Source organism: Rathayibacter sp. VKM Ac-2857 (assembly GCF_013205025.1).
Taxonomy (GTDB): domain Bacteria; phylum Actinomycetota; class Actinomycetes; order Actinomycetales; family Microbacteriaceae; genus Rathayibacter.
Map to the genome: position 1 here is coordinate 1,131,670 of NZ_JABMLE010000002.1, position 57,493 is coordinate 1,189,162.

Consider the following 57,493-nt stretch of genomic DNA (forward strand, 5'->3'; position numbering starts at 1 on the left):
CCGCGCAGCGGGCCCCCCCTTGCTGGTCGAGTAGCCCGCTCCGCGGGCGTATCGAGACCCACCATCGCCGGACCCCCGGTCGCCTCCCCGCGCCCACCGCCGCCCCTCGCCGGGTCACCACCCGCCGTTGCGCCCGCCGCGCCGACGCGCCACCCTCGGAGGATGTTCTACGACGAGAGCGCCCGCCTCGAGGACGTCCCGGTCCCGCCGACCCTCGACGAGGTGGCGCGCGCCTTCCCGGGCCCGCTGTACGGCTTCGTCCCTCAGCCGTCGCTCGAGCCGTGGACGTCCGGCACGGCGTCGAGCACCTCCGGCGGGCGCGTCGAGATCGAGTCCGCGGCGATCGGCTACACGCTCTGGCAGAACCCGGACGACCACGACGACCCCGCCAACCTCGCCGAGCTCTCCGGCGAGCTGCGCGCCTCCCTCGACGCCCCGCCGGTGCGCCCGCTGCCCGACTGGATGACCGCGATCACCGCCCGGATGCGCTACCCGTGGCTCTGGGAGGCGGTGCGGACCACCGTCGCGCACGAGCCGGCGCCGCCGTGGCACTCCGTCGAGAGCGTCCTCGTCGAGCACGTGAACCACATCCTGATGAACCGGTTCCGCGACGAGCGGGTCCGCGGCGGCTTCCCGGGCGAGCTGCTCGGCCCCGCGACCGAGAAGTGCGTCGAGCACGACGTCCCCCTCCTCCTCGACGGCCGCTCGGTCCCCGGCCTCCGGATCGACACCGACGCGCACGTCCTCGGCGTCGGCGCCGACCTCGGCGACCGCGTCCTGACGGCCGTCGTCGACCGCGACCGCCTCCCCCTGATCGACCTCGCCTTCGCCACCCACCGCGTCCCCGCCTGATCTCTCCCAGTGGTCGAGCGGCCCGCTCCGCGGACCCCCTCATGCTGGTCGAGTAGCCCGCGCAGCGGTCCCCTTTGCTGGTCGAGTAGCCCGAGCAGCGGTCCCCCTTTGCTGGTCGAGTAGACCGCGCAGCGGGCGTATCGAGACCCACCATGGCCAGCAGCCGAGTCCGCAGAACACCCGTGCTGACGGGGTCGGGTCGCGATACGCCCCTGCGGGGCTACTCGACCAGCATGTCTGCGCTGAGCACTCCCGCTGGAGACCCCCCCTGCTGGCGAGCAGCCCGCGCAGCGGGTCAGTCTGCTGGTCACGTAGCGCGCGCAGCGGTTCCTTGTGATTGTCGGTCAGCCCGCGCAGCGGGTCCTTCTGTTGGTCGAGTAGACCGCACAGCGGGCGTATCGAGACCCCCGACCAGCACGATTCGGCCGATGGCTGCCTGCAGCTCAGGACGCCGCGAGGTGGAGCCGCGCGTCGCACCAGCTCGCGATGGCGGGGTCGTGGGTCGCGACGACGACGCTCGCGCCGTGGCCGGCGAGCTCGGTCAGCACGTCGAGCACCGTCTCGCTGTTCTCGGCGTCGAGGGCGCCGGTCGGCTCGTCGGCGAGGACGAGCGTCGGGCTCTTCACCAGCAGCCTGGCGAGCGCGACCCGCTGCTGCTCGCCGCCGCTCAGCCGGGCGACGCGCTCGCGGCCCCGCCCGGCGAGGCCGACGCGGTCGAGCGCGCGCTCGAACCGGTCGCTGCGGCCTCGCCGCTCGCCGAGCGCGATCGCGAGGTTCTGCTCGACGGTCGCGGTGTCGACGAGGGCGTAGCTCTGGAAGAGGTAGCCGAGTCGGTCCCGCCGGAAGCGCCGGCGGCCGTGCGCCCGGAGCCGGGTCAGCTCCTCGCCGTCGACCTCGATCGAGCCCGAGTCGGGGGCGTCGAGGAGCCCGAGGCAGTTGAGGAGCGTCGACTTGCCGCTGCCGCTCGCGCCGGTGAGGGCGAGGGTGCTGCCGGAGGCGACGGTCACATCGAGCCCGCTCCACAGCGTGCGTCGGCCGTAGCCCTTGGCGAGGTGGGTGGCGAGGATCACAGGAGGACTTTCCGTTCGGTCGGGAGGGAGGAGTGGAGCGGGGAGCGCATCAGGCGTCGACGACGGGCGAGCGGCTCGCCCTCCGGTGGGCGAGGGCCAGGCACGCGACGAGGAGGGCAGAGCTCGCCGCGACCACGCCGATGTCCAGCGCCGTCTGCTCGAGAAGGAAGTTCTCGGTGTCGACCGTGCCGAGGTCGATCACCGTGCGGACGTCCTTCGGATCGCGGAACCACTGCGGGACGACGGCGAGCGCCAGCGTCGCTGTCAGCAGCACACCCTCCAGCAGGAGCCCGCTCCGGTGCGCCGTGAGCGGTCCGAGCCCGGACAGCCGGTGCACGAACGCCCGCTTGCGGTCCTTCTCCACCAGCACCACCGCCGCGACCAGTCCGGTGAGCAGCACGACGATCCCGCCGCTCACGAAGCCGATCACGTTGATCGCGTGCGCACCGAGCGCCCGCCGGTACTGCTCGTTCGCCTGGTACGCCACTGGAGTGATGGAGGCCACGAAGGGGGAGAGACCGCCCATCTCGATCGCGGCCGGGAGCGCCGCGGGATCGGTGAAGATCACTCCGCCCTGGGTGATCACCGCGACCAGCTCGGAGGCGGCGAGCACCCCGACCGATGGCAGAACGACGACGATCGGATCGACGAGCTCGGGCTCCGGGCGGAAGCTGTGCTCACCGGAGCCCAAGGTGACGAGGGCCTGCCCTGACGGCACGACGTGCTCCGCGACGGGAAGACCGACGGTCGCGGGTGCCGGATCCGAGACGCTCGACTGCGTGTCCTGCCAGGAGTGCAGGTCGGCCAGCACGGACAGCCGGTACTCAGCAGACGTGTCCTCCGGCTCGAGGACAGTGAGGACGCCGTCGGGGACCTCGGTCATCCGGCGCCCGTCATCGCCGAGCACCTCGACCCTCCGGAGGTATCCCTCATTGACGAGCAGCACGTTTCCCTGGTCGCTGAGTCCCGGCGTGACGAAGATCATCCCTCCGGAGGCTTCCTGCGAGACGGCCAGATCGGCCAGTCGCCGATCAGCGGCGTGATACTCGGACGGGCTCAAGTAACCGCCGATGCTGATCGTGACCGCGTCTTGCGCGGCACTCCGGAGCTCGCGGCTGCGCCCCTCGACCTCGGCGACCCGGGCGCTCTGCCCGAGCGCGGCGACGATCGCGAGGAGCACCAGCACCGCCGGGACCCGGACGGCGTAGACGCCGAGCAGCACCCACCAGCCGTCGATCTCGCCCTTCACCTGGTCGACGAGCCGGCGGCCGTCGGTGAGGGCGATCGCGAGGATCTGCGCGACGACCGCGGCGAGCAGGAGGAGCGCGAGCAGCCGGCCGGAGAGCGCGAGGACCGTCGGCAGCTGCGCGAGGCCGTTCACAGCGGCCGTCGCGAGAGCGACCGCCGCCACTCCGCCGACCGAGAAGGCGACCACCGGGAGCGCGAGGAAGCGCCACTCCGACAGCAGGATGCGGAGGAGCCCCGCTCCGTGCAGCCGCTGCACACCGTGCGCCCTGCTGCGGAGCACAGTGCCAGCTCCCACAAGCACGATGATCCCGAGCAGCGCGACGGCGAGCGAGCGCATCAGATCGCCGTACTCGCGGTACGTGTCGACGTCGATGCCCGAGGCGTAGGGCGCGACCCGGCCCGACCAGCCGCCGTTCTCGATGACCGCGAGCACTGCCTCCGCATCCGCTCGATCACCCCCGACCAGCCAGGCCCCGCGCGGATCGAGCAGACCGAGGTCCTGCAGCGGCGCGACCGTCGTCGTGATCGCGGTGTCGACAGCGCCGTAGCCGTCGCGGAGCAGCTCCGCCGCGGCCCCCTCTCCTGCGACGTACAGGTGGCGGACGGTGGCCGGCTCCTCGGCGTCCTCGACGAATCGGACCACGTCGATCCCGCGGGTTTCGACCAATACGGTGAGCTCGCGGTAGACATCAGCGGCGGAGACCCGCGGCTCGGCATCCCGCGACAACGAGAGCTGCCAGCCCCCGTTCCACACCGGGCCGCGCGCATCGAACGCGCGGACGAAGACGACGGCGAGCACTGTCGCCAGGACGACGGCCAGCGCGTAGCCGAGGATCACGCTCTTGCTTCTCTCAGCTCTCCCACTGCTCGGGCGGGCGGGGCCGAGACCCCGCCCGCCGTTCGATCAAGAATCAGCAGAAGCTGTAGTAGGCGTAGTCGACCTCGAAGATTCGAGCCGGCGCGCTGATCGCTGCGGGTACACCCGGTGCTTGGCAACTCGACCGGTGCAGCGTTCCGTTGTCGACAGACGTCCGATGCTTCTCGGACGAGTGCTCGTAGGCGGACAGCACGATCCCGCCGGTCGTCCCGTGGATCCACTTGCCTCCGTCCGGATACGACACGGTGTACGCCGCCGCGACCGGCGCGATCAGCATCGCCCCCGTCAGGGCGAGTCCGGTGATGAAGGACCGGCGGGAGCCGGGTGCTCGGAAGGACATGGTGGGACCTCTCACTATTTCGGACCGCCGTCACCGTGACCGGTGAGGCGGGCTGCGCTGCGGCAGCGAGGGAACCGTATGCCCGGAACCATACTGATCTGACAATCTCAGCGAGGTATCACGACAACACGGCGCGTTACAGTGCCTGTGGAGGAGCCTCAACGCCTCCGTGCACCTCTCCGCACCCCTCCGACCGACCGGGCAAGCGCATACCCGCCCCCACCCCGCGCTCACCGGCCGGAACCGGCTCCGAGCGGGAGTACCGTGACGCCATGACAGCGCAGGACGACATCGGTGCGGAGCAGGCGCCCCCCAAGGACTTCTCGCACGAGCAGGAGGGCTACCAGCACGGTCTGAAGCCCCGCCAGCTCCAGATGATCGCGATCGGCGGTGCGATCGGAACTGGGCTCTTCCTCGGCGCCGGCGGCCGCCTCAACTCCGCCGGGCCGGCCCTCGCGATCGCCTACCTGGTCGCCGGGATCTTCGCGTTCTTCATCCTCCGCGCCCTCGGCGAGCTGGTCCTGCACCGCCCGTCGTCGGGGTCGTTCATCTCCTACGCCCGCGAGTTCTACGGCGAGAAGTTCGCCTACGCGGCCGGCTGGATGTACTTCCTCAACTGGGCGATGACCTCGATCGTCGACACCACCGCCGTCGCCGTCTACCTCAAGTACTGGTCGGCCTTCACCGCGGCGCCGCAGTGGCTCCTCGCCCTGATCGCGCTGCTCGTCGTCCTCGCCGCGAACATGGTCGCGGTCAAGGTCTTCGGCGAGCTCGAGTTCTGGTTCGCCCTGATCAAGGTGACGGCGCTGGTCGCCTTCCTCGTCGTCGCGCTGATCTGGCTCGTCTTCGCCTTCCCGGTGCAGGCGGGCGGCGAGACCGTGCAGACCGGCGTCTCGATCCTCGGCGACAACGGCGGCATCCTCCCCAACGGCCTGCTCCCCGCAGTCCTGGTGATGCAGGGCGTGGTCTTCGCCTACGCCGCGATCGAGCTGGTCGGCACCGCCTCCGGCGAGACGCAGGACACCGAGAAGGTGATCCCCCGCGCGATCAACTCGGTGATCTTCCGCATCGCGATCTTCTACGTCGGCTCGATCGTCCTGCTCTCGCTGCTGCTCCCGTACACCGCCTACAAGGAGGGCGAGAGCCCCTTCGTCACCTTCTTCTCCTCGATCGGCGGCCCCGAGGTCGGCACCATCGCGGGCTCGATCATGAACTTCGTGGTTCTCACCGCGGCCCTCTCCTCCCTCAACGCCGGCCTCTACTCGACCGGCCGCGCACTGCACTCGATGGGGATGAACGGCTCCGCACCGAAGTGGACGACGCGGATGTCGCGCGGCGGCGTCCCCTACGCGGGCATCCTGCTCACCGCGACCTTCACGGTGGCGGGCGTGGTGCTGAACTACTTCGTGCCGAGCCAGGCCTTCGAGATCGCGCTCAACATCGCGAGCCTCGGCATCATCACGGCGTGGGGCACGATCATCCTCTGCCAGATGCGGCTGCGGCAGTGGGCGAAGAAGGGCCTCGCGAAGGAGCCGTCCTTCAAGCTCCCCGGCGCCCCGGTCACCTCCTGGCTGACCCTCGTCTTCCTCGCCGTGGTGCTCGTGCTGATGGCGATCGACTTCCCGGTCGGCACCCTCACCATCGCCTCGCTGGTGATCATCGTCCCGCTGCTGGTGGCCGGCTGGTTCCTCCAGCGCGGGCGCATCCTCCGGATCGCGGAGCTGCGCGACGGAGTGACGGGACCGTTCCCGGTGACCGGTCGCGACCCCGCGGCCCAGGTGCGCCGGGACCGCGACGACCAGGACTGACGCCGGCCGGCACCGACGCAGGCCGCACCCGCCCACCGATACTCTCGATCGCGCGGGCGCCCACGCGCCGGCGGAACGGGAGCGGCATGGCCACGGTGGACTCCGCGGAGCGGCGCGCGCGCCTGATCGAGCTGCTCGAGCGCGACGGCGCGATCCGCCTCGACGACGCGGCGGCCGAGCTCGACGTCTCGACGATGACCGTGCGCCGCGACCTGGCCGACCTCGAGGCGGAGGGCCGGCTCAGCCGGGTCCGCGGCGGCGCGGTCGCCGCCCTCCGGCCGCGCCCCTTCGCCGAGCGCCTGGCCGCGGGTGCCGCCGCCAAGCGCGAGATCGCCCGCAAGGCCGTCGCCCTGCTGCCCGACTCCGGCGCGATCGCGGTCGACGCCTCCTCGACCGCCGGCACCCTCCTCGCCGCCGCCCCCGAGTCGCCGCGGCTGCTCATCGCGACCAACTCGCTGGAGAACCACGCCTCGGCCCGCGCCACCCGCGCCCGCGTCGTCCTGATCGGCGGCGAGCTCCAGGCCGAGACCGACAGCTTCGTCGGCCCGCTCGCCTGCGCCGGCGCGGCCGAGCTGCACTACGACCGCTTCTTCACCTCCGCCTCGGCCGTCACCCGCGCGGGCACGAGCGAGGTGACACTCGAGGAGGCGCAGGTGAAGCGCGTGCTCGTCACCGCCTCCGCCGAGACGGTGCTGCTGGTCGACTCCTCCAAGCTCGAGCGCACGGCCCTCGCCCGGGCGCTCGACTGGGACGCGATCGCGGTGCTCGTCACCGAGCTCGACCCCGCGGACGAGCGACTCGACCCGTTCCGCGGACTCGCCGACGTGCGCTGACGAGCATTGACCGGAACGAGTCCGGCTGTTAGCTTCTGTGATAGTTAACACACTCGCTCAATCAGACGGAGAAGTCATGGCAGCCTCGACCGCCGCGGAGCTCATCGCCCGCTCGAACCGCCTCGGGGCCGACCCGCGCAACACGAACTACGCCGGCGGCAACACCTCCGCGAAGGGCGTCGAGACCGACCCCGTCACCGGCGAGCCCGTCGAGCTGCTCTGGGTCAAGGGCTCCGGCGGCGACCTCGGCACGCTGAAGGAGTCGGGCCTCGCCGTCCTCCGCATGGACCGCCTCCGCGCGCTGACCAACGTCTACCCCGGCCTCGACCGCGAGGACGAGATGGTCGCCGCGTTCGACTACACGCTGCACGGCAAGGGCGGCGCCGCCCCCTCGATCGACACCGCGATGCACGGCCTCGTCGACGCCGCGCACGTCGACCACCTGCACCCCGACTCCGGCATCGCCTTCGCGACCGCCGCCGACGGCGAGCGCCTCACCGCGGAGGCCTTCGGCGGCACCGTCGCCTGGGTCCCCTGGCGCCGCCCCGGCTTCCAGCTCGGCCTCGACATCGCCGCGATCAAGGAGGCGAACCCCGAGCTCATCGGCGCGATCCTCGGCGGCCACGGCATCACCGCCTGGGGCGACACCAGCGAGGAGGCGGAGGCGAACTCGCTCCGCATCATCGAGACCGCGAGCGCGTACATCGCCGAGCACGGCCGCCCCGAGCCCTTCGGCCCCGCCCTCGACGGCTACGCCGCCCTGCCCGAGGAGGAGCGCCGCGCCAAGGCCGCCGCCCTCGCCGCCCACCTGCGCTCGATCGCCTCGCACGACCGCCCCCAGGTCGGCCACTTCACCGACTCCGCCGAGGTCCTCGACTTCCTCGCGAGCACCGAGCACTCGCGCCTCGCCGCGCTCGGCACCTCATGCCCCGACCACTTCCTCCGCACCAAGGTGAAGCCGCTGCTCGTCGACCTGCCGGCCAAGGCCTCCGTCGAGGAGATCCTCGAGCGCCTCCCCGCCCTGCACGAGGCGTACCGTGCCGACTACCAGGCCTACTTCGACGCGCACGCGACGCCCGAGAGCCCCGCGATCCGCGGCGCCGACCCGCTGATCGTGCTCGTCCCGGGCGTGGGCATGTTCTCCTACGGCGCCAACAAGCAGACCGCCCGCGTCGCCGGCGAGTTCTACGTCAACGCCATCAATGTGATGCGCGGTGCTGAGGCGATCTCGACCTACGCGCCGATCGACGAGGCCGAGAAGTTCCGCATCGAGTACTGGGCCCTCGAGGAGGCGAAGCTCCAGCGGATGCCGAAGCCCAAGCCCCTCGCCTCCCGCATCGCGCTGGTGACCGGCGCCGCCTCCGGCATCGGCAAGGCCATCGCCACCCGCCTCGCCGCCGAGGGCGCCTGCGTCGTCGTCGCCGACCTCGACCTCGCCAAGGCGCAGGCCGCGGCCGCCGATCTCGGCTCGACCGACGTCGCGGTGGGAGTCGCGGCGAACGTCTCCGACGCCGCCGCTGTGAAGGCCGCGATCGACGCCACCGTGCTCGCCTTCGGCGGTCTGGACCTGGTCGTCAACAACGCCGGCCTCTCGCTCTCGAAGTCGCTCTTCGACACCACCGAGGCCGACTGGGACCTCCAGCACGACGTGATGGCGAAGGGCTCGTTCCTCGTCTCGCAGGCCGCGGCCCGCGTGCTCGTCGACCAGAAGCTCGGCGGCGACATCGTCTACATCTCCTCGAAGAACTCGGTCTTCGCCGGCCCGAACAACATCGCCTACTCCGCGACCAAGGCCGACCAGGCCCACCAGGTGCGCCTGCTGGCCGCCGAGCTCGGCGAGCACGGCATCAAGGTCAACGGCATCAACCCCGACGGCGTCGTCCGCGGCTCCGGCATCTTCGCCTCCGGCTGGGGCGCGAACCGCGCCAAGACCTACGGCATCGACGAGGAGGACCTGGGCGCGTTCTACGCCAAGCGCACCATCCTCAAGCGCGAGGTCGTCCCCGAGAACGTGGCCAACGCCGTCTTCGCCCTCTGCACGTCGGACTTCTCGCACACGACGGGGCTGCACGTTCCTGTTGACGCTGGAGTCGCGGCGGCGTTCCTCCGATGACCGCGACCGAAGGAGTCCTCCGATGAAGGCCGTCGCGGCGGTCGACCTCGGCGCCACCAGCGGGCGCGTCATCCTCGGCTACGTCGGCCACGACGAGCTGCGGATGCGGCACGTCGCGCGCTTCCCGAACCAGCCGGTCCGCGTCCAGGAGGGCGCCGAGTCCGCGCTGCACTGGAACATCCTCGAACTGCACCGCTCGCTGACGACCGGACTGACCAACGCGCTCCGCGACGAGCCGGAGGTCGTCTCGATCGGCATCGACTCCTGGGCCGTCGACTACGCCCTGCTGCGCCAGGGCCGGATGCTCGGCGCGCCGTACCACTACCGCGACGAGCGGACCGCGCGCGGCGTCGCCGACGTGCACGCGCGCATCGGCGCCGAGGAGCTCTACGCGCGCAACGGACTCCAGCACCTCCCCTTCAACACGCTGTTCCAGCTCGCCGACGAGCGCGACGTCCTCGCACTCGCCGACCAGGCGCTGCTCGTCCCGGACCTGATCGGCTACTGGCTGACCGGCGTCGCCGCGACCGAGATCACCAACGCCTCCACCACGGGTCTGCTCGACCCGCACACCCGCGCGTGGGACCACGAGCTCCTCACGCGCCTCGATCTGCCGCTCGGGATCCTCGCGCCCCTGATCGAGCCGGGCTCCCGGCTCGGCTCGCTCCTGCCCGCCGTCGCCGCCGAGCTCGGCGCCCCGGCCGGGCTCGGCGTCGTCGCCGTCGGCTCGCACGACACGGCCTCGGCCGTCGTCGCCGTGCCGGCCGCTGGCGAGGACTTCGCGTACATCTCCAGCGGCACCTGGTCGCTCGTCGGCGTCGAACTCGAGGAGCCGGTGGTCTCGCTGGAGGGTCGGGCCGCCAACTTCACCAACGAGGGCGGCGTCGACGGGCGAGTCCGATTCCTGAAGAACGTCTCCGGGCTCTGGCTGCTCTCCGAGTCGATCCGCACCTGGGAGCGCAGCACCGGCGAGCAGATCGACCTCGCCGAGCTGCTGCGGCAGGCGGCGGCGATCCGCGGACCGATCACCACCTTCGACCCCGCCGACGAGCGCTTCCTCGCCCCCGGCAACATGCCCGGCCGGATCGTCGAGTGGTGCGTCGAGCGCGGTCTCGCGCAGCCGCGCACGCGCCCCGAGTTCGTCCGCTCGATCCTGGAGTCGCTCGCCGAGGCCTACGCGAGCACCCTCATCGACGCCGTCCGGCTCAGCGGCAAGCGGGTCCGCACGATCCACATCGTCGGCGGCGGCTCGCAGAACGAGCTGCTCTGCCAGCTCACCGCCGACCGCACCGGCCTCCCGGTCGAGGCCGGTCCCAGCGAGGCCACGGCGATCGGGAACATCATCGTCCAGGCCCGCGCGCAGGGCCTCGTCTCCGGCTCGCTCGAGTCGCTGCGCGCGCTCGTGCGCCGGGCGTTCCCGCCGACGCGCTACGAACCCCGTCCCTCCTCCCCCGAGAAAGGCTGACCAGCATGGTCCAGCGCCAGTTCCCGAAGCCCGTCGAGCTGCTCGAGTACCTCAGCTTCAAGAAGCCCGAGCTCGACGGCCGCAAGCGCCGCCTCGACGCCGCCCTCACCATCGAGGACCTCCGCACCATCGCGAAGCGCCGCACCCCCAAGGCCGCGTTCGACTACACGGACGGCTCCGCGGAGGGCGAGATCTCCATCGCCCGCGCCCGCCAGGCGTTCGAGGACGTCGAGTTCCACCCCCAGGTGCTCCGCGACGTCGCCGCCGTCGACACCACCGCCACCGTCCTCGGCGCGCCCTCCGCGATGCCGTTCGGGATCGCACCCACCGGCTTCACCCGCCTGATGCAGACCGAGGGCGAGACCGCGGGGGCCGGAGCGGCCGCCGCCGCGGGCATCCCGTTCACCCTCTCCACGCTCGGCACCACCTCGATCGAGAACGTGAAGAAGGCCAACCCGAACGGCCGCAACTGGTTCCAGCTGTACGTGATGCGCGACCGCGAGATCTCCTACGGCCTCGTCGAGCGCGCCGCCGCCGCCGGCTACGAGACGCTCTTCTTCACCGTCGACACCCCCGTCGCCGGCGCCCGCCTGCGCGACAAGCGCAACGGCTTCTCCATTCCGCCCCAGCTCACCGTCGGCACCGTCCTCGACGCACTCCCCCGCCCGTGGTGGTGGTTCGACTTCCTCACCACCCAGAAGCTCGAGTTCGCGTCCCTCAGCGCCACCGGCGGCACCGTCGGCGACCTGCTCGACCTCGCCATGGACCCCACCATCAGCTACGAGGACCTCAAGGTCATCCGCGAGATGTGGCCCGGCAAGCTCGTCATCAAGGGCGTGCAGAGCGTCGAGGACGCCCACAAGTTCGCCGACTTCGGCGTCGACGGCATCGTGCTGTCGAACCACGGCGGCCGCCAGCTCGACCGCGCCCCGATCCCGTTCCACCTGCTGCCCGAGGTCGTCCGCGAGGTCGGCACCGACACCGAGGTGATGGTGGACACCGGCATCATGAACGGCGCCGACATCGTCTCCTCCATCGCCCTCGGAGCGAAGTTCACCCTCATCGGCCGCGCCTACCTCTACGGCCTCATGGCCGGCGGCCGCCAGGGCGTCGACCGCACCATCGCGATCCTCTCCGACCAGATCGTCCGCACCATGAAGCTCCTCGGCGCCCACTCCCTCGAGGAGCTGACCCCCGCCCACGTCACCCAGCTCGAGCGCCTGCAGCCCCGCCCCCGCCCCTGACCCGGCGAAGCATGCCGGTCGAGTAGCCCCCACAGGCGCCATCATGCTGATCGAGTATCCGCCGCAGGCGCCATCATGCTGGTCGAGTAGCCGCCACAGGCCACCTCATGCTGGTCGAGTAGCCGCTGCAGGCGGCGTATCGAGACCCACGTCCCCCGCACGAAGGATCTCGATACGCCCGCTCCGCGGCCTACTCGATCAGCATGCAAAAAGCTGACGCCTTCTCCGCCGCAGGCCACCTCATGCTGGTCGAGTAGCCGCCAGAGGCGGCGTATCGAGACCCGCCGACGCCAGCAGGGCGAGTCTGCAGACCTGCCTTCTGGCGGTGGCGGATCTCGATACGGCCGCAATGCGGCCTACTCGATCAGCATGCAAGGGGCAGCCGCTCCACCGTCCCCCGTCCGCGCAGGCGCCCCCATGCCGGTCGAGTAGCCGCCGCAGGCGCCTCATGCTGGTCGAGTAGCCGCCGCAGGCGGCGTATCGAGACCCGCCCGCACCCAGCCTCTTGCCAGGAACTCCGTCGACCCGCTACGGTCGACGAACGCCACCACGAAAGGAGCCGACCATGACGAACGCGCCGCACTTCACCACCGCCGGCTTCTTCGGCGCCCTCTCCGACTGACCGGTCGAGCCTCCCGCTCGTCATCGCTCAGACGGTGACGGCGCAGAAGAAGCTCCCGGTCCGCGGCACCGCCGCACGGACCGTCGTCCCGTCCTCGACCCGAACCCCGGGTCCCGCGCGCCGCCCCTCCGGCGGCCGCTCCGCGCGCTCCGAGCGCGCTCCTCGCCGCGCCCACCAGGCGCTCTCCGGCGCGCCCGCGCGCCAGCCGCCCGGCACCGACCGGGCCTCGCACGAAGGACACCATCGTGAACACCGCAGCGACACTCGTCGCCCGCCTCCCCCGACCCCGCACCGCCCGCCTGCTCGACCGCCTCGCGCTCCGCGCGGGCATCGCCCTCGTGGCGTGGAGCACCCGGGAGCGCCGCCTCCCGCCCACCCACGCGGAGGTCGCCGCCCTCCGCCACGAGCGCGCCGCCCTCGAGGACCGCGAGCGCCGCACCGCACTCCAGCGCCTCCCGCGCTGACCCCGCCCACAACGCAGAAGTTGCGGTAGTCGCACTCGACTACCGCAACTTCTGCGTACTGAACTGCTTCTCGGGAGAGAGCAGCGCCGGCTACAGCGTCCCCTCGAACAGGACACGCTCCGGAGCGTCTTCATCGGCACCGGACCCGTTGCCGCCTTCCAGGGTGACCTTCACCTGATCACCCGGTTGCACATCAGCTGTGAAGTACAGCCGGTGCCCCGAGTAGTAGGCGCCGGAGAGACCGGTGAGCTCGTCGTTCCAGACCGATCCGATCTTCACGCCGTTCACAGAGATCCACACCCGCGCCGTACTGGTAGCAACGTCCTCCGACAGGGAGAAGACCGCTCGGTGATCCTCGTACGACACCGTCACCACCGGAGCATCCTTCGCAGTACCGGCCCCCGCGACAGGACCGGGCGTCGGTGCCTCGGTCGAGACCGGAGCCGGCTGCCCGCCCGTCGGAGCCGCATCGCCGAGCTGCGCCGTGTACAGCCTCGTCCGGCGGAGGGTGTCATCGAACCCGTCGTCCAGCGACCCCGCGTACTCCGTGACCGCCAGGCGATCGCCCGGCTTCACCCCGGGGATGTAGAGGACCGTCGGCCCATCAACGACATCGGGGACGACCCGCGCCACACCGCGGGTCTGCTTGTTCTGGATCTGCGCGACGGGCTTCCCCTCGACGATCACCACGAACCGCTTGTCCGAGCGGTAGAGGTCATCGGACACCGACACCAGCACCCCCTCGTCCGAGAGCGTCGCGATCACGAACGGCTGCTGCGCGATCGGCGCCGCTCCGGGAGCGGCCTCGGTCGACGCAGGAGCGGCATCGCCGAGCTGCGCCGCGTACAGCCTCGTACGGCGGAGGGAGTCGTCGAAGCCGTCGTCCAGCGACCCCACGTACTCGGTGACAGCCATGCGATCACCGGGCTTGACGCCCGGGATGTGGAGAACCGACCGACCATCGACGGAATCGGGAGTCACTGTCGCCACACCGCGGGTCTGCTTGTTCTGGATCTGAGCGACAGGCTTCCCCTCGACGATCACGACGATCCGCTTCTCCGACCGGTACAGGTCGTCGGACAGTGACACCAGCGCCCCGTCGTCCGAGAGCGTCGCGATCACGAGCGCCGGCTGCGCGGACGGCGCCGCTCCCGGAGCGGGCTCGGCCGGCGTCGGAACCGCGGCGGGCTCGGCGGCAGCGGCCGTCGGCGTGGGCGCGATGGCCGTCGGAGTCGGTTCGGGCGCAGCGGTCGTCGGCGTGGGCGCGATGGTCGTCGGAGTCGGCTCGGGCGCAGCGGTCGTCGGCACGGGCGCGATGGTCGTCGGAGTCGGGGCCGGCTCGGCGATCGCCGGCGTCGCCGACAGCAGGCCGAACAGGGTGGTCGCGGCGAGACAGGCCGCGGCAGTGCGCGTGTTCCTCATGGGTATCCCTTCGATGAAGGCGACCAGAGACGAAGGAGCCGGGCGCTTCGGGACGCCCGCGGCTGGTCGCGACGAGACATTCTCATCCGGCGGGACTCGCGGTCGCTCGGCCGTGGCGCAAGACACGTGTGCGGTGGCCCGGGTCTGCTGCGGGCGCCGGGAGTCACCCGGATGCGCAGCTCACCAGGCAGTCGCTCACAGTCGCCGCACATATCGCTGAGTATCGTTCGGAGCGACACGGTCGTTCGGAACGGCACACTCGGAAGACACTCGGAGGTCATCATGAAGAACCAGTCCTCGACCGGCGCGTTCGGCGCCGGCAACCCCATCGACGGCATCTGGCAGGCGATGGAGCAGGCCCGCGCCGGCTTCGAGAAGCGTACCGGCAGCCGCGTCGGCCGCGGCGACGTCCGCGCCGCCGTCCTCGCACTCCTCGCCGAGCAGCCGATGCACGGCTACCAGATCATCCACGAGATCGAGGAGCGCAGCGGCGGCAGCTGGAAGCCGAGCCCCGGCTCCGTCTACCCGACCCTGCAGCTGCTCGCCGACGAGGGCCTGATCGCCGCCGACGAGTCGAACGGCCGCAAGACCTACAGCCTCACCGACTCCGGTCGCGCTCAGGTCGCCGCGTCCGGCACCGACGCCCCGTGGTCCGAGTCCGACCAGGTCGACTTCGGCGCCCTGCCGAAGGCCGGCGTCGCACTCGCCCAGGCCGCCGCGCAGGTCGGCCGCTCGGGCACCCCGGCTCAGATCCGGCAGGCCGTCTCCGAACTCGAGGACGTGCGCCGCCGCCTGTACGCGATCCTCGCGCAGGACTGACCCGGGTGGCGCCGGTCCGCCCGGGTCTCACCGACCCGGGCCGCCGAGCCCGCAGCGACCAGCGTCGCTACCGCCGCATCCTGCGGTTCGCCTCCTGGCACCTCGCGGTGACCTGGTTCTTCGATCTGCTGCTGCCCCGCATCGGGCTGACGGCGATCGCGCTGCGCACCCGCCCGCAGCGGATGCGGCGCTTCGCGCGCAGCTTCCACGTCCTGGCCGTCGACCTCGGCGGTCTGATGATCAAGGTGGGCCAGTTCATGTCGTCGCGCCTGGACGTCCTGCCGCCCGAGATCACGCGCGAGCTGGAGGGCCTCCAGGACGAGGTGCCGCCGGTGCCGTTCCCGCGGATCCGCGCCCTCGCCGAGTCCGAGCTGGGGACGACGCTCGCGCGCGCCTACGCGGACGTCGACGAGACGCCCGTCGCCGCGGCGTCACTCGGGCAGGCGCACCGCGCCCGGCTCTCACCGGTGGACGCGGCCGACTCCGGACACGAGAACGCGATCGTCAAGGTCCAGCGGCCCGGCATCGACGAGATCGTCGAGGTCGACCTCGCGGCGCTCCGGCGCATCGGCGGCTGGCTGACCCACGTGCGGCTCGTCTCCGACCGCGTCGACGCGCCCGCGCTGGTCGAGGAGTTCGCGGTCACGAGCCTCGAGGAGATCGACTACCTGCGCGAGGCGGCCAACTCGGTGCGCTTCGCCGCCGACTTCGCGGGCGACCCGCGCGTCGGTGTCCCCGACGTGATCTGGGAGCGCTCGACCCGCAAGGTGCTGACGCTGCAGGACGTCACGGCGATCAAGATCACCGACGCGGAGGGTCTCGCCGCCGCCGGGATCGACCCGCGCGACGTCGCTCCGGTGTTCGCCGCGGTCATGTTCGACCAGCTCTTCACCAACGGCTGGTTCCACGCCGACCCGCACCCGGGCAACGTCTTCGTCACGCCGACCCCCGGCGGCGAGCTGCCCTGGCGGCTCACCTTCATCGACTTCGGGATGATGGGCGAGGTGCCGTCGTCGACGCGAGCGGGCCTGCGGGCGATGCTGATCGCCGCCGCCTCGCGCGACGGCAAGGGCCTCGTCGACGCGGCGCGCAACGTCGGCGTGCTGCTCCCCTCCGCCGACTCCCGCGAGCTCGAGCGCGCGATGACCCAGCTGTTCGCGCGCTTCGGCGGCATGGGCTTCGCCGAGCTGCGCGAGGTCGACCCGCGCGAGTTCCGCGACTTCGCGATCCAGTTCGGCGACGTGGTGCGCTCGCTGCCGTTCCAGCTGCCCGAGAACTTCCTGCTCATCATCCGGGCCATGTCGCTGACCTCCGGAGTCTGCAGCGCGCTCGATCCGTCGTTCAACCTCTGGGACTCGGTCGAGCCCTACGCGCAGCAGCTGATCCGGGAGGAGCGCGGCAACGTCGCGCAGGACGTCGGCCGACAGGCGCTCGACACCCTCGGGCTCCTGGTGCGCCTGCCGCGGCGCCTGGACGAGCTCGCGACGACCCTCGAGGACGGGACCCTCGCTGTCACCGTGCCGACGGTCGAGCGCCGGCTGAACCGGCTCGAGGGGACGGTCCGGCGGATCGTCTCGGCGGTGCTCTTCGCCGGGCTGCTCATCGCCGGCGCGGTCGTCCGGGCGGACGACACCGTGTTCGGCACGGTGCTGATGGCGGTGTCGGTGCTGCCTCTGCTGCACGCGCTGCTCTCGCGCTCGCGCCTGCTCTGACGCCGTCGCGGAGACCGACCGGATCCCGCCACCTCACTGGTCTGCGCCGATTGTTCGACGTCGCCCCGAACGAGGTTCACGGTGGAACCGGGTCGCCCGACGATGGACGGCCGGTCAGGTTCTCGGAAAGGAGTCGACATGATATTCGCGTTGATCGCGTTCCTCGTCCAGGCCTACGGCTAGCCCGGCGAAGCGATCGCGGCCACCCGCGCAGGGTGACCGCGACCCGGCCGGGGCCGGTCGGTTCCAGGCTTCCCGACCGTTCCCGAGTGCCGCTCGACGCCGAACGCCGAACGGCCGGATCGGAGCTAGGCCGCCGGCAGCCGCTCGTCGAACAGGTCGTACTGGCCGAAGCGGGAGCCGAGCGACTCGCCCGGACGGCCCCCGATCACCGCGACCCGCACCTCGTCGCCCGCCCTCGCCGGGCCCATCCGCAGGAAGACCCGGTCGCCCACGGACCAGCGGGTCGCGTAGTAGGCCGAGCCGAAGTAGGTCTCGCCGACGTACCGGTCGTTCACCAGCACGACGATCCGGGTCCGCGATTGCAGGAGTCCGGCCGACATGTCGATGACGACGTCGCCGTCGAGGAGATGGGCGTGGATCGAGGTGTCGGCGTGCGAGACGGACCCGTCGATCGGGACGAGGGAGGAGTCCGGAGTCCCGCTCGGGTCACTGGCAGCGGCCGTCGCCGGCGGCGCGGACGCGAGGCCGAGCAGCGCTGCGGCGATCACGCCGATCGTGAAGGTGCGAAGGGGCTTCATCGTTCTCTTTCCTCTCTCGATTCCCCGACCGGTCTCGGCGAGGAGCGCTCCGCGTCCTGGCTGACACGGGGACGTCTGAACACTGCCCCGACCTTCCGAGAGGAGCGACATCCCTGTCGCGGACCGACGCGAATGGCACGAGGCCGAACGTGTGCACCTGCCCGGGAGGACCGATTCCGCCGTCCCGATCGCAGAGCGCCACGGAGTTGAGCGTGTCAGGAGGTGTCGGCGAAAGTGAGTTCCGGTCCCGAGGACCGGTCCACCGATCCGACGACAGCCGCTCCGCCTCGCGTGAGGGAGGCCGTTCCGGTCGCTCTGCGCACCCGCGGCGGGGTCCGCACTCCTCGGCTTTTTCGCCCGACTGGGATCGCGGTCGTCCGGCCGCGAATCACGTCCGACCCGATGAAAGGAATTGACATGTTCTGGGCTCTCGTCCAAGGAATCCTCTCGATCTTCAAGTGCTGAGTCCGTCCGCGGTCGTGGCCCCGCACCGGAATCGGTGACGTGCCGCGACCGCGGCGGCCCGGGCGCCCGGGTCCCCACCGCGCGTCCCGTCCGACCCGACGAGAGGAGCCGACGTGGCCTTCTTCCTGCTGATGTTCAGCTGGCTGTTCCCCAGCTGACGTGGCGCTCCCCTGACCGCGGAGTTCAGGGACGACGACCACGACACGACGGGCAGGGGGAGGCGGTTCTCCATTCCCGCCTCCTCCTGCCTCCTCCCGGCCCTCGACTCCGCTTCGGCTCGTCGAGCGCGGACTCATGCGAGGACGATCACCTTCCCGGTGATGCGGCCCTCGGCCGCCTCGGCGTGGATCGCCGCAAGCTCGGCCAGCGGCACTCGGCGGGTGACCTCCACGGTCAGCTCCCCCGCGTCGACCAGGGCGACGAGCTCCGCGAGCCGGTCACGGTTCGGCAGCACGAAGACCGTCGCCGCGCGCACGCCGCGGCTGTCATCGCCCGGAGTCGTCAGGAAGGCCGTCGTGCTGACGACGACCCCGCCGTCGCGCACCGCGGCGACCGAGGCGGCGAACCGCTCCGGCTCGAGCGGAGCCAGGTTGAGCAGCACGTCCACCTGCTCACCGAGGGCCGCGAGGACGTCGGTCGCCGTGTGGTCGATGATCTCGTCGGCGCCCGCCGCCCGGACGGCGTCGATGCTGCGCGGACTCGCGGTCGCGATCACGTGCACGCCGGCGCGCTTCGCGAGCTGCACGGCGTACTTCCCGACCACTCCGCCCGCGCCGACGACGAGGACCCGCTGGCCGGCGACGAGCCGGCCGTCGTCGAACAGCGCCTGCCAGGCGGTGAGCGCCACCGACGGCAGCGCGGCAGCGTCGGCGAGCGGAAGACTCGACGGAGCGGCGACCACCGCCTCGGCCGGCGCCAGCACGTACTCGGCCGCTCCCCCGTCGCGCTCCATCGGCAGGAACGCGACGACCGCCTCGCCCACCGCCACTCCCTCGACGCCGTCACCGACCGCGTCGATCGTGCCGGACACGTCGTAGCCGGGTACGTGCGGAAGCTCGACCGGGATCGGCAGGAAGCCGCCGCGCATGCCGGCGTCGGCTGCGTTGAAGGCCGAGGCTGCGATCCGGAGCCGCACCTGCCCGGCGCCGGGAACCGGGACCGGGATCTCCTCCTTGACGAGGACCTCGGGTCCGCCCACCTCGTGGAATCGCACTGCCTGCATATCGTCTCCCTCGCGTTATCGCTTCCAATTCGAAGCACCGCCGTGACGCTAACACTGCTTCCAGTTCGAAGCAAGGGTAGGATCGCCGTCATGACGGATGCAGCCCTCACCCCGACCCAGCTCTCGGCCTACCTCGCCTTCACCGAGGTGGGCAGCCTGCTGCGGCCCGCGGTCGAGCAGCAGCTGCGCGAGGCGGGCGACCTCAGCTACCTCCAGTTCCAGTTGCTGGCGCGCCTCGGCGACGCCCCGGACGGCCGGCAGCGGATGACCGACCTCGCCGACGGCGTCGTGCACAGCCGCAGCGGACTCACCTACCAGGCGCAGCTGCTCGAGCAGCGGGGGCTCGTCACCCGTTCCCCGTCACCGGACGACGAGCGCAGCACCGTCGTCGCGCTCACCACCGCGGGGCGGGAGGCCCTCCGGGCCGTGTTCCCCGGGCACATCGAGACCGTGCACGGGCTGCTGTTCGCGCCCCTCACCGACGCCGACGCCGGCGAGCTCGCGCGCATCCTCGGGCGGGTCGGCGAGCACCTGCGGGCGGCGCCGCCGAGGTCGGCGCGACGGCGCCGGTCGAAGCCCGCGAACGGCTCCCCGCTGACCGGACCTCGCGAGCCCTAGAGCAGACCGGTCAGCACGCCGCCGTCCGCACGGAGGACCGCGCCGTTCGTGGCGGAGGCGCGCGGGCTGGCGAGGTAGGTCACGAGCGAGGCGATCTCGTCCGGCTCGAGGAAGCGCTCGACGAGCGAGGTCGCGTTGCCGCCGATGATCGCGGCCCGGAGGGCGTTGACCGGCACGCCCTGCGCGGCGGCGATGCCCTCGACGCTGCTCGCGACGCCGTCCGACCAGGTCGGACCGCCGAGGACCGAGTTGACCGTGACCTCGGTGCCGCGGGTCAGCTTGGCCAGGCCGTTGCCGAGCGCGAGCATCCCCGCCTTGGTCACTCCGTAGTGCGTCATGTCGGCCGGGACGTTCACGCCGGACTCGCTGCTGACGAAGACGATGCGGCCCCAGCCGGCCTCGAGCATCGCGTCGAGGACGTGCCGGGACAGGCGGACGCCGCTCATCACGTTCACCATGAAGTAGCGCAGCCACTGCTCGTCGGTGATCGCCGCGAAGGGAGCGACCTCGAACAGGCCGACGTTGTTGACCAGGACGTCCACCCGGCCGAGGCGCTTCAGGAGACGGTCCACGGACTCGGCGTCGGCGGCGTCGGCGGCGAGGCCGGAGACGACGGCGCCGGGGACCTGCGCGCCGAGACTCTCGACCGCCGCCCCGACACCCGCCTCGGTCCGGCCGTTCACGACGACCTCGACGCCCTCCCGCAGCAGGGCGAGCGCGATCGCCCGGCCGATGCCCTGCGTCGAACCGCTCACGAAAGCGCGCTTGCCTGCCAGTTCCAGATCCATCTCGGTCGTCTCCCTCGTCTGCCGCAGCCGATTGCTTGCCTGGGAAACTGTAGCTGTTTCACTTTCCTGGTCAAGTGAATCGGCGCTACGCTCAGGACGTGACCGACCCTGATCCCGCCCCGCTGTGCGGCGACGACCTCGCCGCCTGGAGCGCGCTCGCGACCGTGCTCGAGTGGCTCCCAGCGACGCTCGACGCGCAGCTGCTGCGCGACTCCGGCCTGAGTCACTTCGAGTACGGCGTCCTCTACGCCCTCGCGGCCGCGCCCGAGCGGACCCTGCGGATGAGCGCGCTGGCGGGCTTCGCGAACAGCTCGCTGTCACGGCTGTCGCGCGCGGTCGCGCGGCTGGAGACGCGCGGCTGGGTGGAGCGGCGACCGGACCCGGGCGACGGGCGGACCACCCTCGCGACACTGACCGCGGCCGGCGCCGCCCAGCAGGAGCAGGCGGCGCCCGGACACGAGACCCTGGTCCGCGCCGTGGTCCTCGATCCGCTGAGTGCGCGGCAGCGCCGGGAGCTGCAGGCGATCGCGGCGACCATCGCGCGAGCCATCCGCCCGGACGGCTCCTGGACGACGCCGGAGGGCCGCGCCTCCCGGTGATCCGGCGAGGCGCGGCCCAGCGGTGCTATCGGGTCACCAGTTGAAGGTGTAGCCGGGGAGGCGGAAGTAGCTCAACTGCTCCCAGTGGACGGAGGGGTCCCCGGCGGGCGGCTCTCCGGGGTAGCTCCGCTCGGCGATGATCGCGCCGGACGCGTCGTGCACCTGCACGTCGACGTCCTGCACATCGCCCATGATCGACGCACTCCATCCGGGGCCGGAGGGATCCAGCAGCGGAGACACCTCCTCGAAGTGCGTGCCGTTGCTCTGCAGGTAGCTCACCGTCAGGGAGACGGCATGCGGAGCCCCTCCGTTCGAGAACGTCAGGATGTGCCTGGGGCGGGACACCTCGGACTCGTCGACGATTCGAGAGGAGACCGTCCTGTCCTCGACCTGGACGAGGTCGTAGCCGGGAACGGAGAACGGCTGGGCAGCCCGCGGTCCGGGAGTGGTCAGCTCCTGAGCCGGCGAGGCCGCGGTGGCGACCGCCGTCGCGTCGGCGCTCCCGGAGGTGAGAGAGGCTGCGGCCGCGACGGCCGTCGCAGTCGCGTCCGAGTCCGGAGCCGCCATCGCCGGCGAGACGGCGGAGAGCCCCACGAGCACCGCCGCCGTCGAACCGATGGCCGTCGTCTTCCAGAGTTTCACAGTGATTCCTTCCGTCGCCGCGGGCAGTGGCGGAGGGACCCGGGTCGCCGGGACACCGCTCGCGGATCATGAAGCGCTCATTGTTCTCGCCCGGCCGCCGAAGCACGTCCTGCACGTCGGAGAACGGTCGGGGTGGCACGGGATGGGCAGAACGGCGCCGGTCGTGGACGGCGGGCGAGGCCGTCGGGGGGCGGCCGGGCGGGGGCGGGTGGCAGTCGCTCCGCGCTCGGATCAGCTCACGACGATGCGGGTGAAGACGGTCGCCTCGCCGTCGGAGGCGTTCGCGTAGGCGTAGTGCCGGGCGGTCGAGAAGGCGATGTGCTGGCCGACGGCGAGGCGGACGTCCGGCTCGCCCTCGCGCTCGAGGAGGAGCGCGCCGGCGGTGACGAGGAGGATCTCGTGCCAGCCGTCGGGGTCGGGCTGTGCCAGGTAGCGGTCGCCGGGGCCGAGGGTCCAGGTCCAGAGTTGCGCCTCGGCGCGGGCCGGGACGGACGCGAGCAGGACGGCGACGCTGGCCGCGTCGCCACCGCGCCAGGCCACCTCGTCGATCGCGGCGGCGACCGAGCCGGGCGCGGAGACGAGGGCGGTGAAGCTGGATCCGAGCGCGACGGCGAGGCGGTCGACGCCGGTGAGGCTGATGTTCGCCTCACCCGCCTCGACGTTGACGATGGTGCGCCGGCTGATGCCGGAGAGCTCGGCGAGCGCCGCCTGACTCAGCCCGGCCTCCAGCCGCGACCGGCGGAGGTTGCTGCCGACGTGAGCGAGGACGGCGGAGGGCTCTGGCGTGCGCATCGTTCTGCACTCTATAGTGTGCAGAATGCTGCGCAACTCCCTCCTCTCGGCCGTCCGGTTCTCGCGACCCGAGTGGGCGCTGATCGGCATCACGGCGCTCTGGGGCGGCACCTTCCTGGCGGTGCACGTGGCGATGCAGCACAGCGGTCCGCTCTTCTTCGTCGGGCTGCGGTTCCTCGCGGCGGGCGTGATCAGCGCGGTGGTCTTCCACCGGTCGCTGCGTGGGATGCGGCGGATCGACCTCGGGGCGGGGGCGGCGATCGGCGCGATGATCTTTCTCGGCTACGGGCTCCAGACCTACGGACTGCAGACGATCCCGAGCAGCACCTCCGCCTTCCTCACCGCGCTGTACGTGCCGCTGGTGCCGCTGCTGCAGTGGGTCGTGCTGCGGAAGCGGCCCGGCGTGCTGACCCTCGTCGGCGTCGGGCTCGCGTTCGTCGGACTGCTGCTGATCGCGGGGCCGCAGACCGGAGTGGGGCTGGGCCCGGGCGAGCTGGCGACGCTGATCAGCACCCTCCCGATCGCCGCGGAGATCATCCTGATCAGCGCGTTCGCCGGCCGGGTCGACCTCGGCCGAGTGACGGTCGTGCAGCTCCTGGTCGCCGGGGGCCTCTCCTTCGCCGGCATGCCGTTCGCCGGGGAGACCGTCCCCGCGTTCTCCTGGGTCTGGCTCGTCGCTGCGCTCGCCCTGGGCGCCAGCAGCTGTCTCATCCAGCTGATGATGAACTGGGCGCAGCGCTCCGTCTCGCCGACCCGGGCGACGATCATCTACTCCGCCGAGCCGGTCTGGGGCGGCGTGATCGGGCGGCTGGCCGGCGACCGGCTGCCGCCGCTCGCGCTGGTGGGGGCGGCGCTGATCGTCGCGGGGACGCTGGTGAGCGAGCTGCGGCCGCGGGGGGCGAGCGAGAACGCGGCGGAGGTGGATGCGCGAGGACCGGAGGAGCCTCTCGAGGCGGCCACCCCCTCTTCGGAGCCGCTCGACCGCACCTCAGGCTCGTGAGTGCTCGCCCGAGACTGGCCCACGGCCAGGAAGTTAGGTTAGGTTAACCTTCGCAACCCCGTCACCCCCTCCGAAGGATCGCCGTGCCCGTCTCCCGCACCCCCCTCCGCCGCACGCCCCTGCGCGTCACCGCCGTCGCCGCGCTCGGCCTCTCCGCGCTGCTGCTCACGGCCTGCTCCGCGGGGGCCGACGCCGCCGGCACCGACAGCGGCACCGACGCCGCCGCGACCGGTGCGGGCTTCCCCGTCACCGTCGAGCACGCGTTCGGCGAGACGACCGTCGAGTCGGCCGACCGCGTCGTCGCGACCAGCTGGACCAACCAGGACGTCGCGCTCGCGCTCGGCGTGACCCCGGTCGGCTTCGCGAAGGCCTCCTACGGCGACGAGGACGGCGACGGCCTGCTCGCCTGGACCAAGGAGGCGCTCGACGCGAGCGGCGCCGAGACGCCGACCCTCTTCGACGAGACCGACGGCGTGCCGTTCGAGGCCATCTCCGACCTCACGCCCGACGTGATCCTCTCCGCCTACTCCGGCCTCACGCAGCAGGACTACGACACCCTCACGCAGATCGCCCCGACCGTCGCCTACCCGGGTCTGCCCTGGGCGACCACCTGGCAGGACTCGGCGAAGCTCGACGGCGAGGCGCTCGGACTGGGCGACGAGGCCGAGGCGAAGGTCGCCGAGGTCGAGGACGAGATCGACGCCGCCGTCGCCGCGAAGCCCTCGCTCGCGGGCAAGACCTTCACCTACGGCTGGTACGACCCGACCGACGCCAGCACCTTCACCTACTACACCGGCAACGACGCGCGGGTGAAGTTCGTCGAGGACCTCGGTCTCGAGCTCGCCCCGAGCGTCGTCTCGCTCACCGGCGACTCCGAGCTGTTCAGCGGCACCGTCAGCTCCGAGAACGCCGACCAGCTCGACGCCGACGTCCTCATCGTCTACGGCGACGACACCACCCTCGCGGCGCTGCAGGCCGACCCGCTGCTCTCCAAGATCCCCGCGGTCGCCCGCGGCTCGGTCTACGTCCTCACCGACGACTCCTCCGAGGCGATGGCGACCTCGTCGCCGAACCTGCTGAGCATCCCGTGGGTGCTCGACGAGTACACGACCGGCCTCGCGACCGCCGCCGACAAGGTGTCGTGACCGCCGAGGCCACGGCACCCCACCGGCGCCCCGGACGCGACGACACTCGCCTCCGGGGCGCCGGTGCGCGCTGGCGCATCCCGGCGCTCATCGCAGTGCTCGCCGCGCTGGTCGTCGCGTCGGTGCTCTCGCTCGTCTACGGCTCCCGCGAGATCCCGCTCGGCGAGATCTGGCCGGCGCTGACCGCGCCCGATCCGGACTCGATCGTCGACGCGGCGGTGCAGGGGCGCGTCCCGCGGACGGTCCTGGCGCTGCTCGTCGGCGCCGCGCTCGGGCTCGCCGGCGCGGTGATGCAGGGGATGACCCGCAACCCGCTCGCCGACCCGGGGATCCTCGGGCTCAACGCGGGCGCCTCCCTCGCCGTCGTGCTCGGGATCACCTGGCTCGGTGCGGCGACGCTCCCCCAGTTCATCTGGCTCGCCTTCCTCGGCGCGGCGGCGGCCGGAGCCTTCGTCTACTCGGTCGCCTCGCTCGGCCGCGAGGGTGCGACCCCGCTCAAGCTCGCGCTCGCCGGCGCCGCGACCGCCGCGGCCCTCGCCTCGCTGATCAGCGCGGTGCTGCTCACCCAGGACGCGACGCTCAACCGGTTCCGGTTCTGGCAGGTCGGCGGAGTGGGTGGCGCCGAGTTCACGAGCATCCTGCAGGTCCTGCCCTTCCTCGCCGTCGGCGGGGCGCTCGCGATCGGCAGCGCCCGCGGACTCGACGCCCTCGCCCTCGGCGACGACCTCGCGAAGGGGCTCGGCCGCCGCGTCGGCCGCACGCGCCTGGTCGCCGGCCTCGCCGCGGTGCTGCTCTGCGGAGCGGCCACCGCCATCGCGGGGCCGATCGGCTTCATCGGGCTCACCGTCCCGCACCTCGCGCGGCGCGTCGCCGGGCCCTCGCACGCGTGGCTGCTCCCCTCCTCCGCGCTGCTCGGCGCACTGCTGCTGCTGGTCGCCGACGTGATCGGCCGGGTCGTCGCGCGACCGAGCGACGTGGAGGTGGGCATCGTCACCGCGCTGATCGGGGCGCCGGTGCTGATCGCGATCGTGCGGCGCTCGAAGGTGCGGGCCCTGTGAGCGCCGCCCCGTCACTCCGCTCTTCTGCGGGCGCTCCCCCGCTCGGCGTCGCCGCGGGCCGTCGCCGCCGGGCGCGCCGCACCGTCCTCGGCTGCACGGTGCTCGCGCTGGTCGCCCTCGCGCTCGTCGTCGTGTCGCTCACCGTCGGCAGCACCGTGTACTCGCCGCTCGAGGTGCTGCGGGTGATGCTCGGCGAGACCGTGCCGGGCGCCTCCTTCACCGTCGGCACCCTGCGCCTGCCCCGCACGCTGACCGCCGTTCTGGTCGGCCTCGGCTTCGGGATGGGCGGCGTGATCTTCCAGACGATGCTGCGGAACGCGCTCGCCAGCCCGGACATCATCGGCATCACCTCGGGTGCGAGTGCGGCAGCGGTCGTCGCGATCGCGTTCTTCGGGCTGTCCGGCGGCGCGGTCTCGGTGATCGCGGTCGCGGCGGCCCTCGTCACGGCGCTGCTGATCGCCTGGCTCGCCGACGGCAGCGGCGTGATCGGCGCCCGGCTGATCCTGATCGGCATCGGGATCGCGGCGATGCTGCAGAGCGTCATCGCCTACGTGCAGACGCGCGCGCAGTTCGAGGACGTGCAGGAGTCGCTGCGCTGGCTGACCGGCAGCCTCAACTCCGCGTCCTGGGCGGGGGTGCCCGCGCTCGCGCTGTCGATGCTGGTGCTCGTGCCGATCGCGCTGCTGCTGGCCGGGCGGCTCTCGATGCTGCAGCTCGGCGACGAGTCGGCGACCGCGCTGGGCGTGGACGTGCGGCGCAGCCGGCTGGGGCTGCTCGCGGTGGCGGTGTGCCTGGTCGCCGTCGCAACCGCGGCCACCGGTCCGATCGCGTTCGTCGCGTTCGTCTCCGGGCCGATCGCGCGGCGGCTCCTGCCGGATGCGCGCGTGCCGCTGATCCCGTCCGCGCTGGTCGGGATCGTCGTCGTGCTCGCGGCGGACCTGGTCGCGCAGCACGTCGCGGGGCTCGCCTTCTCGGGCGCCCGCTTCCCCGTCGGAGTGGTGACCGGTGCGCTCGGTGCGCCGTTCCTGCTCTGGCTCCTCGCCCGCCGCAACCGCACTGGAGGATCCCTGTGACCGCCCCGACCTCCCCCGTGGCCGCCGGTCACTCCACGCTGTCCGTCGACGGTGTGACGCTCGCCTACGACGAGCGCGTGGTCGTCGACGGGCTGTCGCTGACGGTGCCGACCGGCGCGATCAGCGTCATCGTCGGGGCGAACGCCTGCGGCAAGTCGACGCTGCTGCGCGCGATGGCGCGGCTGATCACGCCGAGCGCGGGGGCCGTGCTGCTGGACGGCGAAGCGATCCACCGGCTCCCGACGCGGCAGGTCGCGCAGCGGGTGGGGCTGCTGCCGCAGACGCCGATCGCGCCCGAGGGGATCGCCGTGGCGGATCTGGTGGCGCGCGGCCGGTACCCGCACCGCGGCTGGTTCGGGCGGGGCGCCTCCGCGGACGACGACGCGATCGTCGAGGACGCTCTGCGCGCGACCGGGACGCTGGAGATCGCGGACCGGCCGGTCGACGAGCTGTCCGGCGGGCAGCGGCAGCGGGTGTGGATCGCGCTGGCGCTCGCTCAGCGGACCGACGTGCTGCTGCTCGACGAGCCGACGACCTACCTCGACGTGTCGCACCAGATCGAGGTGCTCGACCTGCTGACCGACCTCAACCGCGAGCGCGGCACGACGATCGTGATCGTGCTGCACGACCTGAACCTGGCGGCGCGGTACGCCGACCACCTCTTCGCGGTGCGGGCGGGCGCGCTGTACGCGTCGGGCACGCCGGCCGAGGTGGTGACCGCGGAGACGGTGCGCGCGGTGTTCGGGATGGAGTCGCGCGTGATCGCGGACCCGGTGTCCGGGACGCCGCTGGTGCTGCCGATCGGCCGGCACCACTCGGGCTGACGGGTGTCGACATGTTGCGCCGAGGCGTCCTCGGACGGTCGAGGCGTCCCGGTGCTGCTGGACGCCTCGACCGTTGCAGGACGCCTCGGCGAGGTGCGCTCCCTGCTGATCGAGTAGCCCGTGGAGCGGGCGTATCGAGATCCACCTGCGTCAGAAGTCGAGTCTGCAGACCCGCCCTGCTGGTGGTGGCGGGTCTCGATACGCCCCTGCGGGGCTACTCGACCAGCATGAGGGCGGCGAGACGTCCTCGGACGGTCGAGGCGTCCCGGTGCTGCTGGACGCCTCGACCGTTGCAGGACGCCTCGGCTGGGCGCGCTCCATGCTGATCGAGTAGGCCGCGCAGCGGGCGTATCGAGATCCACCGGTGCCGAACGGGCGGTCTGCAGACCAGCCGTCCTCCTGACGGCGGGTCTCGCTACGCCTCGGCGGGGTGCGGCGGGAGGTGGGCGGCGGGAGCCGTTTCCTGGGGCCGGTGTCGGAGGCGTGTGGCACCCTCTGCGAGGAGTCCGCAGGCGGCGGACGGAGCGGAGCGGCAATGATCGAGCTGGACCTGAACGGACGGACGGCCCTGGTGACGGGGTCGGGGCAGGGCATCGGACTCGCGATCGCCGTCGGGCTGGCGCGGGCCGGCGCCGAGGTGGTCGTCAACGCGCGGTCGGAGCGCTCGGTGCGGCGTGCGATCAAGGACGTGCGCGCGGCTGTGCCCGACGCCTCTGTGCGCGGTGTGGCCGCCGACGTCTCGAGCGAGGCCGGGACGGCGAAGCTGCTCGAGTCGGTGCCGCGCGTGGACGTGCTGGTCAACAACCTCGGCATCTTCGGCAGCACCGAGCCGCTCGACATCACCGACGACGAGTGGCGGCGCTACTTCGAGGTCAACGTGCTCACCGGCGTCCGCCTCACCCGCGCCTACCTGCCCGCGATGACGGAGGCGGGCTGGGGCCGCGTCCTCTACATCGGCAGCGACTCCGCCGTCGTCACGCCCGCCGAGATGATCCACTACGGCGTCTCGAAGACCGCGCTGCTCGGCGTCTCCCGCGGCTTCGCGAAGGCCGCCGCCGGCACCGGCGTCACCGTCAACAGCGTCCTGGCCGGGCCGACCCACACCGGCGGCGTCGAGGACTTCGTCTACGAGCTCGTCGACCACTCCCTCCCGTGGGAGGAGGCGCAGCGCGAGTTCATGCGGCTGCACCGCCCGCAGTCGCTGCTCCAGCGCCTGATCGAGCCGGAGGAGATCGCGAACATGGTCGTCTACCTGGCGTCGCCGCTCGCCTCGGCGACCACGGGCGCCGCGGTGCGGGTGGACGGCGGGTACATCGACGCGATCGTGCCGTGACGCCTGCACTCGAGGCGCCAGGCGCCGGAGGCCTCAGCGTGCCGGTGCCGGCGCCGGGGACGGGAACGTCAGCGACGTGAAGCGCCGCACCTGCTCCGTCAGGGCGCGCTCCGTCGGCAGCCGCTCCATCGAGGAGGCGCCGTAGAAGCCGTCGAGGCCGACCGCGTTGCTGAGCACGTACTGCGCGTCCTCCGGCTCGGCGACGGGGCCGCCGTGCACGAGCACGATCACGTCGCTGCGGACGCGGCGGGCTGCGGCCGCCCAGGCCGTGGCCAGCTGGACGCCGTCGTCGAGGGTCCGTGCGGTCTCGGCGCCGATCGAGCCGCCGGTGGTCAGACCCAGATGCACCACGACGACGTCTGCGCCCGCCTCGGTCATCGCGACCGCGTCCTCCTCCGAGAACACGTACGGCGTGGTCAGCAGGTCCTCGGCCCGCGCAGCGCGGATGAGCTCGACCTCCTTGTCGTAGCCCATCCCCGTCTCCTCGAGGTTGGCGCGGAAGTTGCCGTCGATGAGGCCGACGGTCGGGAAGTTCTGCACGCCCGAGAAACCCTGGTCCTTCAGCTGCCGGAGGAAGCGCGGCACGTCCAGGAACGGATCCGTGCCGTTCACCCCGGCGAGCACCGGCGTGCGCTGCGGCACGCCGAGGATCTCGCGCCCCATGTCGACGACGATGTCGTTCGCGTTGCCGTAGGCGAGCAGGCCGCTGAGCGAGCCGCGGCCCGCCATCCGGAAGCGACCGGAGTTGTAGATGATGATCAGATCGGCTCCGCCGTCCTCCTCGCACTTCGCCGAGAGGCCGGTGCCGGCGCCGGCGCCGACGATCGGCTCGCCGAGGGCGACCTTGGTGCGGAGACGGTCGAGGATGTCGGTGCGGGCGACGAAGGTCATGAGTGCGCTCCCTGGAGGGTCGGTGTGCGGGGTGCGGTGATCGCCGCGTGCAGCCGGTCGACGGCCGCCTCGGCGAAGGCCGGATCGTTGATGTCGGTGTCGAGCTCGACGAGCTCGACCGGGGAGCCGGCGAGTCCGGCCCGGACCGCTCCGAAGAGCGCGTCGTCGGCCTCGCTGTCGGCGAAGGGTCCGCCGGGCACGGCGATCGCCGAGACTCCGCCGAGCGGGAGCAGCACGGTGGTGGGCCCGGAGGACTCCGCGACCCGCGCGGCCAGGCGCGCGCCCAGCTCGGCGCACTCCGCGGCGGTCGTCCGCATCAGCGTGACGCTCGAGTTGTGGACGTGCAGCCGGCGCTCGTGGAAGCGCTCCGGGACCGTGTCGACGGCGCCGAAGTTCACCATGTCGAGCGCGCCGACCGAGACCACCTGCGGCACGCCGGCGGCGGCCGCGGCGCGCAGGCGGTCGGGCCCCGCGGAGAACACTCCCCCGACGAGCTCGTCGGCCAGCTCGGTCGTCGTCAGGTCGAGCACCCCGGCGAAGAAGCCCTGCCGGATCAGCGACTCCATCGCCTTCCCGCCCGACCCGGTCATGTGGAAGACGAGCACCTCGTAGCCGAGCTCCTCCAGCCGCTCGCGCGCCCGGGTCACGCACCGGGTCGTCACGCCGAACATGCTGGCGGCGATCATCGGGCGCACGCCGTCGTCGGGAACGGGCTCGGCGGTGACCATCCCGGCCATCGCCGCCGCGGCGTTGGCGAGGATGCGCAGCGAGATCCGGTTCAGCCCGGCGATGTCGACGACCGAGGGCGCGAGGATCAGGTCGCTGCTCCCGACGTACTGCTCGGTCGCTCCCGACGCGGCCGTCGAGACGATCAGCTTCGGGAAGCCCAGCGGCAGACCGCCGAACGCGGTCGCCGCCAGCGAGGTGCCGCCCGTCCCGCCGAGCGCGAGCGCGCCCTGCACGGAGCCCTGCGCGACGAGGTCGCGGACGACGGCCGTCGCTCCGGCCGCCATGACGGCCATCGCGGCGCCCCGGTCCCCGGCGGCGGCGAGCGCCGCAGCGCTCGAGCCGCCGGCGCGGGCCACCGTGTCGCGATCGATGTCCGGCGCGAGTCCGGGTACGCCGAGCACTCCGGCGTCGATCACGATCGAGTCGACGCCCGCCGATCTCAAGCGGTCGCGGAGGAACGCGTACTCCTCGCCCTTGGTGTCGAGCGTTCCGAGCAACACGACGGTGTGCGGCATCGCGAGGTCCTTCCTCCTCCGGCCCCGTCGCCATCGGTCGATTGACCCGGCCGGGGATTGCTCCCATGATGTGCCGATGACGTATCAGGCAGCGAGTGCCAATGCCTTCCGATTGGTCGCGGTCGGCGCGAACCGGCTCCTCCGGTTGCTCGGCGAGTGGCAGCAGGGCGAGAGCGCGCTGCACGAGGAGCTCGGCGCGGCGCTGCGCACGCTCATCCGCAGCGGGGCTCTGCCGTCGGGGTCGCGGCTGCCGTCCGAGCGGATTCTCGGCGCGGCACTCGGCGTCAGCCGCAACACGGTGACCAAGGCGCTCGACGATCTCCGCGCCGAGGGCCTGCTCTCGAGCAGACGGGGCGACGGGACGTACGTCAGCGCTTCACCGCACCCGCAGACCAGTCGCGGCGGTGACCGCCTCCGCTCGTTCGTCGGCGAGGCCGCGGCCGTCGACCGCATCGACCTGCGGAGTGCGGCGCTGCCCGGCCTGCCGATGGTCGCGGACGAGTTCAACGCGATCGACAGCTCGCGCACCCGCGATCTCGTGGCCGGCCACGGGTACATCCCGGCAGGCCTCGCCGAGCTCCGACTGGCGGTCGCCGGGTACTACTCCGACCTCGGGCTGCCGACGACGCCGGAGCACATCCTGATCACCTCCGGGGCGCAGCAGGCACTCCGGCTCGCCGCCGCGGTGTTCGTCGCCCCGGGCGCCACCGTGCTCGTGGAGGAGCCGACGTTCCGCGGGGCCATCGAGTCGCTCAAGGCGCTGGGCGCGCGCCTGGTCGGCGTGACCTCCGGGCCGGACGGCATCGACGTCGACGAGCTCGCGAAGCTGACCGTCGCCCTGAAGCCGGCGCTGATCGTGGTGCAGTCCACCGCGCAGAATCCGACGGGCTCGGTGCTCGACCACTTCCGCCGGAGCCGCCTGGCCACCCTCTCGGCGCGGCACGGCGTCCCGGTCATCGACGACGCGACACTCGCCGACACGATCATCGACGGCGAGCGCCGCCCCATTCCGCTGGCCGCGGGCGGCGACTCGATCATGACCGTGGGCTCGGTGAGCAAGTCGTTCTGGGGCGGGCTGCGCGTCGGCTGGCTGCGCGCCCGGCCGGACCTCGTGGCCGAGCTCGCCGCGGTGAAGGGCGGCGAGGATCTGGGCACCTCGGTCCTCGCGCAGATCGTGGCCGCGCGACTGCTCGGGCGGATCGAGCGCGCTCGCGACGAGCGGCTGCTCCTGCTGTCGGAGCACCGGCGCCTGGTGCTCGACGCCGTGGCGGAGCACCTGCCGAGCTGGTCGCCGCAGATCCCGCAGGGCGGCGGCTCGCTCTGGATCCGGCTCCCCGAGCCTCGCGCGACGGCCCTGGCGCAGCGCGCGGAGCGGGCGGGAGTGCGGATCCTGCCCGGTCCGACCTTCAGCGTCGACGACCGCCTCGACGACCACGTCCGGATCTCCTACGCCAACGACCCGGCGCTCACCCGGGCCGGGATCGAGATCCTGGCGACGACCTGGAACACGCTTCCCGACTGAGCGCGGACCGTGGGCCATCGCGCCGCTATTGGCTCTCTCCTCGACCGGATCGGCCCTCCAAGCTGAACTCGAAGCGGCGACCGTGCCGCTCGACGCCGAGGTCGAACACCCTGACCTCGTCGTCCGACGAGGAGGTCCGGATGAACGACAGCGCACGAGAGACCGACAGCGCAGGACGAACCGACAGCGCGGAGCAGAACGAGCGCGCGGAGCAGACGAGACGGCACCGCGTCGCGGTGGTGGGCGCCGGCGGCGTCAGCGAGATGCACTTCGACGGCTTCCGCCTGCGGCCCGAGCGGATCGACGTGGTCGCCGTGATCGACCCCTCGCCCGAGCGGCGGGAGTGGGCCACCTCGACCTACGGCGTGCCGAGCGCCTTCGCCAGCATCGCAGAGGCCCTCGCCGACGTCGAGTTCGACGTCGCCGTGGTCTGCACCCCGAGCCACGTCCGGCTCGAGACCGTCCGCGAGCTCGCTGCGGCGGGCAAGCACCTCCTGGTCGAGAAGCCCTTCGCCGACGGGATCGACGAGGCGCGCGAGCTGGTCCGCATCACCGACGAGGCGGGAGTGCAGCTGGCGGTCGACCAGAACTTCCGCGAGCACTACGGCTTCGAGCTCGCCCGTGAGCTGATCCAGGCGGGCCGGATCGGCCGGGTCCGCGTGATCAACCACCGCGAGCTGATGCACCGCGTCGACGAGGGCTGGCGCAACGATCAGCCGCACCACGCTCTGATGGTGATGGGCGTGCACTGGCTCGACGGCTTCCGCCGGCTGATCGACCAGGACGCCACCTGGCTCACCGCGACCACCTTCTCGTCGCCGTCCGTCCCCGCTGTCGGCGAGACCGACGCGAACCTGCAGATCCGCTTCGGCGACGTCACCGTCACCTACACCGACAGCTTCTCGAGCTGGATCACCCAGTGGGACACCATCGTCCTGGGTGACGAGGGCACCCTGCACATCACCGGTGGCGGCATCGTCCTCGCCGGCCCCGACGGCACGGAGCGGATCGAGAACCCGCTGTCGACAGGCGAGGCGAAGCCGCTCACCGCCTACGGTGCGCTGGCCGGTCTCCTCGACGCCGTCGAGACCGGGGTCGAGGCGCCCAACTCCGGCCGCGACAACCTCAAGACGGTGTCGCTGATCGACGGGGCCTACCGCTCGGCCGAGACGGGTGCGCCGATCGATCTGGTGAACGGGCTCCTGCCGTGACCACCGTGCTGGAGCCGGCGCGTCGCACGCCCGCACCGCCGCCCGCGGTGACCCCGCCGGCGCGCACTCCCGTCGCGGCGTTCCGCGAGCTCCTCCAGGTCCGCGCCTTCGCGATCCCGCTGCTCCTCGTGTTCGCGGTGCTGTTCGCGTATCCGCTGGTGCAGTCGCTCTACTGGAGCTTCACCGACTTCGGCGGCTACAGCACCGAGGTGTCCTTCGTCGGCCTCGACAACTACGCGGCGATCTTCACCGACCCGTCGATGATCGCCGGCCTCGGCTTCACGATCCTCTTCACGCTCGGTACGACGGTCCTCGTCACGGTGATCGCGATCCCGGCCGCGGTCGTGCTCAACCGGGCCTTCCTCGGCCGGAACTTCGTCCGCTCGGTCTTCTTCTTCCCGTCGATCCCGAGCGTCGCGATCCTCGGCCTCGTCTGGGGGTTCATCCTCTCGCCGCTCGGCTCCGGCGCCCTGAACTCGCTGCTGCGGAGCACCCTCGGCATCGGACCCGTGCCGTGGCTGTCCGACTCCGCGCTCGCCCAGCTCTCGGTGATCGTGGTGGGGGTGTGGTCGACCGCCGGCTGGCACGCGATCCTCTACCTCGCCTACCTGCAGTCCATCCCGGCCGATCTCTACGAGGTCGCGACGGTGGACGGGGCGAGCGCCCTGCAGAAGTTCCGGCACATCACCGTTCCGCTGCTCACCCCGGCGCTGACGATCAGCTGCCTGCTGCTGATGACCAGCGGCCTCAAGGTCTACGAGCTGCCGTTCACGCTGACCAGCGGCGGACCCGGATTCTCGACCAACACGATCACGCAGACGATCATCCAGAACGGCATCTCGCAGGCCCAATTCGGCCGCGCCTCGGCCCTGGCCGTCGTCTTCATGCTGCTCGTCGGCGCCATCGTCGCCGTGCAGCTCCTGCTCTCGAACCGACTCGAACGGAGGACGTCATGAGCCGCACCGTCGCCGCTCCCGCGCCCGCGACCGCCCCCGATCCGGCGAGCACTCCTGCCCCCGCCCGGTCCGCCGCCCGTCGCTCGGAGGTCCTGCGGCCGGGTGCCCTGCTGACCAGCGCGATCATGCTGCCGCTGGCGCTGATCGTCGGCCTGCCGTTCTACTACATCGTCGTCAACACCTTCAAGACGCAGGCCGAGACGGCCGCCGCTCCGCTCGCGCTGCCGACGGTCTGGCGGCTCGACACCTACACCCGCGTGCTCGAGAGCGTGCCGATCGTCCAGGCCTTCGGCAACACGCTGCTGGTCACCGCCGTCTCGATCGTGCTGATGCTGCTGATCGGCTCGCTGGCCGCCTTCTCGGTGATCCTGCGCCGGTCGCGGTTCGTCACCATCGTCTTCGTGATCGCCTTCCTCGTGCCCGGGCAGGTGACGCTGATCCCGCTCTACCGGCTCTTCGCGCAACTCGGCCTGGTCGACTCGCTGTGGGGGCTGATCCTGATGTACACCGCAGGATCGGTCTTCTGCTACTTCCTGATCGTCGGTTACATGCGCACCATTCCGGGCGAGATGATCGAGGCCGCCAAGCTCGACGGCGCGAGCCCGTTCCAGATCTACTGGCGCATCGCGCTGCCGCTCATCCGGCCGATCCTGATCACGGTCGGCGTGTTCCAGACGATGTGGGTGTGGAACGACTTCCTCACCCCGGTCGTCTTCCTCAGCTCCCCGCAGAACCAGACGCTGGTGCTGCAGGTGTACAAGGCGGTCGGCGAGTTCTCGGTCGACTGGCCGGCGTTCCTCGCCCTCTCCGTCCTCGCCCTGATCCCGATGGTGATCTTCTTCGTCGCCATGCAGCGGCACATCGTCAACGGCCTGCTCGCCGGCAGCGTCAAGGGCTGACCCCTTCCTCCCTCTCCCTCTCCCTCTCCTTCTCCTCTCTCCTCCAGAAAGCGAATCCTGCAATGACGCACAGATCCCGCACCCGCACCCGACTGCGCACCGCACTTCTCGGCGGTGTCGCGCTCGCCCTCGTGCTGAGCGGCTGCTCCGCCGCCGGTGGCGACGGGCGCACGACCCTCACCTTCATGACCTGGGACAGCCCCGAGGTGATGGAGCCGGTGGTCGCCGCCTTCGAGGAGGCGAATCCGGACATCCGCGTCGAGGTCTCGCACGCGCCTCCGGTCGCCGAGTACATCTCGACGCTGCAGAACCGACTCCTGGCCGGCACCGCCGCCGACGTCTTCGTGATGGGCTCCGAGAACAAGACGAACCTCATCGACGGCGAGCTCGTCGTCGACATCACCGACGAGCCCTACATGGACGTCATCGCGCCCCTCAACAAGGAGATCCGCGGCAGGGACGGCCGGACCTACGGCCTCTCGATCTCGTCCTGGTCGACGGGGCTGGCCTACGACGCCGATCTCGTGGCGTCGCTCGGCTACGACGAGTTCCCGACCGAGTGGGACGACTTCGTGCAGCTGCTCCGCGACCTCAAGGAGACGGGCACGACCCCGTACCTCGAGCCGTGGAGCGCGCTGCCCGACAGCATCGCCTCGAGCGTCGGCGCCGCGAACGCCCGCAACGGCGTGAGTGATCTCGACGCCTTCGACGGCGGCGGCTCCTTCGAGGAGAACTGGGCGGAGCCGCTCGGCCAGTGGGCCGAGCTGTTCGACGAGGGCCTGATCTCGCAGGACGTCGTCGGGGTGAACGGCGACCAGGTGCTGGAGGAGTTCGTCACCGGTCGCGCCGCGATGATCCCGATGGGTCCGTGGAACGTCACGAAGGTGCCGGAGCTGAACCCCGACCTGAACTGGGCGATCGCGGGCTTCCCGCAGCCCGACGGCGAGCCGTGGTTCTCGGGCAACGCCTCGCCCGGCTGGGTGATCAACGCGAAGGCGAAGCAACCGGAGGCCGCGCAGGCGTTCCTCGGCTTCCTCGCCAGCCCCGAGGGCGTCGCCGCCTTCCAGAAGGCGACCAACTCGATGACGACGACGACCAACTACGAGCCCGCGATCGACGAGCACCTCGCGCCCAACCTGCTCGCTCTGCAGGAGGACCGGGTGTACCTGCCGCAGGCCGCCTGGCCGCGCTATCAGGACGCGCTGAACGTCGAGATGGTCGCGCAGCTGCAGCTGATGGCGCAGGGGCAGCTGACTCCCGCCGAGGTCGGGGCGGCGCTGGACGCGAAGGTCGCGCAGCTCGGGGGCTGACGCTCTCGGCGCCCGGCCTGCCCGGGCCGGGCGCCCCTTATTGACTGCCATTTGTTTCGACTGCCACTGATTCTGACGAAGGAGACGACATGATCGAGAACCAGACCCGCCGCGGCGGCTTCGTGCCCGCCGGAGGCGCCACCACGGTCCCGCAGGACTGGGGCCGGCTCGAGTGGATGATCGCCGGATCGGAGGGGAACTCCGACGTCCTCACCGTCGGCAAGTGCTTCATCCAGCCCGGCCGCAACAACCCGGTGCATCACCACCCCAACTGCGACGAGGTGCTCACCGTCATCCGCGGCCGCATCCGCAACCGGGTGAACGACGACTACGTCGAGATGGGGCCGGGCGACACCATCTCCATCCCCCTCGGCGCCACCCACAACGCCGTGAACATCGGCGACGAGGAGTGCGAGCTGCTCATCGTGTTCGACACGGCCGAGCGCGAGGTGATCGGAGAATGAGCGTGTCGCGGCTGGCGTTCTCGAAGTTCCTGGAGCCTGCGGAGGTTCCGGTGCTGGTGTCGAGCTTCCGGGCGGAGGGGTACGAGGGGCTGCAGCTGAAGGGGGCGCAGTACGCCGAGTACGTGAACGACCCATCTCGCGCCTTGGCTTCGCTGGGTGAGGATCCGGGGGTCTACTCGGCGCTGATCACCGGGGATTCTCTGGACGAGGCGGGGCAGGAGCGGATCGCGGCGACCATCGCTTTCGCCGCGGCGGTGGGGGCCGAGCGGATCGTGTTCTGCCACGGGCATCCGCACGAGGGGGTGGATGCCGCGATGCGGCGCTCGTTCGCTTCGACGCTGACCGATATCGCCTCTCGGTCGCGGGACGCCGGCGTGGCGTTCTCGCTGCACCACCACACGGACCAGCCGGTGATGGAGCTGGCGGACTTCCGCGAGTTCTTCGACGGGCTGGAGCCGGGGGTGCTCGGGCTGACCGTGGACACGGCGCATCTGGCGCGGTCGGGGGTCGAGGATCTGCCGGGCTTCATCGACGAGTTCGGGGCCTTCGTCGACAACCTGCATCTGAAGGACTACTCGATCCCGGTCGGGCGGGACGGGGAGTGGCGGATCGCCGGGGAGGGCGTGCTCGACCTGGGCGGGGTGCTGGACGCGCTCGGGCGGGCGGGGTACGACGGGTGGATCTGCGTGGACGAGGAGAGCGACGCGACGCTCGAGGAGGGGCTGCGGCGGTCGAAGGGGTGGCTGGGCCGGCACGCCGACGAGGCGCCGGAGCCGCGGGCCACCTGATCGGCGTCGGCGCTCCGCGGTTCGTCACTTTCCGCGCCTCTGCCGCTTCCTTGGCAACGAAAAGTGCCGAACGGCGCGGCCGCCCGGAGCGGAGGCGCTCGACCGCCTCGAGAACGATGCACTTCCGGGGATGTGCAATACCCGCTTCAGGAGCACACTGTCGAGCAGAAAGCCCCGACGGAGGGAGTGCTCGTGCAGCCGCTCGTCTCGACGCCGTGGAGCAGCTTCGCCTCGAAGGAGAGGAACCGGCGCGCGATCGGTCTTCTCGACTCCGTCGGCGGCGTCTTCGGCCTCGGACCGCAGGACGTCGTCCGGGTCCGCTTCGCGCCGGGGCGCGCGAGCACTGTCTCCCTGGACCTGAACGACTGGGCCGGGCCGGCCGTCGTGATGGGCGGCGGCGAGATCGTCGCTGTCATCGGCCGGTCACCGCACGGCCGGGACTCCCGACGCCTGAGCTTCCTCGTCGGGCCGCTCCTCCGGGAGCTGCTGATCGTGCTCGTGCGCGAGGCGCCGTCGTGGGAGCGGGCACCCGGCGGACCGCCGCCGGCGCAGCTGGTCGCTTCCGTCTCGAAGCCGCCCGCCGACGATCTGCGGGAGGCACCCGCCGACGACGGACGACAGCCGGAGCACGAGGACCGGTGGTCACCCGGCAAGGCAGGAAGGGGGAAGCCGTCCAGGATCGTCCCCGACCTGAGCATGCTCGGCGGCGGGGACGCGCCCGCTCCGCCGCCGCGCAGTCCTCGCCCGCCGGGGCGCCGGGTCGCCGAGCCAGCGGCGCCGCGGGCGGGCGGGTTCGTGCGGAAGCCGGTCCCGGCCGCGGCCGCGAACGCGGCGGTGGATCTGCCCGAGACGCTTCGCCTCGGGGTGCTGGAGGATCTCCTCGTCACGGTCGCCGGCGAGGAGGTCGACCTCGCGACCGTCGCGCATCGGAGCCTCGGCAGCATCCGGGGAGTCGTCGGCCGGCCGGTCCTCGTGCGCTTCGCGGCGGAGCGGGCGATCGTCGAGCCGGCCGAGCTCTGGCTCCCGTTCCCCGGCGCGGAGGACCGCGGCGAGAGAACGGCAGGGGTCAGAGCCCTGGTGACCGGCCGGGTGAGCGTCTGGGTGCGCTTCGAGCAGGACGGCGCACTCCTCGGCGTCATCAGGATCGAGTCGGACGCGATCGAGGGCGGAGCGGCGGCCGCGCCGACCCGGCGCCAGGACAGGCTCGATGCCGAAGCGCACCCCCAGACCGACCGGCTGGACATCACGGAGACGACGGTCGAGATCACCCCGGCGACCGAGATGGCACCGGCGGTCTGCGGCACCGTGATCGAGTACGACCTGCACACCGCGGGAAAGACCGTGACGGCGACGATGCCGGTCGATCGCCCCGCCCTCCTCCACGACCTCTACACGGGGATCGAGAAGGTCTGGGTCGAGATCCAGAACGACGTCGGCCGGAACCCGCGCACGAACGGCCGCGCCCGCAGCGCGGGAGCCGAGTTCACCATCCGGCTGCGGGAGATCGGCGAGAACCTCGCCGAGAAGCTCCTGCCGCCAGAGCTCCGCGCCTTCCTGCACGCGCACCGGAAGGAGATCGAGGGCATCACCTTCTTCACGACCGGGGCCGCGCTGCCGTGGGAGATCGTGCACCTCTCCGACTCGTCGGGCGGGAACGGCGTGTTCCTCGGCGAACTCGGCATGGTGCGCTGGCTGCAGGGCACGCATCCGTCCGCTCACCTCAGCGTCTCGATGGCGCGCGCCCGCTGGCTGATCCCGGAGTACCAGGACCCGCTGCCCTTCCTCACCAACGAGAGGGCCTTCCTGGAGAAGAGGATGCGCGCGCAGCCTCTCGCCCCCGCCGACCACACGGGACTCGTCTCGGAGCTGACCGCCCGCGGATTCGATCTGCTGCACTTCGCCGGTCACGGCGACGTCGATGCGGACGAGCCGCTGACGCAGTACCTCCTGGTCGACCCGGGCGCCACCGTCCGCTACGCGGACACCGAGGTCCGCGCCGGCTTCCTCCCGCTGACTCCGCCGCCGACGCGGACCGGGCCGATCGTGATGCTGAACGCCTGCCGCACCGGCGAGCTCCGAGCGGATCACGGCGGATTCGCCACAGCGTTCCTCCAGGGCGGGGCCGAGATCTTCGTGGGATGCCGCTGGTCGGTCGGGTCGCGGGCCGCCTCCAGCTTCACCAGCGCCTTCTACCTGGCGCTCCGCGACGGGGCCACTCTCGCACAGGCGTCCTGCCGTGCCCGCGAGAGCGCTCGGAGCGACGACGACGCGAGCTGGATCGCGTACACCGTCTACGGCAACCCGCAGGCCACCGTCGACTTCGTCGACTGGACGGACGACCACTTGGAGGAGACGCCATGACATCGACCACCGATCGCCTCAGCCGAGCGAGCGTCGCACGACTGCGGACGTGCGTCGTCTCGACCGATGACGGCTACCTGGCCACCACGTCCGGCGACCCGGAGCCGTTCCCGGAGGACTTCGCAACCACCTCAGACCACGTGCGGCAGCTCGTCTTCGACCACTTCGCCACCTACGTCGACGCCCTGCCCGCCGGAATTCCACCCCGGATCATGCTGCACGCGCACGGCGGGCTGGTCTCGGCGACGTCCGCCCTCGCCTATGCCGACGTGACGGCCGACTTCTGGCGGGCGCACCACGTCTTCCCCGTCTACTTCGTCTGGCGGAGCGGCAAGGGGAAGACCTTCTTCGACGTCCTCGACGAGACGCTCTCCGGAGGCGACGACGGCACCCGCTCCGCTCCGACCGACGACATCGTCGAACTGCTCTGCCGGTTCGGTCAGGGCCGGCGCTTCTGGCGGGAGATGAAGGAGGACGCTCGCCGGTGCTCCAGGCCGGAGGGCGGGGCGCTCGCCTTCGCTGAGGTGCTGCAGGAGTACCTCGCCGACCGGGCGACATCGGAAGAGGCACTCGCGCCCGCGGACCGGCATCCACCCGTCGAGCTGCACGCCGTGGGCCACAGCGCCGGCTCGATCTTCCATTCCGCGTTCGTCCCCGCGGCCCGGAGGGTCGGCCTGCCGGCGTTCACCAGCCTCGCCCTGCTCGCGCCCGCCATCCGGATCGACGAGTTCCGCAGCACGCTCGCGAAGGCCGTCAAGAGGAGGGACATCCTCAGCCTGACCCTGTTCACGATGCGGGATGCGGTCGAGAGCGAGGACGACTGCGGACCGTACCGGAAGTCGCTGCTCTACCTGATCCACGGAGCGCTCGAGAACACGCGGCACGTGCCGCTGCTCGGACTCCAGAAGTGCGTCGACGCCGACCCGGACATGAGCGCCTTCTTCTCCACCGATCCGAGGATCGCCGAGGCCGTGTACGCCCACACGGAGGCGACAGCGGGCCGGAGCGCCTCCCACGGGGAGCACCACGGCGACTTCGACGACGACCTCGCCACGATGAACAGCGTCGCCCGGCGGATCCTGCGGCTGCGCGACGACCAGGCGCTCGCGCGGGACTTCCCGTCCGACGACGCGCACTCCGCGAAGGCGCCGCGCGCGGGGCGCGATGCGGGGCCGATCGTCCCTGTGCCCGTGCCGGAGCATCACCGGATGCGCGCCCTCTGCATCGGGATCAGCGCCTATGCGGGCCACGACGCTCTGAACAGCGGCGTGAAGGATGCAGAGCGCTGGGCCGCGGTGCTGGCGGGTTTGGGCTTCGCGCCGACGATCCTGCGCGACAAGGAGGCTTCCAAGGAGGGGATCATGCTGGCGATCCTGGACCTCGTGCTCACCGCCCGACCGGGCGACGTCATCGTGATCCACTACTCCGGTCACGGAGTGGCCGTGCCGGACCTCGACGGCGACGAGCGCTTCCGGCACGGCCGCCGTCGAATGGATTCCGCACTCTGCCCGATCGGCTTCCGCGACGGCACCGTCATCGTCGACGACGAGCTCGCGCTGATCTGGGAGCAGCTCCGGGAGGGAGTCAACGCGACCCTGTTCTTCGATTCCTGCTACGCCGGCGACGCGGCCCGGAACGCCGGAGGCGGCGCCCGAGCGGCCCTCGACGGCGGCGCCGTGACAGCCGGCGCGCTGCGGACGGCCGACGATCCGGGGCGGAACATGCGAACCGTCGAGCTGTCGGCCGCCGAGAGCGCCGCGGCAGGATCGGACTACCGCCAGGCGGGCCCGATCGAAGCGCCCTCTCCGCAGCCCGTCGTGCTGTACAGCGCCTGCTCCCCGACGCAGGTCGCGTACGAAGGGGCCGAGGCCGGCGACTTCACCGCCCTCGTCGTGCCGCTGGTCGAGGACGCCTACCGTCAGCGACTCACGAACCGCGAGTTCCTCGACCGGATCATCGTGGCGTTCGGCACGAACCCCGGCCAGGACCCGATGATGACCCCCGCCCTCGAGTTCGACGAGCGTCCGTTCCTCCGGCCGGTGGTCCCCGTGCCGAGCAGCGGGCAGACCGGGATCGATGCGAGACCTGCTGCCTCGGAGCGGCTCGCCGCCGCAGCCGATCTACTGCGGGCCGCAGCCCGGTTGCTCGAGAGCTGAGTCGGCACCCCCGCGATTCACGACGGGAAGCAGCCACTTCACGCAGTCTCTTACCCTTCCGTGACTGCGCGTCTCCGGCGTCCGCCCACCACCGCTGCCCCCCGGCCGTGGGCCGCACCGTGGGTCGTCCAGCTGGCTGTTGCCCCGCCGAACGGCCTCGCGGCCCGGCGGAGCGCACGAAACCGCCTGTAAGCCGGCTGTGCGAACGCTCTCCCAGAGGGCGCAGACGAGCGCCTCCGCACCCCCGCGGGCGATCTTGACCGTTTTCTCAGCCGCCGGTTACGTTCCGCCTGGAGCGAGGGGCCGCTACGAAGCCGCCCGGGTACTCCTGCGGGGAACAGGACCATCACGATGAAGAAGACGACCAAGGGCGCCATCGCGGCCGGCGCGGCTGCTGTACTGCTGCTCGGCGGCGCGGGCACGCTCGCGTTCTGGAGCGACTCGGAGCCGATCGACGCCGGTGCGATCGAGTCGGGCAACCTGACTCTGGACGTGGCCGCGGGAACGTGGGCCGACGTGACGCCGGGGACCACCACAGGAGCGCTCTTCGACCCCGCCACCGACCTCATCGTGCCGGGTGACATCATCACGTACACGACCGCAGCGACCGTCAGCGGCATCGGCAAGAACCTCGAGGCGACGTTCTCGGCGGTCCTGCCCGCCGCCGCCGGCACCCTCGCCCCGTACGTCGACACCGCGCTCACCGTCGCCGGCGAGACCGACGGCGGCGACTCGCTCGTCTTCGACTTCGAGGACGGCGACACCCAGACGTTCCCGGTCGTCGTCACCTTCACCTTCGACCCCGCCACCGCAGGTCTCGACGGCCAGGACTCGACCCTCGACCTGGCCGAGTTCCAGCTCCTGCTCGCGCAGAACCCCAACGGCGTCACGCCGTAGTCAGCGCGCGACTCACCCAGCAGCCCCATGCCCTCTCGGCTCTCCGCCGTCGCCCTCGGTGCAGCGGCCGTGCTCACCCTCGCTCTCGCGGGGATCGGCACGGCCGCCTACTGGAGCGACGCGGAGACCGTGCCGGGCACCACGCTCCGCTCCGGCAGCCTCGATCTGCTCGCGGGGTCGGCGGCTGCGCAGGTGCAGGACCACGTCTTCACCGCCCTCGATGCGAGGAACGCGGGGCCGGGCAACGTCGCCCAGGCACCGCTCACGCTCCGCAACGCCGGGACCGAGGACCTGCGCTACCGGCTGGACAGCACCGTCGTGACGCCGGCGGCCGCGGCCTCGGCGTTCACCACCGCCGCGACCCTCGTGTCGTCGGCGGCCTCGTGCCCGGCGACGGGCACGCCCACCGGTCTCGCGCTCGTGACCACCGCGCCGCTCGGCTCGGCGACCTCGGCGTACCGGAACCTGCAGAAGGGGAGCAGCGAGGTGTGGTGCATCCGCGTGACCCTGTCGCCGTCCGCGCCGCAGGCCTCCCTGCAGAGCACCAGCACCACCATCGTGTTCCGCTTCCGGGCGGAGCAGCTGTGAGCGCCCCCGCGAGCATCGAGGCGGAGGCCGGAGCGGGGCGGCACGCCGCCGTGCGCTCGAGGGCTCCGCGGCTCAAGGAGGACGGCGCGCTGGTCTGGGTGGGCCGGGTGCTCTCCTGGCTGGCGCTGTTCGTGACCGTGGGCGTGCTGCTGGCGACGGTGGTGGTGCCCCGCGTGACCGGGGCGACCGCCTACACCGTCCTCACCGGCTCGATGCGGCCGGGGCTGCCGCCCGGCGAGCTCGTGGTGATGCGGCCGGTCCCCGCCGACTCGATCGGCGTCGGCACGGTGATCACCTACCAGCTCGCCTCGGGCGAGGGCGCCGTCGTGACGCACCGGGTGATCGCCACGGCCGAGAACGCGCGGGGCGAGCGCACCTTCGTCACCCAGGGCGACGCGAACAACGTGGCGGACCAGGAGCCGGTGCGCGAGGTGCAGGTCCGCGGCGTCCTCTGGTACCACCTGCCGTGGCTCGGCTACCTGAACAGCGCTCTCACCGGTCCGCAGCGCGGCATCGCGACGATCGTCGCCGTGAGCCTCCTCGGCGGCTACGCCCTCGTGATGTTCGGCGGAGCCCTGCTCGACCGCCGCCGGAAATCCAGGAGGGTCTCGTGACCGGCCGCTCCCGGCGCGCGCGGACTGCGCGGCTCGCCGTCGCCGTCGCCGCGGTGGCGCTCGGTGCGATCGCCCCGCCGGTCCTCGCGCCGGCCATCGCCCTCGCCTCCCCCGGATCGCTGCCGGTGCCGGAGGAGGGGCTCGAGCTCAGCACCGACGGCGACGCGTTCGCTCCGCGGATCGACGAGCCCCTGCTCCGCACGGACGAGCGCATCGTGCCCGGCGGCACCTCGACCGCCGTGCTGTACGTGCGCAACACCCGCGCCGAGGACGCCCAGGTGACAGTGGTGCTCGACACCCCGCCGAGCACGCCGCTCTGGGAGGTGCTGGACGTGACGGCCACGGCGGAGGGACGCAGCCTGCCGGTCGCCGAGTCGCTCGAGGTGAGCCCCGCGGGCACGAGGAGCGACCAGCGATCGGTGAGCCTTGGCACGCTCCCGGTCCCTCCCGGCGGCGTCCTGCCGGTGCGGTTGACCTTCACGATGGATCCGGCGGCGGGCAACGAGTACCAGAGCATCAGCGCGTCGGTGCGTCTGAACGTGACCCTGAGCGAGCGCCTCGACGGAGCCGGAGCCGGAGCCGCGTCCGCCGACGACCACGGTCCGTGGCCGCTCCACCTGCCGTCCACCGGCCTCTCCCTCTCGCCGCCGCTGCTCCTCGCCGCCGCCGGCGCGATGGCCGCGGGCCTCGCCCTCCTCCTCGCGATGCGCTCCCGGCGCGCGCCGTCCGCCACCGCGATCTCCGACCCGCACGACCGACCCCGAAGGCAGTCCCCGGATGTCCCGTCCTGAACTCCCGCAGAGCACCTCGGCCTCGCCGCGCTCCCGCCACGCCGCGGAACGCCGCCCGAGGCGCTTCCGTTCGCGCAGTGTCCAGGTGCGCGCCCTGCTCTCCGTCGGCATCCTGCTCGGCGGCGGCGGCGTCGCCACCCTCGCGGCCTGGTCGGACAACGCGACGGCCACCACCACGTTCAGCACGGGCAACGTCGACCTGAAGCTCAACACCTTCGACACCATCACCATCCCCGCCTGGACCAACCTGCGCCCGGGCAGCACGCAGGCGGTGGCGATCGCGGTGAGCAACACCGGCACGCTCCCCGTGACCTACACCGTCGTCGGCGCCGGCAGCGGCACGCTCGGCCCCGCGCTCACCGCGGCCGTCTACACCGGCGGCACGCCCTCGAACCCCACCGGTGGCACCACCTCCTCCTGCAGCGGCACCGCGATCACCGCCACGGGCACGTCGGCACCCTCCTTGGTGGGCACCCTCGTCGGCACGGGCCGCCCGCTGGCCGGCGCCACCGCCACCCCAGCCGTGACCCCGTCGGAGACGCTCTGCGTGCTCTTCACCCTGCCCACCACCGCGGCGACCACCCTGCAGTCGCAGACCACGAACATCACCCTCACGTTCACCGCGACCACCACCTGAGCCCGTGTCGACCGCCCACCACCTCGCCGAGTCGCCGGACGCCTCCCACCGGGACGATCCGCCGCACGACGCGATCGAGCCCGCCGGAGAGGCGGCGCGCGCGGACGCGCCCGCGCGCCCCGGGCGGATGCGGGCCGCGCTCCGCGAGTTCCTGCTCACGGTCGGAGCGGTGCTCGGCACCCTCTGCCTGCTGTCCGCGCTCGCGGCGCTGCTGTTCGGCATCACCCCGCTCGTCTTCCAGAGCGGATCGATGGGGCCCGCGATCGAGACGGGGGCGCTGGGGATCGCCCGCGACATCCCCGCCGCCGACGCGCGGCCCGGCGACGTGGTGAGCGTGGAGCTGCCCACGGGAGTGCGGATCACCCACCGCGTGGTGTCGAGCACCCCGGTCGGCGGCGATCGGGTGTCCCTCGTGCTCCGCGGCGACGCGAACGCGGTGGACGACGCGGAGCCGTACGTCGTCGACCGGGTGGACCTGCTCCTCACGAGCGTGAACCGCGTGGGCTACGTGGTGAGCGCGCTCGCGAGCCCGCCGGCGCTGTTCCTGGGCGGGCTGCTGGCCGGGCTGCTGCTGATGGTGGCGTTCGCTCCGACCAGGGCTGCGCGCCCAGCGGCGACTCAGGAGGCGGGCACCGCCCCTCGCCGCCGGCACCGGCACGCGGCAGGAGGCGCCCTCGGTCTCACCGCCGTGCTGCTCGCGGGCGCGGGGGTCGTCGCTCCCCCGCCGGTGGGGACCACGGCCGCCTTCACGGATGCCGCGCTCGCGACGACCACGGCCGCGACCGGGGCCCTGCCGGTGCCGACGATCACACGCTGCGACGTGAACCTCCTGGGACAGGTGACGCTGACCTTCACCGTGCCCACCGCATCGCTCGCTCAGACCGGGATCGTGGCCACCTACGGCACGGGCGCCGCCACGACGTCGACGACGCCGGTCGAGCCGACGATCCGCACCATCAGCTTCACCCCCGTCAACACCCTGCTGGCCGTCGGCTCCTCCTGGCCCGTGACGGTCTCCACGGTGCTCTCCGGCACCACGTGGCGGGGCACCTCGCCGTCCTACACCGTGACGAACGTGCTGGGCATCGGGAACATCACCGTGCGCAGCTGCAACCCGACCCCTTAGGCGTCCGGCCCTGCTTCACTGGACTGATGACCTCCCGCGCCGACCACCTCGCCGACTTCGCCGAGTTCCTCACCGCCTCGCCGTCCTCCTTCCACGCCGCGGCCGAGACGGCGCGGCGGCTGGCCGCGGCGGGGTTCACCGCCGTCGACGAGACCGCCGCGTGGCCCACCGCCGCCGGGCGCTACTGCGTGGTGCGCGATGGGGCGGTCATCGCCTGGCGCGTGCCGGCCGGAGCCACCGCGGTCACGCCGTTCCGCATCCTCGGCGCGCACACCGACTCCCCCGGCTTCAAGCTCAAGCCGCGACCGACGGTGGAGTCGAAGGGCTGGCTGCAGGCCGGCGTCGAGGTCTACGGCGGGCCGCTGCTCAACTCCTGGCTCGACCGCGAGCTCGAGCTGGCGGGGCGGATCGTCACCCGCGACGGCGCCGAGGTGCTCGTGCGGACCGGCCCGTTCCTGCGGATCCCGCAGCTCGCGATCCACCTCGACCGGGACGCGAACGACGGCCTCAAGCTCGACCGGCAGAAGCACACGGTCCCCGTCTACGGCCTGGGCGATGCGGAGGGGAACGACCTGCTCGAGATCCTCGCCGCGAAGGCCGGGCTCGACGGTGCCGCCGACATCGCCGGCTACGACCTCATCACCGCGGACACTCAGCCGCCCGCGCGCTTCGGGCTCGACGACGCGCTCTTCGCGGCCGGGCGGATGGACGACCTCAGCTCGGTGCACGCGGGGCTCGTGGCGCTGCTCGCGGCGGGCGAGGGCGACGCCGCCGAACCCGGGCACATCAGCATGCTCGCCGCGTTCGACCACGAGGAGCTCGGCTCGGCCAGCCGCTCCGGAGCGAGCGGCCCCTTCCTCGAGGACGTGCTCACCCGCATCGGCGCCGCACTCGGCGCGGGCGTCGACGAGCGCGCCCGGGCGATGGCCGGCTCCTGGTGCCTCTCCGCCGACGCCGGCCACTCCGTGCACCCGAACTATCCGGAGAAGCACGACCCCGTGAACCAGCCGGTGGCCGGCAAGGGGCCGCTGCTGAAGATCAACGCCTCGCAGCGCTACGCGACCGACGCGCGTGGTGCGGCGCTCTGGGCCGGAGTCTGCGCGCGGGCGGGTGTCGAGTTCCAGGAGTTCGTCTCCAACAACACCGTGCCCTGCGGCTCCACGATCGGGCCGCTCACCGCGACCCGGCTGGGGATCTCGACCGTCGACGTCGGGGTGCCGCTGCTGTCGATGCACTCCGCGCGCGAGCTGGCGCACGTGGACGACCTCGTGGGACTGACCCGCGCGATCGAGGCGTTCTTCACCGCGGCCGACTGACGCCGGCGGGCCTGTAGACCGCCGTCTCGACGGTGGGCGGATCTCGATACGCGCGCTGCGCGCGCTACTCGATCAGCATGGAGGGGGTGCTGCGCGCGCTGCCCGATCGGCATGGTGGGGCGCTGCGCGCGCTGCCGGATCAGCATGGAGGGGGCGCGCTGCGCGCGCTGCTCGATCGGGAGGCAAAGCGGCCTCTGCCTGATCATGCTGGTCGAGTAGCCCCGCAGGGGCGTATCGAGACCCGCCGTCATCAGCAGGGCGGGTCTGCAGACTCAGCGTCCTGACGGTGGTGGATCTCGATACGCCCGCTCCGCGGGCTACTCGATCAGCATGGCTTTTCCCATACGTACTAGGTGATCTTTCCTAAGCGACCCGCCGCCACGAGGGCGGCTCTGGAGACTCGACTTCTAATGCCGGCGGCTCTCGATACGGGCGTTGCGCCTGCCACTCGATCAGCAAGGGCCGGACCCGGCCCATTCGACGAGAAGTGTCGGTAAGGCTCGCGCAGAACAGCATTTCTCGTCGAATGGACGCGTCACTCCCGAGCGAGGATCGTCGCGGGCGGGCGATCAACGGGCTCCCCCGGATCGCAACCCCCTTGCCGCGCCACCCGGGCACGCGGTGCCCTGGGACATGCGCGAAGTGAAGCTCGTCCGTCTCGTCAGCCGTCTCGAGAACGTGGCCGCCCTCGATCCGCTCTTCGACCGGGTCAAGAAGGTGGTCGACGCGGTCATCCGCCCGCAGCCCGTGCGCGACGTGCTGCACGGCGTCCCGATCGGGCACCCGGTGCATCCGCTGCTCGTGCTCGTGCCCACCGGCGCGTGGGTGTCGGCGGCGGTCCTGGATCTGCTGCCCGGCAACGAGCGCGCCGCTCGCACCCTGATCGCCCTGGGCGTCGTCAGCGTGCTGCCCACCGCCGCCGCCGGCTACACCGACTGGTCCGAGCTGCACGAGCAGCAGAAGCGGGTCGGACTCGTCCACGCGGCGGCCAACGTGGCCGGGACCGTCCTCTACACGGCGTCCTTCGTCCAGCGCGTGCGCGGTCGGCAGGCGAGCGGGAAGGCGCTCGGCATGCTCGGCCTCGCCGTCGTCTCCGGCGGCGGCTACCTCGGCGGCCACCTCAGCTATCGGCAGGCGGCGGGAGCGAATCACACCGAGGACGTCCCGCACCGCTTCCCCACCGGCTGGCAGCCCCTCGGACCGCTCGCCGAGCTGCCCGAGAGCACCCCCGTGAAGAAGACCGTCGCCGAGACCCCGCTGCTCGCCGTCCGCCGCGGCGACCGCGTCGACGTGCTCTCGAACGTCTGCAGCCATCTCTCCGGCCCGCTCGACGAGGGCGAGCTCGGCGGCACCGGCGCCGACGCCTGCATCAGCTGCCCCTGGCACGCGAGCGCCTTCTCGCTCGAGACCGGCGAGGTCGTCCGCGGCCCGGCCACCTCGCCGCAGCCGCGCTTCGAGACGCGCGTCACCGACGGCCTGGTGGAGGTGCTGCTCCCGCACGCGGGCTGAGCGGGACCACCGCGCGCCTCACTCCACTCGCGGCCACTCGCTCGTCAGTGACGCCTCGATCGCCCGATGGCGGAACCCGTAGAGCTTTCCGCGGTCGATGATCCCGCGGACGGTGTCGAGCCGCTGCGCCGTCGTCCCCACCTCCGACGGCTTCGACAGACCGAGCGCGCGGGCGATCCGGGTGAGCTCCGCTGTCGACTGACGCGTGCGGTTCTGCAGGCCGCTGTCTCGACGGTGGGCGGATCTCCTTGGAAGAGATGCCCGCAGACATGCTGGTCGAGTAGCCCCGCAGGGGCGTATCGAGACCCTCCCACCCCAAGGACGTCGGTCTCTTCCCCGCCCTGCGCTGGCGCCGAAGGCGCCCCCTCCGCTCGATACGCGCGCTGCACGCGCTACTCGATCAGCATGGTGGGGCGCCCGCCGGTCGAAGTGGGGCGCCCGCCGGTGGGCCCCGTCATGCTGGTCGAGTAGCGCCCGAGGGGCGTATCGATCGGTGAAGCCGCTTCGCGTCTGGGTGACGGGGGAAGGACGCGGTTGCGCCGCAACATGCTGGTCGAGTAACGCCGGAGGGGCGTATCGAGACCCGCCGTCGTCAGCAGGGCGGGTCTGCGGACTCGACTTCTGACGCTGGTGGGCCTCGATACGCCCGCTGCGCGGGCTACTCGATCAGCATGACTGGACGCGAACCGGGCCTCAGCCGGCCAGGGGACCCCGTCAGCCGTCCAGTCGCCGGCGAGCGACGCGACGAATGGACGCGGACGGGGCTCTGCGACGGAAGCAGGCCCCGTTCGGGGTCCACTCGACGTCAGGGACGCGAGCCGGGTGCGCTTCCCAAGGGATGTCGTCACGACGCGCTCGGGCAGCGCTTCTCGTCCGACGGAGCCGGATAACGGGCGCCGCCTCAGCGGTCGGCTCGGTTCCCTTCCTCGGCGAGCACCGCGAGTTGCGCGCGGTAGTGCGCCAGCTGCGCGTCCTTGTCGGTCTGCGGGTCGCGCGGGAAGAGCGGGTCGGCGCGGGACCACTCGCCGGACGCGGGGATCCGGTGCTCCTCCTCGATCCACTGCGCGAAGGCGGCCGTCAGCCGGGCCGCCTCCGCTGCGCGCCCGAGGCGCTGCAGCGCGCGGACCGCAGAGACCGTCTGCCCGTCGAAGCGCGGAGCCGTCACTGTGCCGCCGGTCAGGCCCGCCGCCGCCTCCCAGTCGTCGCGGGCGCCGGCGTCGTCGCCGAGCCGCGAGCGCGCGTCGCCGCGGCGGAGAAGGAGGTCCGCGGTGCCGTCGAGCGGAGGGCGCGACTCGCCGAGGCACGCGGGCGGGGCGAGCGCGGCGCAGAGGAAGGTGAGGGCGTCGGTCGGCGACGAGGCGTCGGCGAGCGCGATCATCGTCGCGTCCCACACCTCGAGGACGCGGCCCTCGAGAACGCGACCGTCGAGCCCGCGACCGTCACGCCCCTCCCCCGGCGCGAACCGGCGCCCCAGCAGCAGCCGCTGGGCGCACCCGGCCCGGCCCGCCGCGACGAGCAGCGCGGCGTACTCGAGGGTCAGGTCGTCGCGCTCGAGGACGACGGCCTCGTTCTCCTCGAGCAGGGCGAGCCTCCCCTCGTGCCCGAGGTGCGCGCGGAGCCGGTCGTACTCGAGGAGGAGCTCCGCGTCGCCGGGGGCGATCGACCGCGCGCGCTCGACGTAGGCGAGCGCCGCCTCCGGATCGCCGTACGCGGAGCAGGACGCGGCCCCGAGGCCGCGCAGGGCGAGCACGCGCACCGAGGCCCTCGCGTCGTGCGCGGCGACGAACCACCGGGCGGCGAAGGCGTCCTCGATCCGGCCCTTCCGGTCGTACCAGTCGCCGAGGAGGAAGCGGGCGGTGGTGTCGTCGGCGCCGGCCGCCTCGAGCGCCTCGACGTCCTCGAGGCGGATCGCCCGGCGGCGCTCGAGCGGAGAGAGCCGGGCCGCCCGCCGCGCGGCCCGCGCCTGCTCCGTCCGGCCCTCGCGCTCGTGCAGGAGCGCGGCGTGGTACTGCGCCGGCACCCCGATCCGCCCGCGCGGGGCCTGCTCCTCCGCCTCGACCGCGAGGGCGAGCACGCGCAGCGCGTCGTCCGGCAGCCCCGCCGCCCGGTACTCGAGCGCCACCTCGACCAGCACGGCGGCGTCGTCGTCGGGGAGCGGCCGGCCGGCGAGGTCGCGGGCCCACGGGTCGAGCGGGTCCCGCTCGAGCAGGGCCCGGAGCAGCGCCGACGACTCCTCCTCCCGACCGGTCCGCCGGAGCACGGTGACGAGCAGCGCCGTCGCCCGCGCATGCTGCGCCTCGGTCGCGAGCACCTCGCGCAGCACGGCCTCGGCCTCCCGCGGTCGATCCGCCGCCGCGTGCAGCTGCCCGAGCGCGACGCCGGCCGGGACGCGCCAGGCCGCCGTCCGTCGCGCCGCGCCGAGGGCCTCGACCGCCTCGTCCACCCGCCCCTGCCGCGTGAGGAGCACCCCCAGCCGGTAGTGCGCCTCGGAGTCGGCCGGCCGCGCGCCGCGCGAGGTCAGCCGCTCGATCGCGACGCGGAGGTGGCGCTCCGCCTCGTCGAAGCGAGCGGCGTCGGTCAGCGTCCGCGCGAGCGCCACGAGGCAGCGGACGTCGCCGGGATCCCGCCAGACCGCCTCCTCCCAGTAGTGCTCCGGCACGCAGGCGGCGCGGGGACGCTCCTCCAGGTCGCGGCCGAGGAGGAACAGCTCGTCGTTCGAGTCCACGTCCTCGGGCAGGGGCGGAGGCGGGCCGGTCCTGGACGTTCGGCCGGTTCCGAGCTCGAGAATGGCAGCGTTGTCATTGCGCATGGATCCCATTGAAGGCGGATGCTGACGCACGGCGCAGGATTCATCCGAGGGAAGATCTGGACAGAACGCTGATCCGGCGGGCAAGCTCGCCGGATGAGGATCGGAGCGGGGTTCCCGGGGGAGACCATGCACGTGCTGCCCCGCCCCCGCGTTCGGGAGGCGCTGACGCAGCCGGGGACGGCGCACCTCCTCGTCACCGACTGCGGCCACTTCCCCGAGGCGCGCTCGCACGGGCGGCTGCGGAGCCGGCCCATCGCGGACGCCGTCGTCCTGGTCTGCACCCGGGGCCGCGGCTGGTGCACGACGACGGCGGGCACCTTCGCCGTGACCGCGGGGCAGGTCGTCCTCCTGCCGCCCGGCGAGCCGCACGGCTACGGAGCCGACGACGAGGACCCGTGGACGCTGTGGTGGCTGCACCTCACCGGCAGCGATCTGCCCGAGTTCCTCCGGGCGGCCCGCGCGACGGCCGACGCTCCGGTCCGGACCCTGTCCGACGTCTACGCCGCGGTCGCGCTGATCTCGGCGGTGATCTCGCACCTGGAGCGCGACGCGACGACGAACAGCCTGCTGGCCGCTTCGGGGGCCGCCTGGCACCTGATGGCGGTCCTCGCCTCGGACCGACCGCCGGGCGACGCGCGCAGCACTGCGCTGGACCGTGCCGCGCAGTTCCTCCGCGACCACCTCACCGAGAGCATCGAGGTCGCGGAGCTCGCGGCGATGGCGCGGCTGAGCCCGTCGCACTTCGCCGCGCTCTTCCGCCGCCGGTTCGGGATGCCGGTGCTGCGCTACCGGACCGAGCTGCGGATGGCGCGGGCGCGCGAGCTGCTCGACATGACGGAGCGGCCGATCGCCGAGGTCGCCGCGGCGGCCGGCTACGACGACTCCTTCTACTTCGCGCGGCAGTTCAAGCGGATCCACGGCCTGACGCCGCACGCGTACCGGACGCGGAACTGAGCGGCGCCGGATCGAGCGGCGCGGGATCGAGCGGCGCCGGGTCGAGCGGCGCCGGATCGAGCGACGCGGGCCGGGGCGACCCGGCCGCCCAGGACTCCCCCGCCTGCTCCGCCGCCCCGGACGCCAGGACGAGTCCGTTGAGCCGGCGCTGCAGCTCGACGTTCGCCCAGCCCGGGTGCTGCGGAGCCGAGTTGGAGCCCACGAGCGTGCCCCAGTAGCCGAGGTCGACGCAGCGCTGGACGGCGTGGGCGGCGAGGACCTGGCCGGCCGGCCCGTCCTCGAACTCCGCCTCCAGCGGCGTGTAGCCGATCCAGCCCTCGCCGACGACGGCGGGGATCCCGCGGCGCGCGGCCCAGATCGCGACCGCGCGCAGCCGGACGTCGATCGCCTCCCGCATCGCCACCTCGTAGCGGCCGTAGTGCGCGTACAGCCAGGCGTCCCAGGCGACCGGATCGACCTGGTCGTAGGCGTAGAACATGCTCGGGCTGATGCCGGTCGCCGCGAGCCGCCAGGGCTCGACGGTGTCGGCCTGCTCGTCGAAGGCGGGCGCGTCCTCGCGCAGCAGCGACCGCAGCTCGGCGCTCGGGAAGACCGGCGGCTCGGCCCGCACTCCGGCCCACTCCTCCAGCGCCGCGAGGACCCCGTAGACGTAGAAGTGCACGTGCGCGACCTGCGCGTTCTCGGGCACGGACTCCAGGTCGAGGAAGGGCGGGATCCCGTAGCAGACGGTCGACAGGACGTCCGGATGCTCCGCCTGCAGGATCTCCAGCGCGGCGGTCAGGTAGGGCTTCTGCGCCCAGAAGGTGTCGAGCCCCTCCGCGGGCACCTCGCTGAGACGCGAGAGATCGACCTCGTTGTGCACCTCGACGTAGGCGATCCGGTCGGCCAGTCCCTCGGCCTCGAGGAAGGCGATCAGCCGGGACTCGGCGCGGGCGAGGGCCGCGTGCCGCTCGGTCGGCGGGATCGCCGTCAGCATGTCGTGCCAGGACGAGTCGCTGAGGAAGGCGGGGCTCTGCTGGTACTCCCAGGAGGAGACGACGACGAACATGTCGTGCGCGGCGGCCTCACGGAACAGCTCGACCAGGCGCGCGCGCAGGTCGAGCACCGCGCCTCCCGCGGCGTCGTACCAGCGGGTGCCCCGGCCGACGTCGCCGCCCATGGTCGCGAAGCGCAGCCGCGAGGTGTCGAGCGAGTGCTCGCCGAACAGCAGGAGTGGAGCCGCGCAGACGCGGACGGTGTTGCAGCCGCGCTCCTGCGCCTCGTCGAAGGCGCGGCCGAGGTCGTCGAACGGCTCCCCCGGCGTGGTCCTCGTGTACCAGGAGAAGTCCCAGAGCGTGAGGGTCAGTCGCGGCGGCAGGTGGGCGGGCGGGCGGGGTGAGCGGGTCGAGCGGGTCATGCCGGGTGCTCCTTCGGGACGGAACGGCGCTCTCACGCTAGGCCTCGCAGCGCCCGATCCGTACGGGTGATCCTCCGGAGATGACTGGAGGATTCGCTGATTCTCCAGGAACCGCCACGAATTCCCGGTTCGCGCCACCTGGACGATGCGACGGTCGGACGACCAGTGCAGCGCGAGCGTGCAGACCGTCAGCCCCGCGGCCCCGCGACCGAGCCGCCCGGGCGCCACGGGCCGCCGATGCGCTCCTGCAGGAGCGGGGCTGCGGAGTCGGCGAGGCGGGCGAGCAGCGCCTCCACCCCGCGGCGCCCGAGCGCGTGGCCCGGCGCGACCAGCACGTCGAGCGCCGGGTCGGCGAGGTCGGCGACGTCGGGGTCGGAGGCGAGCAGGACGATCGAGAGGTCCTCGGGCACCCGCACGCCGCGGTGGCGCAGCTCGTGCGCGAAGCCGACCGCGGCGCCGCCGTTGATCACGAGGACCGCCGTGGCCGCCTCCGGGTCGAGCGAGCGGGCCAGCGCGCGTCCGCCGGCCGGCGTCTCCTCGCAGCGCAGCAGGACAGCGGTCAGCCCGCGGGCCTCCGCCGCGCGCTCGAAGGCCTCGCGCGTCCGGGCGTACGGGCCGAAGTCGGCGCCGCCCTCCGGTCCGACCACCAGCGCGATGCGGCGATGCCCGAGCGCGGTCAGGCGCTCGAGCGCCTCCTCGACCATGCCCTCGAAGTCGATGTCGACCCAGTCCAGCGCCGAGGGGTCGCGGGTGCGGCCGAGCAGGGCGAACGGGGTGCCGGAGTCGCGGAGGATCGCGACCCGCTCGTCCTCGGAGGTCACCTGCATCAGCACGACGCCGTCGAGCAGCCCGTCGGCGCGCAGATCGGCGAGCTTCTCCGAGCCGCCGACGGTGGGCCAGAGCACGATCGAGTAGCCGCTCTCGGCGGCGGCCTCGGCGGCGCCCGCGAGGAACGTGGTCGCCGTGTTCAGCGGGCGCGAGGGGACCAGCGGGTAGACGATCGCGATCATCATCGAGCGCCGGCGGGCCAGAGCGCGGGCCAGGGCGTGCGGGCGGTAGCCGAGCTCGCGCATCGCCTCGCGGACCCGGGCGGCGGTCTCGGGCGAGACCGGCTTGCTGGCGTTGACGACGAAGGAGACGGTCGCGATCGACACGCCCGCGCGCCGCGCGACGTCCTGCATGGTCGCCATCGCGTCTCCTCCCGGGTGCCGCGGCCCGGCGCGGTTGACGCGGGGGCGCGGTGTCCCGCAGTCTAGGAGCACTCGCCGGTAAAGCGCTTAACCGCTGCGCCGGCGCCCTCGACACCCTCCGACGAAGAAGGACCACCCGTGACCACATCCGCCGCTCCCCTCCGCGTCCTCGTCTGGGGCGAGAACCGCCACGAGCAGATCGAGGAGAAGGTCCGCACCCTCTACCCCGACGGCATGCACACCACGATCGCCGCCGGCATCACCGAGAACCTGGGCGAGCGCGCGAGCGTCTCGACCACCACGCTCGACGAGCCGGAGCACGGCCTCACCGAGGAGGTCCTCTCCGGCACCGACGTGCTGGTCTGGTGGGGCCACATGGCGCACGACGCCGTCGCCGACGAGATCGTCGAGCGGGTGCACCGCCACGTCCTCTCCGGGATGGGGCTGGTCGTCCTGCACTCCGGCCACTGGTCGAAGATCTTCGGCAAGCTGATGGGCACCACCTGCACGCTGCGCTGGCGCTCGGCCGAGGACCGCGAGATCGTCTGGACCGTCGACCCGACGCACCCCATCGCGCAGGGCGTGCCGCACCCCTTCACGATCCCGCAGCAGGAGATGTACGGCGAGTTCTTCGACGTCCCCGCGCCCGACGAGC

At 72.3% G+C, this 57,493-nt stretch carries 50 protein-coding genes (1 of these 50 cut by a window edge); 36 read left to right on the forward strand and 14 right to left on the reverse strand.

From position 1 onward, the window contains the following. Positions 1–162: 162 nt before the first annotated feature. Positions 163–852 carry a hypothetical protein gene (locus tag HQQ86_RS12365; protein WP_173288427.1) on the forward strand — a complete coding sequence of 230 codons (690 nt, stop codon included), beginning with the start codon at positions 163–165 and terminating at the stop codon, positions 850–852. Between the two features lie 443 nt (positions 853–1,295). Here HQQ86_RS12365 and HQQ86_RS12370 read toward each other — a convergent pair whose 3' ends face one another. The 3 genes from HQQ86_RS12370 to HQQ86_RS12380 all read right to left on the reverse strand — a co-directional run bounded on the left by HQQ86_RS12370 (position 1,296) and on the right by HQQ86_RS12380 (position 4,387). Then, on the reverse strand, positions 1,296–1,922 hold the full coding sequence (locus HQQ86_RS12370; protein WP_173288429.1) for an ATP-binding cassette domain-containing protein: 627 nt from the start codon (positions 1,920–1,922) through the stop codon (positions 1,296–1,298). Positions 1,923–1,971: 49 nt separating this feature from the next. After that, positions 1,972–4,008 carry a hypothetical protein gene (locus HQQ86_RS12375; protein WP_173288431.1) on the reverse strand — a complete coding sequence of 679 codons (2,037 nt, stop codon included), beginning with the start codon at positions 4,006–4,008 and terminating at the stop codon, positions 1,972–1,974. Between the two features lie 73 nt (positions 4,009–4,081). Next, a complete protein-coding gene (locus tag HQQ86_RS12380) occupies positions 4,082–4,387 on the reverse strand; it encodes a lactococcin 972 family bacteriocin (RefSeq protein ID WP_173288433.1) in 306 nt (101 codons plus the stop codon). A 272-nt stretch (positions 4,388–4,659) separates the two neighbouring features. On the opposite strand from HQQ86_RS12380, the gene HQQ86_RS12385 reads away from it, so the two are divergent. From HQQ86_RS12385 to HQQ86_RS12410, 6 genes are all read left to right on the forward strand, one after another. Further along, positions 4,660–6,195 carry an amino acid permease gene (locus HQQ86_RS12385; protein WP_173288435.1) on the forward strand — a complete coding sequence of 512 codons (1,536 nt, stop codon included), beginning with the start codon at positions 4,660–4,662 and terminating at the stop codon, positions 6,193–6,195. A gap of 86 nt (positions 6,196–6,281) precedes the next feature. Next, a complete protein-coding gene (locus tag HQQ86_RS12390; RefSeq protein WP_173288437.1) occupies positions 6,282–7,028 on the forward strand; it encodes a DeoR/GlpR family DNA-binding transcription regulator in 747 nt (248 codons plus the stop codon). 76 nt (positions 7,029–7,104) lie between these two features. Further along, the gene (locus HQQ86_RS12395) at positions 7,105–9,141 is read left to right on the forward strand and encodes a bifunctional aldolase/short-chain dehydrogenase (protein ID WP_173288439.1); all 2,037 of its coding nucleotides are present in this window, start codon (positions 7,105–7,107) and stop codon (positions 9,139–9,141) included. Positions 9,142–9,163: 22 nt separating this feature from the next. Further along, the gene (locus HQQ86_RS12400; protein WP_173288441.1) at positions 9,164–10,606 is read left to right on the forward strand and encodes a rhamnulokinase family protein; all 1,443 of its coding nucleotides are present in this window, start codon (positions 9,164–9,166) and stop codon (positions 10,604–10,606) included. A gap of 5 nt (positions 10,607–10,611) precedes the next feature. Continuing rightward, positions 10,612–11,850 carry an alpha-hydroxy acid oxidase gene (locus tag HQQ86_RS12405; protein ID WP_173288443.1) on the forward strand — a complete coding sequence of 413 codons (1,239 nt, stop codon included), beginning with the start codon at positions 10,612–10,614 and terminating at the stop codon, positions 11,848–11,850. An 867-nt stretch (positions 11,851–12,717) separates the two neighbouring features. After that, positions 12,718–12,936, forward strand: coding sequence for a hypothetical protein (locus tag HQQ86_RS12410; protein ID WP_173288445.1), 219 nt, complete (start codon positions 12,718–12,720; stop codon positions 12,934–12,936). A gap of 90 nt (positions 12,937–13,026) precedes the next feature. Here the strand turns inward: HQQ86_RS12410 and HQQ86_RS20930 are convergent, their stop codons facing one another. Then, entirely contained in the window at positions 13,027–14,358 is a 1,332-nt protein-coding gene (locus HQQ86_RS20930; RefSeq protein WP_216845344.1) for a hypothetical protein, read from the reverse strand. A gap of 282 nt (positions 14,359–14,640) precedes the next feature. Here HQQ86_RS20930 and HQQ86_RS12420 point away from each other — a divergent pair, with 282 nt between their 5' ends. Then, positions 14,641–15,177, forward strand: coding sequence for a PadR family transcriptional regulator (locus tag HQQ86_RS12420; RefSeq protein ID WP_160091007.1), 537 nt, complete (start codon positions 14,641–14,643; stop codon positions 15,175–15,177). A 5-nt stretch (positions 15,178–15,182) separates the two neighbouring features. Continuing rightward, complete coding sequence (locus tag HQQ86_RS12425; RefSeq protein WP_173288447.1) at positions 15,183–16,889, forward strand: AarF/UbiB family protein; 1,707 nt, start codon at positions 15,183–15,185, stop codon at positions 16,887–16,889. A gap of 308 nt (positions 16,890–17,197) precedes the next feature. Here the strand turns inward: HQQ86_RS12425 and HQQ86_RS12430 are convergent, their stop codons facing one another. Together HQQ86_RS12430 and HQQ86_RS12435 are read right to left on the reverse strand one after the other, a co-directional pair. Next, on the reverse strand, positions 17,198–17,650 hold the full coding sequence (locus tag HQQ86_RS12430; RefSeq protein WP_173288449.1) for a hypothetical protein: 453 nt from the start codon (positions 17,648–17,650) through the stop codon (positions 17,198–17,200). A 757-nt stretch (positions 17,651–18,407) separates the two neighbouring features. Next, positions 18,408–19,337 carry an NADP-dependent oxidoreductase gene (locus tag HQQ86_RS12435; RefSeq protein ID WP_173288451.1) on the reverse strand — a complete coding sequence of 310 codons (930 nt, stop codon included), beginning with the start codon at positions 19,335–19,337 and terminating at the stop codon, positions 18,408–18,410. Positions 19,338–19,427: 90 nt separating this feature from the next. Between HQQ86_RS12435 and HQQ86_RS12440 the strand changes: the two genes are divergently transcribed. Beyond that, positions 19,428–19,955, forward strand: a complete 528-nt coding sequence (locus tag HQQ86_RS12440; RefSeq protein ID WP_173288453.1) for a MarR family winged helix-turn-helix transcriptional regulator — start codon at positions 19,428–19,430, stop codon at positions 19,953–19,955. Here HQQ86_RS12440 and HQQ86_RS12445 read toward each other — a convergent pair. Continuing rightward, positions 19,952–20,710, reverse strand: a complete 759-nt coding sequence (locus HQQ86_RS12445; RefSeq protein ID WP_367948635.1) for an SDR family NAD(P)-dependent oxidoreductase — start codon at positions 20,708–20,710, stop codon at positions 19,952–19,954. The two genes, HQQ86_RS12440 and HQQ86_RS12445, sit on opposite strands and share 4 nt — an antisense overlap. A 131-nt stretch (positions 20,711–20,841) precedes the next feature. Between HQQ86_RS12445 and HQQ86_RS12450 the strand changes: the two genes are divergently transcribed. Further along, positions 20,842–21,342 carry a MarR family transcriptional regulator gene (locus HQQ86_RS12450; protein WP_173288456.1) on the forward strand — a complete coding sequence of 167 codons (501 nt, stop codon included), beginning with the start codon at positions 20,842–20,844 and terminating at the stop codon, positions 21,340–21,342. Positions 21,343–21,375: 33 nt separating this feature from the next. On the opposite strand, the gene HQQ86_RS12455 is transcribed toward HQQ86_RS12450, so the two are convergent. Further along, entirely contained in the window at positions 21,376–21,984 is a 609-nt protein-coding gene (locus HQQ86_RS12455) for a hypothetical protein (RefSeq protein ID WP_173288458.1), read from the reverse strand. Between the two features lie 231 nt (positions 21,985–22,215). Further along, positions 22,216–22,776, reverse strand: coding sequence for an XRE family transcriptional regulator (locus HQQ86_RS12460; protein WP_173288460.1), 561 nt, complete (start codon positions 22,774–22,776; stop codon positions 22,216–22,218). 25 nt (positions 22,777–22,801) lie between these two features. Here HQQ86_RS12460 and HQQ86_RS12465 point away from each other — a divergent pair, with 25 nt between their 5' ends. From HQQ86_RS12465 to HQQ86_RS12490, 6 genes are all read left to right on the forward strand, one after another. Then, entirely contained in the window at positions 22,802–23,776 is a 975-nt protein-coding gene (locus HQQ86_RS12465; protein WP_173288462.1) for a DMT family transporter, read from the forward strand. A gap of 83 nt (positions 23,777–23,859) precedes the next feature. Beyond that, positions 23,860–24,921 (forward strand): iron-siderophore ABC transporter substrate-binding protein, encoded by a 1,062-nt coding sequence (locus tag HQQ86_RS12470; RefSeq protein ID WP_173288464.1) that lies wholly within the window; start codon positions 23,860–23,862, stop codon positions 24,919–24,921. Then, complete coding sequence (locus HQQ86_RS12475; protein WP_367948636.1) at positions 24,918–25,979, forward strand: FecCD family ABC transporter permease; 1,062 nt, start codon at positions 24,918–24,920, stop codon at positions 25,977–25,979. The genes HQQ86_RS12470 and HQQ86_RS12475 overlap by 4 nt, the downstream gene beginning before the upstream one ends. After that, positions 25,976–27,052 carry an iron chelate uptake ABC transporter family permease subunit gene (locus HQQ86_RS12480; protein WP_173288466.1) on the forward strand — a complete coding sequence of 359 codons (1,077 nt, stop codon included), beginning with the start codon at positions 25,976–25,978 and terminating at the stop codon, positions 27,050–27,052. The genes HQQ86_RS12475 and HQQ86_RS12480 overlap by 4 nt, the downstream gene beginning before the upstream one ends. Beyond that, the gene (locus HQQ86_RS12485; protein ID WP_243600630.1) at positions 27,049–27,876 is read left to right on the forward strand and encodes an ABC transporter ATP-binding protein; all 828 of its coding nucleotides are present in this window, start codon (positions 27,049–27,051) and stop codon (positions 27,874–27,876) included. Before HQQ86_RS12480 ends, HQQ86_RS12485 begins: the two co-directional genes overlap by 4 nt. 538 nt (positions 27,877–28,414) lie before the next feature. Beyond that, positions 28,415–29,209 carry an SDR family oxidoreductase gene (locus tag HQQ86_RS12490; protein ID WP_173288809.1) on the forward strand — a complete coding sequence of 265 codons (795 nt, stop codon included), beginning with the start codon at positions 28,415–28,417 and terminating at the stop codon, positions 29,207–29,209. Between the two features lie 33 nt (positions 29,210–29,242). Here the strand turns inward: HQQ86_RS12490 and HQQ86_RS12495 are convergent, their stop codons facing one another. Together HQQ86_RS12495 and HQQ86_RS12500 are read right to left on the reverse strand one after the other, a co-directional pair. Continuing rightward, complete coding sequence (locus HQQ86_RS12495; RefSeq protein WP_173288468.1) at positions 29,243–30,100, reverse strand: phosphoenolpyruvate hydrolase family protein; 858 nt, start codon at positions 30,098–30,100, stop codon at positions 29,243–29,245. Further along, on the reverse strand, positions 30,097–31,344 hold the full coding sequence (locus HQQ86_RS12500; RefSeq protein ID WP_173288470.1) for a Tm-1-like ATP-binding domain-containing protein: 1,248 nt from the start codon (positions 31,342–31,344) through the stop codon (positions 30,097–30,099). Before HQQ86_RS12500 ends, HQQ86_RS12495 begins: the two co-directional genes overlap by 4 nt. Positions 31,345–31,420: 76 nt before the next feature. On the opposite strand from HQQ86_RS12500, the gene HQQ86_RS12505 reads away from it, so the two are divergent. The 17 genes from HQQ86_RS12505 (at position 31,421) to HQQ86_RS12585 (ending at position 50,489) form a co-directional block, all read left to right on the forward strand. Continuing rightward, positions 31,421–32,866: a PLP-dependent aminotransferase family protein gene (locus HQQ86_RS12505; protein ID WP_173288472.1), complete on the forward strand. Its 1,446-nt coding sequence runs from the start codon at positions 31,421–31,423 to the stop codon at positions 32,864–32,866. A 140-nt stretch (positions 32,867–33,006) separates the two neighbouring features. Then, entirely contained in the window at positions 33,007–34,077 is a 1,071-nt protein-coding gene (locus tag HQQ86_RS12510) for a Gfo/Idh/MocA family protein (protein ID WP_173288474.1), read from the forward strand. Then, a complete protein-coding gene (locus HQQ86_RS12515) occupies positions 34,074–35,033 on the forward strand; it encodes a carbohydrate ABC transporter permease (protein WP_244231694.1) in 960 nt (319 codons plus the stop codon). Before HQQ86_RS12510 ends, HQQ86_RS12515 begins: the two co-directional genes overlap by 4 nt. Beyond that, positions 35,030–35,932, forward strand: coding sequence for a carbohydrate ABC transporter permease (locus HQQ86_RS12520; RefSeq protein ID WP_173288476.1), 903 nt, complete (start codon positions 35,030–35,032; stop codon positions 35,930–35,932). Before HQQ86_RS12515 ends, HQQ86_RS12520 begins: the two co-directional genes overlap by 4 nt. A 62-nt stretch (positions 35,933–35,994) precedes the next feature. Further along, on the forward strand, positions 35,995–37,242 hold the full coding sequence (locus tag HQQ86_RS12525) for an ABC transporter substrate-binding protein (protein WP_173288478.1): 1,248 nt from the start codon (positions 35,995–35,997) through the stop codon (positions 37,240–37,242). 89 nt (positions 37,243–37,331) lie between these two features. Beyond that, on the forward strand, positions 37,332–37,706 hold the full coding sequence (locus HQQ86_RS12530; protein ID WP_132436793.1) for a cupin domain-containing protein: 375 nt from the start codon (positions 37,332–37,334) through the stop codon (positions 37,704–37,706). Further along, on the forward strand, positions 37,703–38,494 hold the full coding sequence (locus tag HQQ86_RS12535; protein ID WP_173288480.1) for a sugar phosphate isomerase/epimerase: 792 nt from the start codon (positions 37,703–37,705) through the stop codon (positions 38,492–38,494). Before HQQ86_RS12530 ends, HQQ86_RS12535 begins: the two co-directional genes overlap by 4 nt. Before the next feature lie 192 nt (positions 38,495–38,686). After that, positions 38,687–40,855: a CHAT domain-containing protein gene (locus tag HQQ86_RS22060; RefSeq protein ID WP_173288482.1), complete on the forward strand. Its 2,169-nt coding sequence runs from the start codon at positions 38,687–38,689 to the stop codon at positions 40,853–40,855. Next, positions 40,852–43,011, forward strand: a complete 2,160-nt coding sequence (locus HQQ86_RS12545) for a caspase family protein (protein ID WP_173288484.1) — start codon at positions 40,852–40,854, stop codon at positions 43,009–43,011. The genes HQQ86_RS22060 and HQQ86_RS12545 overlap by 4 nt, the downstream gene beginning before the upstream one ends. 351 nt (positions 43,012–43,362) lie before the next feature. Next, positions 43,363–43,908 (forward strand): alternate-type signal peptide domain-containing protein, encoded by a 546-nt coding sequence (locus tag HQQ86_RS12550; RefSeq protein WP_173288486.1) that lies wholly within the window; start codon positions 43,363–43,365, stop codon positions 43,906–43,908. Between the two features lie 27 nt (positions 43,909–43,935). Further along, on the forward strand, positions 43,936–44,496 hold the full coding sequence (locus HQQ86_RS12555) for a SipW-dependent-type signal peptide-containing protein (protein WP_173288488.1): 561 nt from the start codon (positions 43,936–43,938) through the stop codon (positions 44,494–44,496). Continuing rightward, the gene (locus HQQ86_RS12560; protein ID WP_216845348.1) at positions 44,493–45,110 is read left to right on the forward strand and encodes a signal peptidase I; all 618 of its coding nucleotides are present in this window, start codon (positions 44,493–44,495) and stop codon (positions 45,108–45,110) included. The genes HQQ86_RS12555 and HQQ86_RS12560 overlap by 4 nt, the downstream gene beginning before the upstream one ends. Then, positions 45,107–45,901, forward strand: coding sequence for a hypothetical protein (locus tag HQQ86_RS12565; RefSeq protein WP_173288490.1), 795 nt, complete (start codon positions 45,107–45,109; stop codon positions 45,899–45,901). The genes HQQ86_RS12560 and HQQ86_RS12565 overlap by 4 nt, the downstream gene beginning before the upstream one ends. Continuing rightward, entirely contained in the window at positions 45,888–46,538 is a 651-nt protein-coding gene (locus HQQ86_RS12570) for a TasA family protein (protein ID WP_173288492.1), read from the forward strand. The genes HQQ86_RS12565 and HQQ86_RS12570 overlap by 14 nt, the downstream gene beginning before the upstream one ends. A 4-nt stretch (positions 46,539–46,542) precedes the next feature. Beyond that, positions 46,543–47,664 (forward strand): hypothetical protein, encoded by a 1,122-nt coding sequence (locus HQQ86_RS12575; protein ID WP_173288494.1) that lies wholly within the window; start codon positions 46,543–46,545, stop codon positions 47,662–47,664. A 26-nt stretch (positions 47,665–47,690) separates the two neighbouring features. Beyond that, positions 47,691–48,980, forward strand: coding sequence for a M18 family aminopeptidase (locus HQQ86_RS12580; RefSeq protein ID WP_173288496.1), 1,290 nt, complete (start codon positions 47,691–47,693; stop codon positions 48,978–48,980). Between the two features lie 633 nt (positions 48,981–49,613). Continuing rightward, positions 49,614–50,489: a Rieske 2Fe-2S domain-containing protein gene (locus HQQ86_RS12585; protein WP_173288498.1), complete on the forward strand. Its 876-nt coding sequence runs from the start codon at positions 49,614–49,616 to the stop codon at positions 50,487–50,489. 901 nt (positions 50,490–51,390) lie between these two features. Here the strand turns inward: HQQ86_RS12585 and HQQ86_RS12590 are convergent. Further along, positions 51,391–53,298, reverse strand: a complete 1,908-nt coding sequence (locus HQQ86_RS12590) for a lipopolysaccharide assembly protein LapB (RefSeq protein WP_216845350.1) — start codon at positions 53,296–53,298, stop codon at positions 51,391–51,393. 93 nt (positions 53,299–53,391) lie between these two features. Here HQQ86_RS12590 and HQQ86_RS12595 point away from each other — a divergent pair, with 93 nt between their 5' ends. Then, positions 53,392–54,252 carry a helix-turn-helix domain-containing protein gene (locus HQQ86_RS12595; protein WP_216845352.1) on the forward strand — a complete coding sequence of 287 codons (861 nt, stop codon included), beginning with the start codon at positions 53,392–53,394 and terminating at the stop codon, positions 54,250–54,252. Here HQQ86_RS12595 and HQQ86_RS12600 read toward each other — a convergent pair. Both HQQ86_RS12600 and HQQ86_RS12605 read right to left on the reverse strand, forming a co-directional pair. Then, complete coding sequence (locus HQQ86_RS12600) at positions 54,203–55,648, reverse strand: cellulase-like family protein (RefSeq protein WP_216845354.1); 1,446 nt, start codon at positions 55,646–55,648, stop codon at positions 54,203–54,205. The two genes, HQQ86_RS12595 and HQQ86_RS12600, sit on opposite strands and share 50 nt — an antisense overlap. A gap of 188 nt (positions 55,649–55,836) precedes the next feature. Further along, positions 55,837–56,838: a LacI family DNA-binding transcriptional regulator gene (locus tag HQQ86_RS12605; RefSeq protein ID WP_173288502.1), complete on the reverse strand. Its 1,002-nt coding sequence runs from the start codon at positions 56,836–56,838 to the stop codon at positions 55,837–55,839. A gap of 138 nt (positions 56,839–56,976) precedes the next feature. Between HQQ86_RS12605 and HQQ86_RS12610 the strand changes: the two genes are divergently transcribed. Next, positions 56,977–57,493, forward strand: the 5' portion of a protein-coding gene (locus tag HQQ86_RS12610) for a ThuA domain-containing protein (RefSeq protein WP_173288504.1). 263 nt of this gene lie beyond the right edge of the window; only the first 517 of its 780 coding nucleotides appear in the window; its start codon is at positions 56,977–56,979; its stop codon lies off the right edge, out of view.

Coding starts and splice junctions, on each gene's coding strand:
- HQQ86_RS12395 (WP_173288439.1), top strand. CDS start 7,105: ATGGCAGCCTCGACCGCCGCGGAGCTCATCGCCCGCTCGAACCGCCTC.
- HQQ86_RS12590 (WP_216845350.1), bottom strand. CDS start 53,298: ATGCGCAATGACAACGCTGCCATTCTCGAGCTCGGAACCGGCCGAACG.
- HQQ86_RS12430 (WP_173288449.1), bottom strand. CDS start 17,650: ATGAAGCCCCTTCGCACCTTCACGATCGGCGTGATCGCCGCAGCGCTG.
- HQQ86_RS12530 (WP_132436793.1), top strand. CDS start 37,332: ATGATCGAGAACCAGACCCGCCGCGGCGGCTTCGTGCCCGCCGGAGGC.
- HQQ86_RS12500 (WP_173288470.1), bottom strand. CDS start 31,344: ATGCCGCACACCGTCGTGTTGCTCGGAACGCTCGACACCAAGGGCGAG.
- HQQ86_RS12465 (WP_173288462.1), top strand. CDS start 22,802: ATGCTGCGCAACTCCCTCCTCTCGGCCGTCCGGTTCTCGCGACCCGAG.
- HQQ86_RS12535 (WP_173288480.1), top strand. CDS start 37,703: ATGAGCGTGTCGCGGCTGGCGTTCTCGAAGTTCCTGGAGCCTGCGGAG.
- HQQ86_RS12510 (WP_173288474.1), top strand. CDS start 33,007: ATGAACGACAGCGCACGAGAGACCGACAGCGCAGGACGAACCGACAGC.
- HQQ86_RS12585 (WP_173288498.1), top strand. CDS start 49,614: ATGCGCGAAGTGAAGCTCGTCCGTCTCGTCAGCCGTCTCGAGAACGTG.
- HQQ86_RS12495 (WP_173288468.1), bottom strand. CDS start 30,100: ATGACCTTCGTCGCCCGCACCGACATCCTCGACCGTCTCCGCACCAAG.
- HQQ86_RS12525 (WP_173288478.1), top strand. CDS start 35,995: ATGACGCACAGATCCCGCACCCGCACCCGACTGCGCACCGCACTTCTC.
- HQQ86_RS12435 (WP_173288451.1), bottom strand. CDS start 19,337: ATGCAGGCAGTGCGATTCCACGAGGTGGGCGGACCCGAGGTCCTCGTC.
- HQQ86_RS12570 (WP_173288492.1), top strand. CDS start 45,888: ATGTCCCGTCCTGAACTCCCGCAGAGCACCTCGGCCTCGCCGCGCTCC.
- HQQ86_RS12420 (WP_160091007.1), top strand. CDS start 14,641: ATGAAGAACCAGTCCTCGACCGGCGCGTTCGGCGCCGGCAACCCCATC.
- HQQ86_RS12460 (WP_173288460.1), bottom strand. CDS start 22,776: ATGCGCACGCCAGAGCCCTCCGCCGTCCTCGCTCACGTCGGCAGCAAC.
- HQQ86_RS12390 (WP_173288437.1), top strand. CDS start 6,282: ATGGCCACGGTGGACTCCGCGGAGCGGCGCGCGCGCCTGATCGAGCTG.
- HQQ86_RS12555 (WP_173288488.1), top strand. CDS start 43,936: ATGCCCTCTCGGCTCTCCGCCGTCGCCCTCGGTGCAGCGGCCGTGCTC.
- HQQ86_RS12580 (WP_173288496.1), top strand. CDS start 47,691: ATGACCTCCCGCGCCGACCACCTCGCCGACTTCGCCGAGTTCCTCACC.
- HQQ86_RS12505 (WP_173288472.1), top strand. CDS start 31,421: ATGACGTATCAGGCAGCGAGTGCCAATGCCTTCCGATTGGTCGCGGTC.
- HQQ86_RS12545 (WP_173288484.1), top strand. CDS start 40,852: ATGACATCGACCACCGATCGCCTCAGCCGAGCGAGCGTCGCACGACTG.
- HQQ86_RS12380 (WP_173288433.1), bottom strand. CDS start 4,387: ATGTCCTTCCGAGCACCCGGCTCCCGCCGGTCCTTCATCACCGGACTC.
- HQQ86_RS12520 (WP_173288476.1), top strand. CDS start 35,030: ATGAGCCGCACCGTCGCCGCTCCCGCGCCCGCGACCGCCCCCGATCCG.
- HQQ86_RS12550 (WP_173288486.1), top strand. CDS start 43,363: ATGAAGAAGACGACCAAGGGCGCCATCGCGGCCGGCGCGGCTGCTGTA.
- HQQ86_RS12600 (WP_216845354.1), bottom strand. CDS start 55,648: ATGACCCGCTCGACCCGCTCACCCCGCCCGCCCGCCCACCTGCCGCCG.
- HQQ86_RS12385 (WP_173288435.1), top strand. CDS start 4,660: ATGACAGCGCAGGACGACATCGGTGCGGAGCAGGCGCCCCCCAAGGAC.
- HQQ86_RS12440 (WP_173288453.1), top strand. CDS start 19,428: ATGACGGATGCAGCCCTCACCCCGACCCAGCTCTCGGCCTACCTCGCC.
- HQQ86_RS12400 (WP_173288441.1), top strand. CDS start 9,164: ATGAAGGCCGTCGCGGCGGTCGACCTCGGCGCCACCAGCGGGCGCGTC.
- HQQ86_RS12405 (WP_173288443.1), top strand. CDS start 10,612: ATGGTCCAGCGCCAGTTCCCGAAGCCCGTCGAGCTGCTCGAGTACCTC.
- HQQ86_RS12365 (WP_173288427.1), top strand. CDS start 163: ATGTTCTACGACGAGAGCGCCCGCCTCGAGGACGTCCCGGTCCCGCCG.
- HQQ86_RS20930 (WP_216845344.1), bottom strand. CDS start 14,358: ATGAGGAACACGCGCACTGCCGCGGCCTGTCTCGCCGCGACCACCCTG.
- HQQ86_RS12605 (WP_173288502.1), bottom strand. CDS start 56,838: ATGGCGACCATGCAGGACGTCGCGCGGCGCGCGGGCGTGTCGATCGCG.
- HQQ86_RS12595 (WP_216845352.1), top strand. CDS start 53,392: ATGAGGATCGGAGCGGGGTTCCCGGGGGAGACCATGCACGTGCTGCCC.